This is a genomic window from Treponema socranskii subsp. socranskii VPI DR56BR1116 = ATCC 35536 (assembly GCF_000468115.1).
GTDB classification, from domain to species: Bacteria; Spirochaetota; Spirochaetia; order Treponematales; family Treponemataceae; genus Treponema_D; species Treponema_D socranskii.
The window spans coordinates 1-57,671 of sequence record NZ_AVQI01000082.1 but is presented as its reverse complement, the minus strand read 5'-3'; the positions used below and the strand labels follow the sequence as shown (position 1 = coordinate 57,671).

The following is a 57,671-nucleotide window of genomic DNA, read 5'->3' as shown; positions in this document are numbered from 1 at the left end:
CATCGTAAGCTAAAGCGGGAATCCCTTCTTTTGTCAAATAAGCAGAGGCGATACGCACCGACATGCGTTCGCCGAAGGACACGAGATAATCGCGCGTGCGTTTTGTCAATTCTTTTATCATCGAAATGCCGGTCAAAAGCTGCGTCAATTCGTTTATTAAATCTTCAATTGTGCCGCTCGGCAATCCGAGTTCGCGCAAAGTTTCAAAATGAAGAGAAGCGATCTGCTCCATGCTCACGACTCCGCCGAGCGCTTTATCGGCCGCTTCGAGGAGGTGATCGGTCGTATCGCCCATCGCGGAGAGCACGACGACCGGCCTGCTCTTTTGATACGCTTTAATAATAGATGCGACATGCCGGATGCGCTCCGCATTTGCGACTGACGAGCCGCCGAATTTCATAACTATCATAGCTGTACTATAACAATGCGCGCCGTCTTTTGCAAGTTTACACATTGCATCATATTAAATCCAGCTGAAAGGTTTTCTTAGGTTTAATGGGGATGATTCATCCCGGAAGCGGTACGGATCAGGCGGTCGATCGTTTTGACCATCGGTTTATATCGTGAGAGATTTTTGTTCGTAACATTGTCCCACGCCGTGTACATGTGGCCGAGCATATTCGGGTTCGTCTTGTACAAAAGCGAATAGTCGATGAGAGCGTTTACCGCTTTAATTCCCTTGAAACTTGTCGGCAGGACGCGGAAACCCTTGTTTAAAAAATAAGGGATGGAGCCGTAGCGTTCCAGCTCGTCATAGTGCCAGTCGCAGATGATGATGCCTTTGGGAATAAGGTCGACGGCGGGATCGGTACCGTTACATGAGCTTTCGTATTCACCCTTATAACCGCTCTCTTCATCCTCGCTGTCGATGAGGCGGTCGCCCCACATATACATTGTAAGTCCCCGTTTTTTGACACAGTGATCGTAGAGTCTGTTCACAGCTTCGGCGAACAGTTCGGCCTTGTCTTTTCCGCGGCAAAGAAGGCATGCGTCTTCGCCGATTAAAAACACTTCGTCCAAACCGACATGTATTTTTTTTACCGAAAAGACTTCTGTAATTTCGTCGATTAAACCGAATAAAATCGTGTAAACTTTTTCATTGGAAGAGCAGAGGCTTCGGCAATAAATACCCTTATTGCCGGGGTAGAGGCCTGGCGTTTCGTCCAGTTCGGGGTAAGCTTTGAGCATGGCAAAGGTTTTGTTTTTCCATGATTGATGGCCGAGGCAGTTTATTTCCGGGATGAGGTCGATGGAAAGCCTCCGGCATTCGGCGGCAATTTCGCGTGCGACGGTTTCGGAAAGCACGTATTTGTTATAGAGTTTCGGATCGCTTTTCCATTGATAGTTGTAACCTATTTGGAGAAAAAGCGTGTTGATTCCCCGTTTTCGTAAATCGGGCAGTTCTTTTATCAGATTTTTACCCGTTTTGTCGGTATTTACAATTGCGTGAAAAGCAATGACGAATTCGCGTTCCGTCACGCCGTTTTTTACGCTTCCGTGTGCCGCAGCGGGCATGGTGCCCTTTGTTTGAGCGTAAACAGCCGGCTCTAAAAGCAAAAGCGGTAAGAGTAAGGCTATGTATTTGATATTCATATTTGTTTTTTTACTATCAAGTTGTAGCACTGACTCGCTTTTTTTCAAGCCGGTATAAGGGAGACTGCCAAAAGTCACCTACTTTCGGCAGCCCTCTTTTTATTCATTAAAAAACTTTTTTGTATCAGCGGGCATCTTTTAATGCAAGCTTTGCCGCTTCAATCAGAGCCTTGCTTGTCATCGTCGCACCGGAAACGCCGTCGACTTCAAAAGAATTCGCTTTAACCATAGCGGCCGGAATCACATCAAAGGCGGGATCGCTTATACCGGGCGTTTCGCTGTGGCTTACAACCTTAACGGCGGCGATTTTTTTACCCTCTACGCTTACTTCAACCTTAACCGGACCGTTCATACCCTTCGCTTCAGCGGTATACACGCCGTCTTTATACACGGTATTCGATTTTTTTGCCTTTTGCGTGGCGGCGGTCATTTTTTTAGCCGATGAAGTCGAATATTTACTTGTTATGCCCTTGGATGCGTTATCGGCGGCAATTTTTCCGGAATATAAACAGGTGGACAACACCGTACCCGTAGTGGGATATTCATTGTTTACAAAGTTGCCGATTATCAATTCGCCGGTTGCGTACAAGTTGGGGATAGCTTCGTTTTTTTCATTTAAAACTTGGGCTTTTTCGTTGACTTTTAAACCTTTTATCGTTCCGATTATTGTCGGGCGCACTTCGACGGCATAAAAAGGTGCTTTTAAGACGGGAGTCATAACCTTGTTTTTGATACCGAAGTCACCGTCTTCTCCGGCCGCATATGCCGTATTATAGCTTTCAATCGCCGATTTAAAGTTTGCAGCATCGATATTCAGTTTTGCAGCCAAAGCTTCAAGGGAATCGGCTTTTACGCTTAAGTTTTCGGCAAGCGCCTTTTCCAGATTTGCAACAAAAGCGGGATTCGAAGAATCGAAGATTCCGTATGCGAGCTTATCCGTTATTTTGTTTAATTCTTTATGAACTTCGGCATAATAGCGTTTTTCGTTTACAAAGCGCTTTCCTTCTTTATTGACATAGACGGCCGTTTGTCTGACCAAACTGCCGATGTCGCCGACATAACCGTAATAATCGTTCATACCCCAAATACCGAGCACACCGTCGCCCGTAAGCTGTGCGCCTGCCGCCAACGCCATAGTGATGCCGTCACCCGTATTTCCCGTTCCGCAAAACGCAACATTGTCTGCAAATTCTTTATTATACTTTGCCATCAATTCTTTGCTTTTTGCAAAACCGCCGGTTGCCAAAACGGTTTTTTGGGCAAAAATATTGTATTTTTTTCCGTCTTTTTCGGCAACTACACCCTGTACCGCTCCGTCTTTTATAATCAATTCTTCGGCACGTGTATTTAAAAGTATTTCAACACCGCTTTTTTCCAGCAGCTCTTTGAATTTTGCGACCATAGCCGGACCTTCACCGTCGACGGTAAGACACAAAAGCTGCGGATAATTGGGCGTACCGGGAATCAGTCTTTCTTTGCTGAAAGGCATACCCTTTTGCAGTAAATCATCAACTACGCTGCCCGATACGTCAAGCATCGCTTGGAAAAGTTCGGCATTGAAATTTTCCGCACCGGCTTTTTCTTTGTAATAATCGAACATTTGTTGGGCCGTTAAACCCTTGCCCGTTGCTTTGTTTAAAGCCGAATCGATCGACCATAAAAATCCCTTGGCTCTGATTGAAGTTCCGCCGAGACCGGGCATTTTTTCAAGTAAAATAACCTTACCCTTTTCGCTTAATTCCAATGCGCTCATTAAGCCGGCAGCCCCGCCTCCGACAACTACGTAGTCCGCATTCAGCGTTTCAGCCTTTGAATTCGTATTGCAGCTTAAAAAAAGCCCTGCAATACACAGAATACCTGCAACCGATGAAACAATCTTTTTTTTCAAAATACACCTCTATATTTGTAGATTGGAAACCTTTTCAAAAGTCGTTTGCTTTTGAAACGATTAAAAGAATATGAAAATAGTATAAAATATTCGTTTTACGCTGTCAATCTTTCGGCACAAACACGACGGTCTGCTGCGGGATATCGATATTCGCCGCCTTGACTTCAAGCGTATCGTTGAGTTCATATTTTTTTTGCGGGGCAATAAAGGTTTGCATATCGAGCGACGGAATATAGAGCTGAATCTGTTTGTCTTTTTTATCGACGCACACAGCTTCCCCCGTCCACTCGGGATTTTGCAAAAGGTATACGAGCTTCCAGTGCGTTTCACTGCACCGCGATGCTTTCCGTGCGGCAATCGACGCGATATCACCTTCGCTGATGCGCGTAAGCATATCGTCTTTGTCGATGAGCGGCCTGCCGGCCATAAACGCGCGCAGCTGTTCGTGTGCGATCAAATCGCCGTAACGGCGGAGAGGACTGGTCACTTGGCTGTACATCGAAACGCCGATCGCAGCGTGAGGCGCGGGCGTAATGCCGACGCTGCGCTTTCGCATACAGCGAAGCAAACGAAAATCGCCGGCAAGTCCCGAAGGCAGATCGGAGGGAATAGCGGGCGCTTCCTGACTTACGTACGGAAAGGGAATGCCGTTTTTAAACGCGAAACGCGCCGCGCCTTCTCCTGCAAGGAGCATCATCTCTCGCACCGTATCGCCCGATTCGTAGCGGATTTCCGGTTCGATCGAAACTTTTTTCGTCTCTCCATCGACACTGATATGCACTTCGGGCAAATCGACGGAACAGGCGCCCGCCCTCTTCCGCCGTTCGATATTGCGTTTTGCGATATCGAACAAGGGTTTCAATTCGGGCGAATCTTTCAGCGCATCCGCTTTTTCATAGGTAAGACGCTCGACATTGACAAGTGTTTTAAAAACCGCGCAGTCGGAAATGCCGCCCTTGTCGTCGAATAAAATCCGAAATGAAAGCGCGCGGCTCCTCTCGTTCAAACCGAGCGCGTAATCGGCAAGGGAAGTTTCGGCGAGCATGCGGCTCGTCCCTTCAGGCAAATACAGCGTCGTTCCGCGTTCTCGCGCGGCTTTGTCGATCGAACTGTCGGGCATGACGCTGGATGCCGGATCGGCGACATGTACCCACAGGTATTCGCCGTCCCACGAAATCGCATCGTCGGGATCTTCCGACCACGCGTTGTCGATCGCGTATGCCCTGCTTTGCACGAAAAGCCGCTCTTCTTCGGGCGGAATGGCAAGCCCCTCGGATGCCGACGTCATCGAAAGCCCGTAGCGTGTCGGATACGGATTGCGCGTAAGAGGCCATACGCCCGTATCGATGAGCAGCTTGTGCGCCTTTTCGGGCGTCTGCGAAAAACCCGCCTCCGCCATAGCCTTCGATTTGTCGGTCTGACCGAGCGCGAGAGATTCGACTTCGCTCATATACTTGGAGTCGCCGGGAAGTTCGAGTTTTTTTTGTTTGAGCCGCTTGATAAAGGCCGCGCGCAGTTCTCCTTCGTGCGCTTTTTCGTATGCCTTTTGTTTTAATGCCGCTGTTTCCTCTTCGCTCCGCGGCACAAAGGCAAGCGTACCTGATTTAAAAGATGCGGTATCGAGGGCAAATTCATCGCTTTCGGAAATCGCTTTATAGACGGCAAAACTTTCATCCGCCGAAAAAGACGGACGCATAAGCTCGGCGATATCGGCAAAAGGGACGGACGACGATGCGGTGCCGGGATCGGATCGAAGCAGTTCGTAAGCTTCGGAAAGCTGAGCGGAGAGCGCGCCGTCGGAAAACGAAAGAAGCGCATCGAGACTCGAAGCGGGCCCCGCATGCAGAGGCACGATATCTTTTTCACGCACTTTCAGCGATACGTACGATTTTTTTCCCGTCGCAGCCGCCGAAGGACAGTATTGAATCGCATATTTTTCACCTTCGACATCGGTGACGAGGGCGCATTGATTTTTATAGAGCACGACCGCATTTTTTCGAATCATACGGAAACTATACCGAAAAAAAATGCGTTAGTAAACGAGAGCGATTGCTCGTACGAAAGAATTACACGCAAACGATCGTACGCAACGGCTGGTCGTGTCAAACGCTTGCGAGCAAACGATTGTATGTACTGCGAGATACCGTCATTCACCGAGCAGCGCGTTCGGCAGCCACGTGATGAGCGGCGGATAATAAGCGCATAAAAACAGCACGGCGATAAGCGGAATCAAAAACGGAACGATAGCGCGGTACAGCCGTTCGAGCTTTACTTTTCCGACGTCGCCTACGATAAACAGACATACCCCGAATGGAGGAGTCACCTGACCTATCATAAGATTCAATACGACTATCACACCGAAATACACCATATCGAGATTGAAGCGCTGCGCAATCGGAATGAGGACGGGCAGCATGAGCGTCAGTATTGCACCCGGTTCCATAAACATGCCGAGCACCAACAAAATAATATTGATTGTTAAAATCACGATGCCGGGATTGGTGCTTACGCCTGCGATAAAATCCGCGATTTTTCCGGAAACGCCTTCGCGTACCAGTACATACGTAAACAGCGTAGATGTGCCGATGATGAACAGCGTATTTGCCGAAGTGACGGCGCTGTCCAAAACGCATTTTATAAACGATTTCCGATCGAGCGTCCGGTATACGAAGATCGCAATGACGAGCGCATACACGACGGCGACGCACGAAGCTTCGGTCGGCGTAAACAAGCCCGCGGTAAATCCGCTCAAAATGATAAGCGGCGTGATAATCGATAAAATGGAACGCGAGAATTCGATTATTAATTTTTTTATATTGAAGCGCTCCCGCGGATAGCCTCTTTTTAATGAGATGATAAGCGTCAGAATCATCATCGTTGCGACGATCAATACGGCGGGTACGACGCCTCCGACAAACAATTTCGATACGCTCACGCTCGCGATCGAACCGTAAATGATCAACGGAATGGACGGAGGAAAGATCGGCCCGACGACGGAAGACGCGGACGTCACCGCTGCGGAAAAATCCCGATCGTAGCCTTTCGACGTCATCGCTTCCATTTCGATCGTACCGAGCCCGCCAGCATCGGCGGCCGCGCTGCCCGACATTCCGGCAAATATCAAACTCGCGACGATATTCGCATGTCCCAATCCGCCGGGAATCCAGCCTACAAGAGAATTCGCGAAATTGAAAATCCGGTCGGTAATCTTTCCGGCATTCATCAGATTTCCCGCAAAAATAAAAAGCGGAATCGCTATCAACAAAAACGAATCGATGCCGAAAACCATCTTTTGTCCGATGACCATGAGCGGATAGCCGAGGTTAAGACAACCGATAACGGCGCTCGCGCCGATGGAAATGCTGATAGGCATGCCGATCAATAAGAAAACAATAAATACCGCAAAAAAAACGATCATTTTCCGTCACCTCTCAGCTGCTTCGATTTTTCGATGATATTGTAAACGGCTTTCAATACGAAAAAGCCGCCGCTTACGGCAAGCGGTAAAAACTGCCACATTTTTGAAAAGTTCGGCATCGAAGAATAATACTCCGTAACCACAAACGGATATAAACCGCAAAACGAAACGATCATAACAATGCCCAAACCGAGCGTAACCGCGTGCCGCACGAACCAAAATACCGTGCGCACCTTTCCTTGCGTCCTGCTGTAAATCATATCGATCGATATGAGTTCCTCTTTGTCGTATAAAACGGTGATCCCCAAAAACGCCATCCACAAAAACAAAAGCCCCGCAAGCTCCGTCATACCGCGAAACGATTTATTGAGGACATTACGGATGACAAGCTCGTTGAGCATGAGCGCCACGATTCCGAGCACGGAAACGATAAGCAGCACACACACAATTTTGATAAAACCGTCAAGAATTTTTTTATACATATTCATAGCGTACGCGCCTTAAAAATAAATTCTTTGCTGTGTCAGTTGAACGACGGGTTTTGAAAAGCATAATTTTATTATATCGATACTTTCAAAACCCGCCGTTTGAAAACTATTTTGCAAGCTGATCGACGATCGACTGATCGTACCAGCTTTCGGACGCATAGCGGGCGTAGTATTTTGATCCGCCCAATTTGTTTTTAAAACTCTTAATATCGGGATTCATATCGAATTGGACACCCGCCTTTTTCAAAACTTCCATCGCGCTTATATTGTCCTGCGCGATAGTGTCGAAAGAATATTTTGCGGCAATGACAGCCTGCTCTTTCAAAATTTTCTGCTGCTCCGCGCTGAGCGATTTCCATTTCTTTTGATTGACGGCCATCGTACATCCCATCCACATATAATTGATAAAACTGTAATACTTGATGTCGTCATAGGTCGCATTCGCTACGAGATGGTAGGTCGCATTGTCCTGCGCTTCCGCCGTACCGTTGGAAAGCGCGATCGCAAGCTCGTTCAGCGCAAGCGCAACCGGCGTAGCACCGAGCGCCGACCACACATCGAGATACATTTTGCTCGTCGGAACCCGAATCTTCAATCCCTTTACGTCATCCACCGTATGGACGGGACGCTTTGTCGTCGCAATGTGACGCATACCGTTATCGCCTTCGGCGAGGTATACGAGACCGACCGACGGAAGGTTTGCGAATATCTTTTCGCCGATCGCGCCGTTTACTTTTTCATACGCGTCTTCCGCACTCGAAAACAAAAACGGCAAATCGAGAATTTTCGCCTTGTCGTAAAAGCTCGTAAATCCCGACGTACCGGCAAAGATGACATCGATCGTACCCATGCGCGTCGACTGCAGCGCTTCCGCATCGTTGCCGAGTTCGCCGCTCGAGTGCACGTCCATAACGATAGTACCGTTCGACGCCGCGCGGACGAGTTCGGCATACTTTGCAATCGTCTTTGTCGGTACGCTCGTCGCGTTGCCCGGAGAATAGACGATCAATTTAACCGGTTTGCTTCCCGATTTTTTTACATCCGCGCCGAAGACGGCGCTTCCGATACTCACTGCGGCTAAAACCGCCGTAATCGATTTTTTCATATTTTCCTCCTAGTAAAAAAATAAATAAACACATTAACAAAATTACAGCGAACGAAATTCTCGCCGAAAGCACGGCTTCATCAGTTTATGCTTTCCGAACTCGACATCAGACCTATAAGACATCGGCGATATCGCGTATCGCATTTTCGACGATCTTTTTTTGTTTGGCGGAAAGCGGCGCGAAAGGTTTACGGCACGGACCGATATCGAATCCCTGCAGCGAAAGCGCATACTTTGCAGCCGGAAAAACGTTCGTGTCTACAAAGGCCTGTACGACATCGTTCAGCCTGCACTGTGCCGCGTGCGCTTTTTCGTTTTTACCCGCCGCAAACGCATTTCGAATCGCAAGGAACAATTTCGGACAAACGTTTACCGTCGTCCCGATCGTCGCCGTCGCCCCTGCTGCAAGCGCACTCGCATAGATTTCGTCAAAGCCGTTTATCAAAATTTTTTCGGGATACGCTTTACCTATGCGTTCCAAATCGTAGAGATTCATCGACGTATGTTTAATCCCGACAACCCGCTCGTTTTTCAGCAGGGGATTTGCCGTCGTAAACGAAATACCGGTAAACTGCGGGATATTGTATACGATGATTCCGATATCGACCGCAGAGAGGATATCGAGATAATATCGATTGATCTCTTCCTGCGAATAATGATAATAGATCGGCGGAATCGCGGATACCGCACAGGCGCCGGCTTTTTCGGCATGCTTTGCCAAGTCGATCGCGCTGCGCGTATTGAGAGAGCCGACATGCACGATGACCGGCACGCGGGCTTCCTCCAGCACGACTTCGGCGATCGTCTTCCGCTCGTCGTCGGAAAGCAAGAGCCCTTCGCCCGACGAACCGCAGCAATAAAATCCTTCGACTCCCGAATCCGCTTCGTGCCGCACCAATTTCCGCAGCATAGTCACATTCAGTTCGCCATGTTTATCGTAGGGCGTCAAAAGCGCCGAATACACCGCCGAACGATCGAGTGTTTTTTTTACCATGCCGTCCATCCTCCGTCCATAACCAAATTGGAACCGGTCATATATTTTGAAGCGTTCGACGCAAGGAAAATAATGGCACCGTTATATTCGTCGGCCTGCGCCATACGTCCGACCGGCATACGGTTGCAATAATTTGCCTGAAACTCTTTGTCCTGCGTATCGCGGAAGACACCTGACGGCGTAAACGTGTTGACACGGATCCCCTGCTTTCCCCAATACGTAGCGCAGTAGCGCGTAAGATTGTATATGCCGCTTTTCGCAGCCGAGTATGCAACCGGTTTAATAAACGCGATGCCCGTCTTTTCTTTTTTGTACGCATAGATGTCCTGCACAGGACTCACCATGCCGTAAATGGAACCTATATTGATAATCGAGCCGCTTTTTTTTGCAAGCACCATCCGTCTCCCGACGGCCTGCGTCATGAGAAAGGTACCGACGAGATTTACGTTTACGACTTCGCGGAACACTTCTTCCGGAAAATCTTCAAAGGGACCGGATACTTCCGGAGGCGCGCTCGGCTGCGTATCGATACCGGCATTGTTTACAAGCACGTCGGGAGTTCCCCATTTTTTTTCGAGCGTATCGAGGAACGCGTTTATTTCGCTTTTGCTTTGAATATCGACGGCGCACGGAAAAATGCGGCCGCTTTTTGCAAGCTCGCTTCCGAGCACTTTTTCGATTCGCTCGACGCTTACGCTGCGCGCGACGACGGCAACTTTCGAATCGCGGCGATGGAATTCTTTTACCAGTTCCGCGCCGATCTGCCCCAACCCTCCGGTGACGATCACGATCTTATCGGAAACGTCGAATAACGGATCTTTCATTGTATTTCTCCTAAAAATTATTACGATATTCGCGGCAGACTCAGATACTTCCGTAAGGAGTCAGCTCTTTGTAATTCAATTCAAGTCCGAGTCCCGCCTTATCGGAAATCGTCATTATACCCTTGTGCGGAATCGGTGCGTCGATGAAAGTACGTTCGATTAATTCGTTGAACATAAACAGATTTTCGAGATACGCGCCGTTCGAATATGGGGCGACGATATGGCAGTGAATGACGTCGAAACCGTGCGGCGCATACGGAATATTGTACGCCTGTGCAAACGTAACCATCTTCCGCCCTTCGGTAAAACCGCCGCACCGTGTAATATCGGACTGCAGATAGTCGATGCAGCCGCCGGCGATCAAATCTCGTGCACCGTAGCGCGTGTATTCATGCTCGCCCGACGCACACGGGAGAATTCCCGCCACCCTAAAGCGCGCGAGTCCGGGCAAGTCGTCCGCAAATACGGGCTCTTCGAAAAACGTGATATTCGCATCGCGCAGCTTATACGCAAGCCGAAGCGCAACAGCCGATGAAAACGCGTTGTTTGCGTCGAGCATGATGCCGATATCCGGCCCGATCGCATCGGCGACGGCGAGCACGCGCCTCGCATCTTCATTCGGATTTTTTCCGCCGTCAACGCCGATCTTTATCTTTATCGTTTTAAATCCCGCTTCGACCATCGTCTTCGCTTCAGCGATAAGTTGGTCGATCGTATAGGAAGTCCAACCGCCCGTCGCATAGCACGGCACGGTATTGCGAGTTCCGCCGAGCATCCGGTAGATCGGCATATCGACGATCTTGCCTTTGATATCCCACAATGCGATATCGAGCACGCTCAGCGCACAGAATGCAAGACCCTTTCGCCCGACTCCGCGCATATAGGCGACGAGTTCGTCGTACAATCCTTCCGTTTCGAAAGGCGAACGCCCGATGAGCTTCGGGCCGAGCGACTTTAGTATAAACGTCGCGATCGCCTCTCCTCCGACTTCGTGATAGGTAACGCCGATTCCGTGAATGCCCGCATCGGTCTTCACATCGACGACGACATAACCGATCGTTTCGACTTTGCGCGTCGAATCGGCAAAGGTGCCTTTTTGTTTCGTTTCGATCAAATAGGTATCGATACCCGTAATTTTAACGTCTTTCATAGAACGCTCCTCAATGATTATTAATTTTCATCCTTTTACGGCACCGGCGGTCAGTCCCGCGACGAGCCGTTTTTGCGCAAAGAAAAACAATATACAGACGGGGATAATCGTGATCACGCCGCCGGCAGTGAGCAAGTCCCACTGTACGCCGAGCTGTCCGATTAAATTCTTCAGCGCAACCGGAATTGTCCGCGTCGCAATACTCGTAAACAGCATGGCGAACGTGTATTCGTTCCACGCATTCATAAAAATATAGACACCGGTAGCGACGAGGCAGGGCACAAGGATCGGCAGAACGATCTTCGTAAACGCTTGTCCGCGCGTACAACCGTCGATCATTGCCGCTTCTTCAAGCGACGTCGGCAAATCGTTTAAAAATCCGTTCAGCAGCCATACCGAAAACGGGATGGTAAACGTCGTATACGATAATACCAGAGATGCATGTGTATGGAGCAAACCGATTTTACGCATGATCGAATACAGCGGAATAAGCAAAAGTACGGTCGGAAACATATTGTTGCACAAAAACATGCTCATCAGCAATTTTCTGCCTGTAAACAGATAACGTGAAAACGCGTATGCGGCCAATGTCGATACCGCGAGCGACACGACTGTCGTACACAGCGCAACGATCAAACTGTTTTTCATCGCAACGAAAAAATTTACCGTCGTCGTAAATAATTTTTGATATGCGACAAAAGTAATCGAATGCGGCCAATAGGTCACCGCGCCGTACAGTTCGCTTTCCGGTTTTACCGATGTGATAAAGGTCCAATAAAACGGAAAGAGTATAAATACGAGTAAAATAAAAAGCGGCAAAAACAAAGACAGCAATCTTTTACCTGGATAACGAGATTCGATGACCATCAGTTTTCTCCCTTAAACGTAGAACGAACATAGGGGACGGCGACCAATGAAAGCAGCACCGCAAGCAAAATCGCCATCGTCGATGCATAGCCGAGATTGAGCGCGTTTCCTTTATTGTAGATATAAACGCTGAGCGTCTGCGTCGAATACGCAGGACCTCCCTCGGTCATATTGAAGATCACGTCGACGGAATTCGCCACCCATATAATACGCAAGAGCAGCGTTACGCTGAGCGTATTTTTGAGTGACGGAATCGTAACATGGAGCAGCTGCTGTACCTTTTTCGCTCCGTCCATTTCGGCAGCTTCGTACAATTCACCCGGTACTTGCTGTAACCCCGCAAGAATCATCAGCGCAAAAAAGGGAATACCCTGCCAAATAATCGTAACGATTACACACGGAAAGGCGGTCGACGTCTGCGATAAAAACGGAATCTTCTCCTGGATTATATGCGTCCGCAAAAGCAAATCGTTCAATACGCCGAGGTTGCCGTCAAAAATCCAACGCCACATTAAACCGATAAGAACACCGGGTGTAACCCACGGAATCATACTGATCGAACGGACAAAACCGCGGCCTATAAAATAACGGTTGAGCAAAAGCGCCAAACAAAAGCCGAATAAAAATTGAAAGCCGACCCCGAAACCGACCCACGCAATCGTCCTAAACAGCGCGCCCCAAAACAACGGATCGGCACACATATCGATATAGTTTTTCATACCGATAAAACCGATTTCTTTCGGCCGGCGTAAATCGTAATTTTGAAAACTCATCAAAACGGCATTGAGCACCGGAATAAAAACGACGAACAGCACGATGAGCACCGCCGGCGCAACGAGCGCATAGGGAACATATTTATTTTTCGTTTCTAAATATTTCATCAGCGGCATCCTGCCTTAGGGCGGAAAGCGATTTCCTTTCCGTCCTAAAAAATTTGTTAACGGGAAATTACTAGCGATACAAACCCTTTTGGAGTATTTCCATGCATTCCTTTGCCGAGATTTTTCCGGTCAAGGCCTGTGAAACCGTGTTGGGCCACAGCGTCGTGACGAATTCCGTCGTCGTATCGCGGATCGGAAGGATGCCTGCGAAACTCTGCCCGTCAAGCGAAGCTTTCATAAAGCGATTGCTTTGGAAATACTCGCGCGCGCCGACGGTTTTGCTGACGGGAATATTTCCCGTACCTTCGCACCACATCCGCTCGCCTTCTCCCGCCGCGAGGTATGCGACCCATTCGAACGCCGCTTCGGGATTTTTGCACGATTTGAAAATAGCGGTATCGGTATCGCCCATGCTTGTCCAGCGCCCCTTGCCTGAAGGGAACGGAAACGCGGATACATCGTCACCGAATATCTTTACCATATCGGCGGATGAACCGGTGTGATGGATCGTCATCGCCGTCAATCCCGACTTGAAATTTGCCATGATTTCGCTGAAACCGTCGCTCGTCGCCGTCGGCGGGACATAGCCGTTTTTATACAGATTGATAAAATCCTGCATACCTTTGATCGCTTGGGGCGAATCGAGCTTAGCAAAATTACCGCCGGCCGCATGGATAAAGCTGCCCCACGGTTCATGTCCGTTTCTGCCGCCGCGCATACCGAAACCGTAGACATCCGTTTTACCGTCGCCGTTCGTATCCATCGTACATTTTTTTACCGCGTCCAAAAATTCCTCATACGTTTTCGGAACGGAAATGCCGGCTCTCTTAAAATACGAAGGCCTATAGTACACGTAGAGCACTTGGATATTCCACGGCATGACATAGATTTTATTCGAGCCGCCTGCCTGCTTCATCACATTCCAAATATTGGCGTCGATATCGTTTTTCTTTTCCCACTTGTCGACATAGGGCGTCAAATCGAGCAGCAGATTATTGTTCGCAAAAAGCGGCGTCGCGGTCAATTTCCACGTTGCACAGTCGATATCGCCGCCGCCCATAGCCGCATTGAACAGGTTCTCCGAAAACGCACCTCCGTCCCACGCAGCTTCTTCGCCGATGACGGTGATACCCTTGCCGTTTTCCGCATTGAATTTTTTGATGATATCCTGCATCAGCTGCGAATATGCGGTCGTATCCGCCCAATAGCGGAAACGCACGGTTTTTCCTCCCGACGAAGCGGAATCGTTTGCGCCCATCGCAAAAACAAGTGTACCCGCCGTGATAAAGATCCACAGCCGCAACAGCATCTTTTTCATATTACCTCCTAAAACTCGAAATAAAAAGCGGCGGCGATATTTCAGACGACGCTTTTTATCCTCATCCTATAAAAACTTTTGCATGACTGACCGCTTGTCTGACAATCTTACAATAATATTCTACACCGTATTTTCAAATTGTCAAGGAAAAAATACGTGAAATTTTCGAAAAAACGCACAAAAAACGGGAATCGTCTCATTGACAAATATAAAAATGTATTATAGTCTGATGTCAGACAATATGAAACCGATTATGCGAATTTCCGTTACGTCGCAAATTGTCGATTCGATAAAAGAATCGGTTGAAAACGGACAATTTCCGGTCGGAAAAAAACTTCCGGCCGAATTGGAACTCTGTAAGCTGATGTACGTCAGCCGCTCATCCGTTCGAGAAGCTCTGTACCAGCTTCAAGCGCAGGGATATGTCGAACTGATAGCGGGAAAAGGCGCCTTCGTCCGCAGCAAAAAACCGAACGACAACTACGAAGCCATACGGCAATGGTTTATTTCAAGCGCACCGAATCTGGAAGATTTTATAGAAGTCCGCCTTGCCATAGATCCGCTCGCCGCATCGCTTGCGAGCATCAAGGGAACGGAAAAAGAGATACGACAGCTCGCCGACATCCATGAACAGTTTGTCAAAGCGAATACCACGAACGACGTTCCGCGCCTCGTATCGCTCGACGAACAGTTTCATTCGCAGATATTAAAGATGAGCCACAACGTGTTGCTGAAACAGATAAGCGAACTGCTGCTCAAAGAATTAAAACAATATCGCACGATGTCGATCACGGCAAAAAAGAATTCCGACAACACCGTCGCCGAACACGGTGCCGTCATGGAAGCGATCGCTTCGAGGAATAAAGGAGGGGCGCAAAAAGCGATGATCCGGCACCTGCATAAAGTGCGGGAGGACATTGACGCCGTCATCAATAAAAAACGGGAGAAAGAACCGTGGAAATAAAGCGCCTCGATCACATCACGATCATCGTAAAAAACCTTGAAAGGACGATGTCGTTTTACGCGGATGTTATGGGATTCACAAGAGAGCAAACGGTAGACTGCGGCGATCACATCCTCAGGTATTTTCGAGTGCCCGGCGGTCAGCGCATAGAGCTCAATCAATACCTCTACGAAGTCGCAGACCATAAGGGCAAACTCAACGACAAGGGTGCGTATCGGCACTGCGCTTTCGAAGTCACCGACATATCGGGATGGGAAAAGCGCATCACACAGGCAGGCTATCCGTTTCATATTCCCGTACACGACGACGAAAAAAACGGCGTCTACAGCGGACTCTTTTTGGATCCGAACGGCGTCGAAATCGAACTCATCGAATACAAAACGGATATCGCGTAGGCTGCACCGCCGCATTTTTTCAAATCATGCACCGTACGTATACGTCCAATAAAATCCGAACGACCACGCCGAACGGTTTTTGCCGTCGAAAGCGGTACGGTTTTCGTAGTCGAAGTCTGCTGTAAACGAATGACGAGGGGTGAGCAAAAACGTAAACTGGGGACGGATATCGAAAATAAAGCCGCCGTTGTAATCCTTCGTGTGCGCGTATTCGGCATAGCCCGAATCGTGCCATCGCTTATCGTATGACCCCCAAGCAAGCGACGACCAACCGCTCAAAATCATCTTGGAGGAAATTGCAAAGCGCGCGAGGATGCCGGCATAAACGGCAGGCGTATAGTTCCGATCTTCAAACCAATTTATGCCGCCTTCGGGACGCAGCGTCAAATCGACCTTCGGAAAACCGATCGTAACCGCCGCTCCCGTCGTCCACGCCATATCGGTTTCGCGCTTGTCCGTATCGATAGAATCCCAGCCGAACCACGCATCGACGGAAAATTTTTTCGTAAACACAAGCGATGCACCGGTATACAGATTCCCGTCCTGTTGGAACAGTCCCTCGTATGCAAACGCCGCACGCAAAAAATCAACGGGGTGTACTTCGAAACCGAAATTAATAATCGGAGCATCGGTATTTGCACCGCTCGGGATCGCAGCTCCTATTTGAAACAGATCTCGATAGCGGTAGCGCGCACCGATCGCCGTCTTTGCGTATTTGTTTGCGACGGGAACGAAACCGACGACATCGTAGGAACCGGGCGCATCGGGGGTATACCGATAACGGTGAGCCGAGCCGCTCCACACGTTCCAATCGTCGCCTCCGCGCGCCACTCCATGCCGGTCGTCGTACGCCGTACTGAAACCTCCGGCGCGTATGTGCGCATCGGCTTTCCACACCCAATTACCGTAGCCGGGAGCAGGTCCGACCGACCAGTTGAGTTTTGTGCCGACACCGGCATCGAAGCCTTTAAACGGATGCATCAGAAAATTGATATAATACGAATCCGACCGCGTGTTCAAATGTCCGTTCGCGGCGTTGTTATACGTTACACCTGCGGGCGCTCCTATGCGGTGCACGTTGTTCGTATCCTCTCCACCGTTGTAGTAGTGGTACGAAAGCGCCGAACGTTCGGTATTTTCGAGCGAAAAATTATCGAGTGTATTGTTACCGTCGTTCCAGCGCGCAAGCGCACCCCAGTTGATCATACCGTCGATCGTAAAAATACCGACGTCTACGCGGGCTTGGAGCGTATCGATAATGCCGTAATATTTAGCTCTGTGAGAGCCGAGCGGTCCGCCGAATCCCGTCCACACCGTATTTTCAACTCCCGTTTTTTGAAGAACTTGAGCTTGAACCGAAGCGGCGATAAAACCCGCTGCGGCAAAAATCATGCATAATTTTTTCATAGTATATCTCCCGATACAAAGGACACATTCGAAGGCTTCCGCTTTCGGATATGGCCGTGAATCATCTGCGAATTCTATATAAAACGGAATGAGCCGTCAATGGGGTGCTTATAAATAAACAATCCGAACGGCGTAGAGATAAAAAAACCGCCGCATCGCTGCGGCGGTTTTGCAACCGATAAATCGGTTTACCACTTCTTTTCGACTTTATCGCAGATATTAGGCTCACCTTCTTCCATAGAGAAGAATTTCGCCTTTTCCATATTCGGAACGAAGTTGAGCGTATCGCCGAGACGGAAGTCCGCACTTGCCGACGTTTTAACGATAAGGTTTTGTCCCTTATTCGTAACGACATAGAGGTGCGTTTCAGAGCCGAGCGGTTCTTTGTTCGTAAGCTTCATTTGCATATTGTTCGACGCGGCAGGCTTTTCAGAAAACGCGACGTCTTCGGGGCGGATGCCGAACGATACTTCTTTGCCGACGAAAGCTTTCAGCTCTTTCGCCTGCGCGTCCGTCGGAACGATTTCAAACGAACCCTCGTCACACACGATCTTTCCGCCCTTTTCGGCGACTTTAACCGTCATAAAATTCATCGGCGGCGTACCGATAAATCCCGCAACGAATTTGTTGATCGGAGAATTATACAGATAGAGCGGCGCGCCGATCTGCTGAATAAATCCGTCTTTCATAACGACGATCTTCGTACCGAGCGTCATAGCTTCGATCTGATCGTGCGTAACGTAGATCATCGTCGCCTGCAGCCTCTGGTGTAAAGAAGCGAGTTCGGAGCGCATCGTAACGCGGAGCTTCGCGTCGAGGTTCGACAGCGGTTCGTCGAAGAGGAATACTTTCGGATTGCGGACGATTGCACGGCCGACTGCGACGCGCTGGCGCTGACCGCCGGAAAGCGCTTTCGGTTTTCGGTTCAAATACTGCGTCAAATCGAGCTGCTTTGCAGCATCTTTTACGCGGCGGTCGATTTCCGCTTTGTCCATTTTGCGGATCTTCAAACCGAAAGCCATATTGTCGTACACCGTCATGTGCGGGTACAGCGCATAATTTTGGAACACCATAGCGATGTCGCGGTCTTTCGGCGGAACATCGTTCATCTCCACGCCGTCGATGTACAGCTTGCCTTCGGTGATGTCTTCAAGACCCGCAACCATGCGGAGCGTCGTCGATTTTCCGCAGCCGGACGGGCCGACGAAAACGCAAAATTCTTTGTCTTCGACCGTGATATTGGCGTCGGTGACGGCACGCGTCATGCCTTCGTATACTTTTCCGACACCCTTCAGTTCAACTTTTGCCATAAAAGGCCTCCCTTGGGGTTATATTATAAGAATAAGTATACGGTAAAAAATATGAGCTGTCAAACGATTTTTTTTAAATCGGCAAAACAATCATAAGGGGCCGTTTTATCAAATATAAATCCTTTTTCATTCCATTTCGGAATAACGTCGACATGCGCAAAGACAACCTTCGCTTTATCCGTAAATCCGTTATGGGAAGTAAATACATACTTAATTCTATTTAAATCCAGTTTTTCCTTTAATGCTTTCAAGGATTCAATATTCATTTCACTGTTGCAGTTGAACAGATCAAAAAAACACCATCCGCCGTCTTGATTCAGCGCAATGGAGTCTCCCGTAAAAAGCAGTTCGTTGTCGATTAAATACATTAAATGCCCGAGAGTATGACCGGGAACTAAAAACGGCTGAATTGTCAAATCACCGACGGAAACGGTTTGGCCGTCTTTAAGAAGGTGATAATTGTCTTTTATTTTTACGGAATTTTTTAATCCGAACGGGCCGATTTTTTTACGATATACGGTATTTGTCAGATAATTTTCTTCAATTTCGCCGAGATAAATTTCAGCGTTAATAAAACAATTCTCACAACGAATATCCAAACCGCCTGCATGATCCGGATCTGCATGTGTAAGAAACAGCGCCTGAACCGCTTTAGGATCGATTCCGATTTTTTTACACCCCGGCAAGAGAGCATGATGATTTTTGTACCCGGAATCTATTGCGATCAGTGTGTTACCCTTGCGGATAAAAAAGATATTGACATCATATTCTCTTACGCAGCTTACCGTTTCCGTCAATTGCCCGGTTTCAGAAGGATGGAAAGCTCCTTTTCCTCTGTACAGTTTCGGAACAACATGAATTGCAAAATAATCCATCAAACTCATAAAACACCTCTCGCACAAATTTTATCGTAGGCCATACGCCACCGCGTCACCTGCGCTCAGCTTTACGGCGTTCCGTCGGTCGGCACGATTTTTTTCGTTACGTCTTTTATAAACGACACTGCGATCAAAATCATTACAATCGAAATGGGCAGAGCGGCGATAATCGAAACCGACTGTAAGCCGTGCAAGGAATTTTCCGAAAAAATCAAACCGATGGGAAAGATGATAAATACGATCGCCCAAAATGCACGCATCGCTTTATGCGGCACTTCCCCCTGCGAAATCGTCCGGTATGAATACATCGAAATGACCATCGTCAGCGAATCAAATGTCGTCGAATAAAACATCAAAATCGTCACTATCAGCAGCAAAAGCGCACAAGTCGGAAACGGCAGCGTTTTGATAATCGACACGATGACATAGGGCATCGGAATACCACGGGCGAGATTTTGCACCGCGTCGAAAACTCCGTGCATTTTGAGCGCGAGACCGTAATTGCCGAATACGATGAACGAAGTAAAGGTACCCGCGAGCCCCGCAATATATACGCCGAATACGACATTCCGCACCGTACGTCCTTTACTGACGGTCGCGATAAAAAACGGAGTTGCGACACACCATACCATCCAGTATGCCCAATAGAACACCGTCCAATTTTGCACAAACCCTGTTTTTCTGAGCGGATCGGTGTACACGGCAAGCGGAATAAAATGGTGAATCATATTTCCGAGCGCGGTAAATCCCGTTTCGAGAATATAACGCGTTTCGCCGCCGAATATGCCTACCCAAAAAAGGAAGGCAAAAAACACATAGATGCACAGCTTCGCCATCAACATGATTCCTTTAAACGAAAAGAGCACCGCTATCGTATACAACACGGCGATGCAGATAAGCATACCGACGGACAGCAGTGCGGAATCGGGAATGCCGGTGATGCTGCTTACCGCGGCGCTCAAAAGCGGCGTCGCAAGCGAAAACGTCGTCGCCGTTCCGGCAAGCAGCGAAAAAATCGCAATAAAATCGATAAGGCTCCCGCACGCTCCGCCGATCTTATCGCCGAAAAGCGGGCGGCACGCTTCGCTGAATTTTTGACGCGTCCTCCCCTTTACGTAAATCATATATGCAAACGCAATCGCAAGCACGATATAAAAACTCCACGGAATCGGCCCCCAATGAAACAGCGGATAAACCGACGCCCATTCCTGCATACTCCCCAAATCGCCGATACGCTTTTCCTGCGCATACAGCGCCCACTCGATAAACGAATAATACAAAATATCCGCCGCCATCGTACTCGTAAAGATCATCGAGCCCCACGCAAAAAGCGAATATTCGGGCTTTGCCGTACCGCCGAGTTTTATCGTACCGATTTTTGAAAACGCAAAAAACAAAGTCAGTACGACGCTCGCAATACCGAACGCGAGATAATAGATGCCGAGCGTGTTTCCTATCCACGCACGCGCTCCGTCTATAACACGTTTGGAAACATCGGGAAAAAAGATAAACACGCAGCACAAAAACGTAACCGTCAAAAACGGAAAAACGATAAGCGGTATGTCGATATTCTTTTTACGCAGCATCGATGCCGTCGGTATGTTCACAGTGACGACTCCTTATTAATAATCAGCCTTCGGATAATCCGAGCGAAAAAAAACGTGAGAGCGCTATAGATGAAAAATCGCAGGCATACGCATACTGCACGCGTTCGTATTCGTCAAATGAAACGCCTTTTTTCTTTTTATATTCGCACCAGTACGTCCATAAAAGCGCACAAGCGGCTACATAGCACGTAATCTTCGCGCGGTTTTCGGCAGGACACTTGCATTCGTAATAAAGATCGATCGTCCTGTCGATCTGCGCAAGATCGTATCCGGCATAGATGCAAAACATTGCGATATCGATATCACCGTCGCTCATCGCCGCATATTCCCAATCGATCAAGCAAAGCGTACCGCCTCTGCAAAATAGAAAATTATCCTGTACGGGATCTATATGGCAGAGCGTACGACGATGCGGCAATTTTTTTAACAGCGGCCTGAGTGAAAGCACGCGGCTCCGCGTTTCTTTCCATCCGTCGAACGGCAGAACGGTCGAACGGCAGAGCTTTTCATACGCGGCAAGTTTTTCGAATACGTCGAATTGCGCGCTTACCGAAAGATCGAGCGAGTGGAGCCGCCGGAGCAGTTCCATACACCGCTTCGTGTCTTTTACATTTTGCGGATTACAGGGGCGGGCATCCCGTACAAAACGTTTAATTTTATATCCCGTATCGGGTTCGCAAAACACGACGTCATCCGTAATACCGCAGCCCGCGACCGCCCGATACGCTTCATATTCCTGCATGCGGTTGATAAGACTGCGCGTACCCGCTCCCGGCACGCGCAAAAGATACCGTTCTTTGTCGAGAAAAAACAATATCTGATAATTCGTCATGCCGCCCGAAAACGATTCGTGCCTGCCGGTAAATGCACCTCTCGCATCGAGCACGCCCCGCTCTTTCAGAGCGCAAAGCGTATCGCGTGCATCGTCATAGGAGCATCGCAGCTTTTTTGCCAAAACGGACGACGTAACGCCGCCTTTTTGCAGCGCAAGAGAAATCGCCGTCCACTCAAACGGACCGAAACGGTACGGATTCCGCGAACCGCTATGTTTTCGCATCCAGCACCATCTGATAAAATTTTTCCGCCGTTTTGCGGCATTCGACGAGCTGATCGAATTCGTCCTCTTCGTCTTTGCCGTAGATGCCCACTTCAAAGTCTGCAGGCAAATCGAGCGGCGCTTTCGCCACATACCGTGCGATTTCATTCCAATCCATCGTACCGTGTCCCCGCGCGTCCATAGGCACCCAATGTGCGTCGTGTTTCAATATTTCCGCATCATCGTCCGTCAACGCTTCCGGAATGGAAGCGTTTTCCTGTAAGTGAGTCGCAAAAGTTCGACTGTAATATTTTTTCAAAAAATAATTAAAATCATGACGACACTGCAGCGTTGCATGTCCGGAATCGAAGGCGAAACCGAGAAAATCGGAATCGTAGCGATCGAACATACGGTCGAACGCTTCTTCCTGTACTTGCCACGGCGTTACGATCAAATTTTCGAGCGCACAGCGAACGCCTGCAGCTTTCGCATACGGGGCAAGTTCATCGAAAGACTTGCACACTTGCGCATAATAATCCTCTTTATCTTTTTCGCTTTCGGCAAACAGTTTCCACGGAAGCTGCATGTGCAGCACCATAACCGACGCACCGATGTAGGTACACAGATCGACTCGATTTTTTAACAAATCGACTCCGGCAAGCCGGCAGTATTCGTTCATCGACGTATAATCTTTGCGGATGTCGGTCAGGCGATAACGATTTCGGAAAATCTTTTTTCCGTCTTTATCGATAATCGTACGCCTGCCGCCCTCGGACGCATGAATCGTATGTGCCTTTAAGCCGAGGCCGTTCAGCAGATCGCGCGCTTGAAACATTTCGCTTTTGCTGTAGATATACTCGCCTTCCCAATCGTGAATCCACTGCGTATGCGTAAAGCCCGCTTTTGCAATATTCGTAACCTGCCGCTCTATCTCATTCCAATTGTGCAGATCGTTGTTATAATCGCTGTTTACCGAACTGAGCAATTTCACCGCAACACCTCCGCATAATAATCAATAATAGACTGCCGTGCCGGAGAGGACACGACGCACTTAAGCCGTCTTTTCGGCAGCGGCTTTTTTATTCATCGCGATAAGAATAAAGCCGAATACGAAGCCCGCAGCGGAAAGGCAAACCATCGCAATCCAACAGTGGCGATAGCCGGCAAAGGGAGTCGCGGTACCGGCATATCTATCGACCATTGCGCCCGACACGGCGTAGAGAAATATTTCGACGGAATACGTTACAAGCGAAATAACTCCCGAAGCGGTTCCCGCAAGCCGCTTCGGCACACCGACTTCGTCGATCGTCGAAAAATAGAGCGCTTTGATGCTGTACAAAAAAAGACCGTAGCATATAAAGTTCGCTACGATAAGCGGCACCGATTTCACTCCGACGGGAATGATAATGTACATCGACGCAAAGACGACCATACCGATAAACGCATAGGCGATAAATCTGACGCGGCTTCCGACTTTATCCGAGATAAGCCCTGCCACAAAGGCGCCGATCATCATCATACCGTAGGTACGGACAGTATTGAGAAGCGCAACCGTACCGGCCGGAAGGCCGAACGCGTTCGACATATATCCGGTGATGTATCCGTGAAAAATAAGCGCGGAATAATTACACACGCCGAGAAGTCCCGCGAGCCACACGCGCGGCATCTTCGCGACTTCAAGAAAATCTTTCCAATTAAGAGCATTTTTTTCCTGCACTTCTCTCTGTGCGGGATTATCCTTTCCGAGAAAAAGAATCGCGAGGACGCCGGCGATAACAAGTCCGACGCTGTAATACATAATCGTATTTTTCATGCCGCCGATATCGTTACCGGCTCCCGCCGCATTGAACGCTATGACGGAGCCGAGCGCGGCAAGCGTACCGATAAGTCCGCGTCCCCCTTCGAGCGAGCCGAACAAGCGTCCCTGCTCTTCGGGACCGCCGAGATTGTTAATCGATTTGACCATAGCCGCCCAAAACGTAAACACCGTCGTTATCGCAAAGATCGCATGGATGACGACGAGCCATACGAAGCCGGGCATCATATAGTACCAAAAACCTGCAAGCGCAGTGCCGATGCATGAAAATGCGATCAATCCCCGCGAACTGAATTTATCCGCAAGCACACCGCCCGGAAAATAGCAGATAAAGTTTACGATGCCGTACGCGCTCATAAGGATGCCGAGCTGCGCCATCGTAGCTCCCGTCGCTTGTGAAAGCGGCTCCATGTACGTTTCGCGCAAATACGGCAGTTTGGTAATAAGTCCTCCCGCAAACGCCACGACTGCGATCGTCAGCCACTTACGCAATGTCGATTTGGTCGAATCAGCCACAGTAAAACCTCCTTGTATCGATTACGAGGTTAATTGTAAGGCCGATTCCCGAAAAACGCAAGGATTTTATTATTTAATAATTATTGAAAGTTTCGAAAAAAAATCAATTTTTAGAGGAGTTCCATTATACATTCGCATCAAACGTGCAATTTAAAACGCGCTCAATCCGCCGGGCTTTACTTGAAAATGGCTGAACTCCATCGAAAACGACGCCCTGCCCTGCGTCGCCGACCGGAGACTCGTCGAAAAACCGAACATCTTCGCCATCGGCGCCTGCGCGTGAACGATTTCGCCCGTCTGCTTCGAATCCTGTCCGAGTATAATGCCGCCGCGGCCGGTCATCTGGTTCATCGCGTCTCCGACGAATTCTTTCGGACAGGAAATATCGACGTCCATAACGGGTTCGAGCAATTCCGGTTTTGCGGCCGAACAGGCTTTGTCGAAAACCGCGGCGGCGCACGCTTCGAATGCAAACGTCGTCGACGTCAATTCGCTGTAATCGACATCGGTTACGGTGACGGCGGTATCGGTACAGGGATAACCGAATTTGATTCCCGATTGGAAAGAACTTTCGAACGCGCTTTCCATCGCTTCGAAAATTTCGTCGGGGATATCGCCCTTCTTTACGGTACACGCATAGGAGTTTCCGGCTCCTTGAGGACGAGGTTCGACGTGAACCGTTATGCCCGCCGTATTTTCTTTTCCGCCGAGCACTTTGCTGTAGCTTTCGCTTGCGTCCGCGCTTGCGGTCACCGCTTCGCGGTAAGTCACTTGCGGAGAGCCGACGCGGCACTTCACTTTAAAATCGTCCTGCATGCGCGTGACGAGTACATCGAGATGCAGCTCTCCCATGCCGCTGATTATCAGCTGACCCGTTTCCGCGTCTTCGTGATACGTAAACGTCGGATCTTCCCGCGAAAGGATCGCAAGCGTATCGTTCATCCTGTCGCGCTCGGCGAGCGATTCGGGTTCGAGAGAAACCGATATGACCGGTTCGGGAAACTGCGGTTTTTCGAGGAGCACCGGCATCCCCTCGCTGCCGAGCGTGTCGCCCGTCTGCGCGAGTTTCAATCCGATAAACGCTGCGATATCGCCTGCAGCGATACTGTCGATCGGCTCTTCTTTGTCCGCGTTGATTCTGAAAATTCTGTTGACTCTCTCGCGCTTTTTTTTGTTCACGTTGTATACTTGCGTGCCGCTCGCAATTTTCCCCGAATACATGCGCACAAAACACAGGAGTCCCATATTCGGATCGTGCTGAATTTTAAACACCAAGCCGACGGCGGCTCCGCTTTCTTTACACGGCACTTCGATTTTTTCTTCTTTGTCGCGCTTTATGTGCAAACCGACGGCGGGCGGCACTTCATCGGGTGCCGGAAGATAATCGATGAGTGCATCGATGAGCGGCTGTACGCCCTGATTGCGGCGGGCGCTTCCCATCACAAACGGAACGATTGCACGCGCTATCGTCTCTTTGCGGATCGCATCTTTCAACTGTTCCGTCGTTATCTCTTTTCCTTCGAGGTATAATTCCGCAAGAAAATCGTCGGCCGATGCGACCTGATCGACGAGCTTCGCCCGCCATTCGTCCGCTTTTTCTTTGCGTTCGGGAGCGATATCGGAAAATGAAAAAGTTTCTCCGTCATCGTCTTCGTTCCAGCGGATTTCCTGCATCGTCAAAAGATCGATGACGCCTTCGAAATCGCTTCCTTCCCCGATCGGGATCTGGAGAGCGACGCATTCGACACCGAACTTTTCGTGCACGTCTTCCATCGAACCGAAAAAGTCGGCGCCGACGCGATCCATTTTATTCATAAAACACAGGCGCGGCACTTTAAACGTGTCCGCCTGACGCCACACCGTTTCCGTCTGCGGCTGCACGCCGTCGACTGCGCAGATGACGGCGACCGCACCGTCGAGCACGCGCAGCGAGCGCTCGACTTCGGCGGTAAAATCGACATGCCCCGGCGTATCGATGATATTGATTTGAAAGCCTTTCCATTCGGTCGTCGTCGCCGCACTTGCAATCGTAATGCCGCGCGCCTGTTCCTGCGGCAAAAAATCCATCGTCGCCTGACCGTCATCGATTTCGCCGATTTTGTGAATTTTTTTCGTATAATAGAGGATGCGCTCCGTCGTCGTCGTTTTGCCCGCGTCGATGTGCGCCATGATTCCGATATTTCGTATTTTATTCAGCTGCATAACGCGAGTATATAGAAAAGAGAAAGAAGGAGCAAGCGAACGAAGAGCGGGCAGGGGTTTGTTATCGTGCGAATTAATATCCTGCGCGCTATTTTTCGATTTTACCCTTCCAGCTCATAATGCCGCCGATATTGACGACGTTCGTATATCCCATCGACGAAAGTTTTCCGGCGGCAACACGGCTTCTTTGTCCGCTCCTGCAGTAAACGAGAATTTTTTGATTTTTATTTTTCAAAATGTGCGCGGCACTCTCTTCGGTAATCGTTTCGTTCGTTAAGAGGACGGCCCCCGGAATGTGACCCGATTTGTACTCATCGGGACGGCGCACGTCGACGAGAATAAAATCCTTTTCCGTTTCCATAAGCTTTGCAGCTTCGTCCATCGAAATCGATGTGAATTGCTCTGCCGCCTTTTTTTCATTTTCTTTTGCAAAGCATGAAAAAAACATTATCGCCCCCATAAAAATAATAATTCCTATCGTTCGTGTATTCATATTTTCAATCCTTATCAAAATAGTATATGATCCGTGTCAACAACACCGGAAACCGTATTCTCTAAAAACGGCATATAATATAAAAATCGGCTGCACTTCCGGCAGCAACCCTCGCGTTCGACGCGGCGATTACAAAACCGTGCCGATTGCGTCGAGAGACGGTAATATGCACATCGCGATTTTTTTCATTTCATCGTCGGGTGCAATTTTATCGGGCACCATGATGCACGAAAGTCCCGCTCTGTACGCGCTCCGCATACCGTTCGGCGAATCTTCGATCGCACAGCAGACATCGGGCGAAAGACCGAGCGATGCGCAGGCGCGCTCGTAGATTTCGGGATCCGGTTTTCCGCGAGCGACCGTATCGCCTGTCGTAAGCGTTTCGAAAAAATCGATAAAGCCGGCGTTTTTCATCTGACGGCGTACGGCATCTCCGTCGGTGGAAGAGGCAAGCGCAATGCGGTAGCCTTTTTTTGTCAAATATTCAAGCGCCTCACGCGCGCCTTTCATCGAAGGAAGCCCCTCTTCCGTTTCGATTTTATTGAACAACACGGCGATGCGATTCATAAATCTATCGGCCGCGGATACGCTTTGCAAATCGTGTTCGAGCGAGGCACGGGTGTCGGCATAATTGCATCCGCGGTTCTTTTCGATAAGATACTCGATATCGGCAATTCCGCACTCTTTTGCCGCTTTACGCCACACAAGGTCGCAGACGGTTTCGCTGTCGAGCAAAACTCCGTCCATATCGAAAATCACTGCGGCAAAAGTTTTCATCGTCATCGGTGTTCCGGCGCTTAGGCTTTTGCCGTCCAAAGTCCGTGTTTATTGCAATACTCGTATGCCGCAATCAATTTGTCGCCTGAGGCGAGCGCAAACGACGCTTCGGGCTTTTCTCCGGGTTTAAGCGTTTTACGCTGGACGCCCTGTTCGGTTTCTATCGCGATCCACTGAATATAGTGATCGGCTTCCATCGGATGAACGACGGAACCGACTGCAACGTGAACTTCGCTGCCTTTTACCGTGATGACCGGCACGTGCTTTTCCTGCGCAGCATCGGTCGTGTTCGCTTTGAGCTCCTGCATCTCTTTTCCGCAACAAGACGGAAGGCAGCCTCCCTTGTGAATCATGCTGACGATTGTGCCGCAATGTCTGCATATATAAAATTGCATAGTGTCCTCCAAGACATAGTATCACATATAATATACCGAAAAAACAAAAAAAAGCAAATAATTTTATTTTTGTTTTTATTTCACTTTTTTGCTCATTGACGGAAACGCGCGGTTCGGGTAAGTTTGCGCTATGTGTAAAAAATCGAATCGCGTGTGTCGCTTTTATGCCGACGTGTGCCGTTTCTATGTCTCGACATCTCGCTTCTTTGCAAACGGTAAAAAAATTATTAAAACAAATATGAGCCGAGCTCGTACGGTATGTGCGGTTCTTTTTATTGTCTTTTCCGCTCTTCCCCTTTCAGCTTCCCGCCGCGCCGTTTTTTTGTGGCAGGGCGTACGAGGCATGAGAAGCTGCGATTCGGCTATGTTTATGAGCAGGCCAGAAAACGCAAACGGGGCAGCTCTCATCATTTGTCCCGGCGGAAGCTATCACCACTTGGGTATGTATAACGAAGGGCACTGTACTGCAAAGCGTTTCAACGCACTCGGCGTTACGACTTTCGTACTGCGCTACCGCGTTGCACAGGGAGGCGCTCATCACCCCGCCCAGCTCGAAGATATACAGCGGGCGATTCAGCTCGTGCGCGAAAATGCACGCGACTACGGCATCTATCCCGACAGAGTCGGCGCAATCGGTTTTTCCGCAGGCGGACACTTAGTGACAATGGCAGGCGTCTTTGCCGAAAGCGGCAACGAAATTGCAAAGCTCGGTATCGATGTAAAAGTAAGCCTGCGCCCCGACTGCGTTATGGCGATCTACCCCGTCGTTTCGATGCGCGACGATATCGCAAACAAGTGGTCGCGGAAAAGCCTGCTCGGAAAAAACATGAGCGAAGAACGAAAAGAACGCTTTTCCATGGAAAAGCAAATCCCTCCGACAATGCCGCCGACATACATCCTCGCCTGCCGCGACGATCCCGTCGTCAAATTCGAAAACAGCCGTCTCCTGTACGCCGCTCTCAAAGCGAAACATATACCGTGCCGCTTTGCACAATACGAAACGGGCGGGCACGGCTTCGGTATGCTCGAGGGCGCTTTTATGAAGAAGACGCACTGGAACGAAGACATAGAGGCGTGGTTAAAAGAAAACGGCATGCTGCAGAACTAGCATATATGCTATGCAGTATTATTCGTTTATATACTTGGAAATCTCATTAACTTTTTCTTCTATAATCCTTTTATTTCCAAGTTTTATAGTATACCTGCTTGGATTTATTGCAGTTAGTATTAATTTTATAAATTCTTCATTGCTTAAATAATTATAATCCTTATCAAAATAAAATTTTGATGTATCAGCGAGTCCGATTATTCCGTTTCCAAAATAGCTATTTGAAATTACATAATTATAATAATCTTTATATTTAATATTGTTCTTATTAATATATATATATTCAAAAAAATATATAAACATAAAAAACATAACAACATAAATAAAAGTAAAGAAAGAAATATTTTTATAATTAAAGATTTTATATTTTTTTACTTACTGGTAATTCCATTCTTTTCTTCAGCTTCACTTTGCACTGTACACATAACATCCGCTTAACCTGCATTGCACAGCAATGTCAGGTTGAAGCAGGTGCTAGGCGTTTTTTTTCTAGAATTGTATACGTTCATAATTGTTATCACTGATAACAATAGTACCGTCTGGCAGCATAAATACAACTTCATCCCAATACTTTTTTTTTACCTCTATGTTCTTTGAGGACATAGATAAAATAAATAATCCATTTCTCTTTTTTTTGATCCAGCGGGTGTAATTCATAATATGAATAAATTAATGAATTATCAGGTTTGTAAATTTCATTTATATATAAATCTGCAATTTCTTTTAATTTTTCTCTCTCTATGTAATTTTTTAAATATTTTTTCTTGAAAAAACTATATTGAGCATCAATAAGTTCCCGTCCGATTTTCCATGTAAGGTCATAAACACCTGTAGGATTAGCATTTGAAGTAACTCCATTTATATGGACTAAATCTTTTCTTGAATAATTTACCTGATAAACATGGATTCTTCGGTTTTGTGTTTCTATAATTTTTTCTTTATAATTATTTGAAACATCATCTTTTGTAAATAAAGAATCTAAAAAAAGTGTAATGTTATTATCAATTATATAAGTTGTACCGTCTTGTTTTTTTATTACTCTGCCATTTATAAAAAAAATATTTGTTTTGTTATTGTCATAAAAAATAGAAACTTCATATTCTAGTAAGACTTTTATATATTTTTGTTGTTTTAATATTTTAATTCTATCAAGAAATTCCTTTTGTTGTTTTTCATTTAATCTGATTGCGATATCCTGCTGATTTCCATTTAATTTTCGTTTTGTAACAATCACATCATTTATATTTTCTATTTCGGTAAATTCACAATAATTAATTGTTTTTTCTGCATAAATTTGAAAAACAAAAAATAATAAAAAATAAATTGTACAGAATGTTTTTCTCTTCATTTTTCTCCAAGTGTCGACAATTCAACTAACACAATTTTAAGCCGAAAACCGGCTTGTCCCGTTTGCCGGCTTTGAAAACGGTGTTATGTGATATCACTTCTGCATTAAAGCTGAATAATTCAAATGATTTTCTCTTGCAAAAGAAATAAAATCTTTTTCTTCCTGTGTTACACGAATTTGAAATTTCAAAGGAGATTCGAATTTCTGTTTTCTTCCAGAATTTTTTCTTGCTCCGCCATGTCCGAATTCTTTCGCATAATTTGCAAGACCTGACTTTTTCAAATATTCCTTTTCAGAAATAATTTTTTCATCATGAGAAAGTTCTGATTCCAATTTCTTAAAAACATAACCTTCCGAATCTTTTACATATACATATTCCATAATCAGACCTCCTTCAAACGTTTCTCCGCAAGTTTTATAGTTTCGTTTGGAGTTTTCTGTGTTTTCTTTACAAACACAACTCCTATTACAATAATTCTTCCGTAAACTTCATAAATTAAATATACTATTTATTTTGATTTTGTCAACATTTTCAAGAAGAAAACAAAGTTAAAATACAAAAAGTAAAGTTTGATTTTTTTTAAATAGATTAACTATATATAATTGTCAAGACCGTCCGAAAGGACTTATAGTTTGTTCATTTTGCATTTACCGTTTTGAACCATGAAACGCCGAAAAAACCTTTGTATAATTTTATTTTAACCGTATCGCCGGAATCCACAGTTTCTTTGTTTTCCATATCTGGAACAGTTCCGCAATCGATGGAAGATACTAGCCTTACTCGTAGCGCGTTCCGTAGACATGACTTTTGCTTTGTTTTGCATAGTTTTTTGAGACTGTGAAGACCTTTCTGGCGCCTTTTTTTTACTTTGTAAGCTTCTAAGCTCATCATCAAGCCCCATGCTTGTCGGTTTTCTTCGTCGATTCGTTTCCGATTTTCACTGCAAAGTCCGCCGCCTTGTACCCGGCAATTCTTTCAAAAAACTTCGTATAACCGGATGCTGTTGTCGGGTACTGCTTGATTTCAGACAAATTTTCAATCTTGTCCTCAACTCTTACATGCACGGTAAACTGTCGTGATGACCTCCGTTTTGCTTCAGCGGAAAGTCTAATCGGTAGTGTGTTCCATTCCGCTGGAAACTTCGTTGCGAAGTTCCCATTCAGTCTCTTACGATTTTATCATGCCCCCATTATTTTTTTATTTTGCGGTGCCCGTATAGTTTTTTTATAAAAAATTATTCTTTAGTTCTTTTTCCAAATCGGACGGTAACTTTTCATGCATGATATCTTTCCATGCTTTTATAAGCTGTTTGGGTTTTACAACATACGGATCAACGCCGATGTATTTAATTTTTTTATTTGAAACCAAGGATTTTGCAACAGCCATTGCAGCTGCGACTCCTTGTTCATACGGGCGCTGAGTGCTTAAACCTTTTACCATTTTTTGGCGCAACATATTCATTGAAATATCATGATCAAGATCACATGTGAACACGGCAATATCCAATCTTTTTAAATCGGTAAGAGCACGAATCGCTTCAAGCGCAGGCTGATCCCATGAAATATATAAACCCTCGATTTCAGGGCATGAGTTAACCAAGTCATAGCAGGTTTTGTATGCGTTTGAAATCGAGATAAATTTTTCACATGCAAAAATATTTACATTAGTATAATACTCTCTGACAAGTTTCTCCGCTGTAGAATCTCTTATCTGTGTTCCGTAAAAAGGTATTCCATGGACAAGAAAGCCCACCGTCACATGTTCCCTTTTTTTGTAATATTCGCCAAGCAGTGTTCCGACATTCCTTCCGTTTTCGTTTTCATTTACCGAAACACATGAAACATAGGCGTCGGCATTAAAACCGGCGGGAACGTTGCTTAAAAAAATAAGTTTCATCTGTTTTGACAATTCCGTAAATTTAAGAGACGTAAGATTATCATCGGTAGGTATTGCGATCAGAGCGTCGGGTTTTTGCAATCTAATCGCATCCAGCTGTGCAAGTTGCAGTTTAGGATCGAAATCCGCATCCATAACGGATATTACCGAAATTCCAAGATTTCCCAGGGTTTCTCTGATCCCTTGTTCGTGCAATCTTGCCCATGCGGTTCCTCCGTAATGAAGAGAAATCGCGACCTTGGGTTTTTTATTTCTGATAATTTCTTTTTCCCTTTGCGTTAATTCCAATTCTTCGGGTGCGGTTGCTTTTTCTCCAAATGGCCCCATGCTGATCATCTGTATAGATTTACCTTGTATAATTTCAATCGGTATGACAATCTTCTTTGTTTCGGGTCTTTCACCTTGTAAAAGTTTCATCATAAGGACATTCGAACTTTCTATAATTTTTGAAACATTCTGTTTTAATACAGTCAACGGGGGAGAGTACAATTCACTCCAAGGAGAATCTCCGTATCCGATAACGGATATGTCTTCAGGGCAATCCAAACCAAGTATTTGAAGGACTTTAATTAACGACAAGGTAAGATTGTTTCCGCATGTTATGCAGGCTGTAGATTTTATGTCTTCTAAAAACGTTCTGATCTTATGCTCTTGATTTTCCATAGACTGCTTAGAGTCAACGGTAAGGACCAAAGAATCTCTAAAGAAAACATTGTGCTCTGCCACGGCTTCTCTGTACCCTTCAAGCTGTTCTGAAGCCCTCGATGGGTCATTTTCTAAAACAATAAGAGCAATGTCATGATGTTTGCAGATTAAAAGCTGCTGTGTACTAAGGTAGACGGCCTTTTTATAATCGGAAATTATTTGATATATGTTTTTAGAGTTAAGTTTTCCGTCCAAAAAAACTATGGGTTTGTTTATTTTTATTAAACGTTTATAATTTGCAATGTTATTTGTAGTAGGTATAATAAATATGCCTGCAATAGTTTTATCGGCAGCTAAAGAAGTAAGTATGTCTTTTTCTTGCGATATGTTATTACTCGTAATCTCCACGATAAAGCGGTAATTATGTGACATGAAATAGATTCCCAGCATAGTGGCAATTTGAAGATTTACGGTACCGGAAAGATTGGGTAATAATAGGCAGATCACGGAACATTTGTTTCGCTTTTTCAAACCGGTATCTTTTATGTTGTCAGTGACATACCCCAGCTCTGCAATAGCCTTAAATACTTTTTCATTCAAGTTCTCGGCGACAAACCTTGTATGATTTATTGCATGAGAGACGGTTGCAATCGATACCCCCGCTCTTTCAGCTACATCCTGTAAGGTAACTTTTTTATTATTTGCCATCGGTATTCCTCAAATTTTACGTAAAATAATAATATATGATTGCATAAAACACAGAGAATAACAAGGATAAAAGCTTCTGTGTCCGTGTAAAAAGAAACAGCCTGATATTTTTTACAGGTTTTTCTATTATAATGTACAAAGTTATACAGATTATTTGCACTTTACAATATTTTACGTAAAATTAAAGAAAAAGTCTATGTAAAATAAATATTAAAATAAATTTGTTGACATATACTTTGTATCGTGTTAATATTTACGTAAAACAAGGGCGGGCGTATTCCGTCAAACAAGGATGATGTAATATGAAAAAAACAGTCAGCATAATTTTATCGCTGTGTATTGTTTCTATGGCAATGTTTGCCGGAGGAGAAAATGAGAAAAAATCGAAATCTCTTAGATTTGCTTTTTTGCCGAACACGCAGAACAACACATTTCAGAGTACAATGAACGACACTTTTAAAAAACTTTGTGCCGAAAAAAATATTGAATATACTTGTCTGGATCCGGACTACGATCTGAATAAACAGCTGAATCAACTATCGGATGTTGCGACTCAAGGCTATGACATGGTATTCGTAATTCCGGTGGATTCAAACGGTATTACTGCAGGACTTATCGAGCTTAAAAATGCGGGTGTTCCCGTAATCAATGTCGATACATCCGTAGGAAAGGCGGATTTGGGCTTGGTTTTATCGGTTGTAGCAACGGATTGTTATATGGCCGGGCAGCTTGTCGGGCAACAGATGGTCAAGGACTTTCCTTCCGGCGGACAAATTGCAATTCTGGATTTTCCGTCAAACGAAAGCTGTGTAGATCGCGTAAACGGATTTTTAAACGGACTTGGATCCAATAAGAGTAAATTCAACATAACGGCGCAGCAGGACGGAAAAGCGGCTTTGGACGCATCTTTAAAACTCGCCGAAGATATCATTACGGCTAACCCCGACCTAAAGGCCTTTTTCTGCATAAACGATCCGTCGGCTTTAGGAGCTGCTGCAGCGGTAAAAGCTGCAAATAAAAGCGGTAAAATAAAAGTATACAGCATAGATGCTTCTCCCAGCGGAAAAAAAGCTCTGCTGGACGGAGAATTTGCAGCCGTAGCCGCACAGGTACCTATAGAAATCGTAAAATACGCATTCCAGCAAGGACTTGATGTGCTAAGCGGCAAGCAGATCAAAAATTCCGTTTATCTTGCTTCCCACTTGGTTTCCATAGACGAAGCTAAAAAAACACTCAACGACTGGCAGTAATTTTCAATAATAACCAAAACGAAGGAAAGCATTCCTTTCCTTCGTTTTACATGTTTTCAAGGGTAATATTATGAATGGTCCGATTCTGGAAATGAAAAACATATCAAAATCATTTTCAGGCGTTTATGCGCTCAACGGAATAGATTTTTCACTGGAAAGAGGAGAAGTACACGCTCTGCTTGGCGAAAACGGTGCAGGAAAATCTACTCTAATAAAAGTGCTCGGAGGCATATATAGACCGGATTCGGGATCGATAAGTTTAAACGGAGCTCCTGTTGAAATTAAAAATGTACATACCGCCCGAGAATACGGCATAGGAATAATCCATCAGGAAATAATGCTGGTTCCTTCCATACCGGTTTACAGAAATATTTTTCTTGGACGGGAGATAACAAAAAAAACGGGAATTCTTGACGAAAAGGCAATGATCCTTGAAGCGAAGGACAAGTTAAACTCTCTCGGGGTGGATCTTGACGTCACACGGAGAGTTGAAGAATTGACAATAGCACAACAGCAGATGGTTGAAATAGTTAAGGCCATCTCATTTAATGCCAAAATACTTGTCATGGACGAACCTACCTCCTCAATAGGAAAAGAAGATGTAAATACTCTTTTCCGGACGATCGAGCGTTTAAAAAAACAAGAAGTAAGCATCATCTATATTTCTCACAGAATGGAAGAATTATTCCAAATTTCCGACAGGATCACCGTTATAAGAGACGGACACTTTGTCGGTACAAAGTTTACTCAAAAAACCGATACGGATGAACTTGTATCCATGATGGTAGGACGCGCTTTAGAGAAATATGATTTTCGTACCGGAATTTCATTTAAAAACACTCAAACTGTTTTAGACGTACAAGGGCTTTCGAGTGAATCCTTTAAGGATATAACTTTCAAAGTTCATAAAGGAGAAATCCTCGGCTTTGCAGGCCTTATAGGGGCCGGACGGAGCGAACTTATGATGAGCATCTTTGCAAACACGCCTCATCGCACGCAGGGACAGGTATATTTAAACGGTGAAAGCGTTTATTTTAAAAAATCTTCTCAAGCTATTAAAAAAGGAATCGGATTTGTTCCTGAAGACAGAAAAAAACAAGGATTGGTTTTGAGCAATTCGGTAGGCTTTAATATGGTACTTGCGTCTCTTGATCGGATCATGCGCGGATTTGCCATAGACACTGCAAAGAAGAATAAACTGATTCACTACTACGCGGATAACTTTAAGATAAAGGCATCATCTTACGATACCGACGTTATAAATCTTTCCGGAGGCAACCAGCAAAAAGTTGTCATAGCCAAATGGTTATCTACCGATCCCAGCTTATTAATCTTGGATGAACCTACGCGGGGTGTAGACGTGGGCGCCAAATTTGAAATTTATTCAATAATTAATGAACTTTCAAAAGCCGGACTGGCAATAATACTGATCTCCAGCGATCTGCCGGAGGTGATTAATATGTGCGATTCCGTCTGTGTAATGAAAAGAGGCCGATTGGTAAAGCAACTCACAAAAAACGAATTATCGCAGGAATTAATCATGAAATATGCGGCAGGAGGATGATAATGAACAATAAAACAATCATAAAAGTAAAAAACCGCGGTATGTTTGCAACATTAAAAAATAACGCAGGCATATTGGTTGTTCTGCTTTTTTTATGTATCTTATTAACGTTTCTTACGGATAAATTTTTTACCGCAAATAATATTTTGTCCGTTCTAAGACAAATTTCCATCAATATGTATATCGCAATCGGAATGTCGTTGGTAATTATCCTTGGCGGCATTGATCTTTCAGTTGGGAAGATCGTTGCGATGACGGGAACCTTGACCGTAGGCTTTATAGTCACCCAGGGTATGCCTATATGGGCGGCTATTATTTTGGGGCTGCTCATAGGCACGGCTACGGGATTCTTATCGGGTTTGTTTATTGCCAAATTCAATGTTCCCGCTTTTATTGTAACCATGGCTATGATGAATATTACAAACGGCGTTGCTTATGTATACAGCGGCGGAAGATCAACCCGAATTCAGGAATCTTTTTTCGTTAACATAGGGACCGGCTATTTGTTCAATGTCATTCCGTTGCCGATTGTCTACATGCTAATCCTTATAATTATATTTTCGTTTTTGCTGAATAAAACCAAATTCGGCGCCTACATATATGCGATCGGCGGCAATAGAGAATCTGCCAGATTAAGCGGCGTACCTATCTTCAAAGTTGAAGTGCTGATATATACCATCAGCGGATTTTTATCCGCTTTTGCGGGAATAGTCCTTTCAAGCAGAATGTATTCGGGACAGCCTTCGGTAGGAAGCGGCTATGAACTTGACGCCATCGCCGCCTGCGTACTCGGTGGAATTTCCATGTCGGGCGGCAAAGGTCTTCTAAGCGGAACCGTAATAGGAGCGATGGTCATCGGTATCATTTCAAACGGTTTAAACTTACTGGGAGTAAGCTCTTTTTGGCAATTGATAGTAAAGGGTATAATCATCTTGATCGCAATCCTGATAGACACTCAAAAGGGCGGCAACGGCATATTGCGTTCTTTTATTAAAAAGAATAAATGAACGTTTAAATTGAACGTCCGAAATAACGCCGTTCAGTTTAAACTTAAACCGTGCACAAAAAGCGCACTGATTCAACATCTTATAAAATCGATATTTTGTTAGTCTGTCGAATTTTTAAGGAGGATAAAAATGACATCAAAATTATTCAGACATACAAAACACTGCCCGTCAACAGGCGATGCAATCCCTTTTTTTTATGACGGCACATATCATATCTTCTCACTTACCCCGCCCCAAGGCACTACAGTATATCCCGATCGACTTAGAACCTCATGGTGCCACACAATTTCAAAAGATCTGCTTCACTGGGAAGAATTACCCGTAGCCATACATCCGGGCACAAACGATGATGCGGATTCTTCAGGTGTTTGGACGGGTTCCGTCGTTTTCGGTAACGGAATGTTCCATGCGTTTTATACCGGATACAATATTAAAGCAAAATATCAGCAAACTATATGCCATGCATACAGCAAAGACAGCATCACATGGGAAAAAGATAAAAAGAACCCCATACTGTTACCTAATGAAGATCTTTTTGAAGCTTTGGACTGGAGAGATCCTTACGTATTTTACAATGATGAAGAGAATGCCTATTGGATGATCTTGTCTGCAAGGCTTAAAGGCAATGCGATTACCAGAAGAGGATGTGTTGTATTGTATACTTCCCCGGACTTGGATAAATGGACATATTCACGTGTTCTTTATTATCCGGGGAACACCAACTGTCCCGAATGCCCCGAAATGTATAAAATCGGTTCAAATTGGTATTTATCTTATTCAAGGTTTTCGGAATACGTAAATACCATTTACAGAGTTTCAAGTTCGCCTTTCGGCCCGTGGAGAACCCCGAAATCCGACGGAATAGGCGGCAGACGCTTCTATGCCGCGAAGTCCATGGCAAACGATGAAGGACGCCGTATTTATTTTGCTTGGGCGCACGACAGAGGCGACGATTGCGATCAGGGAGAATGGTATTGGGGCGGTAAATTTTGCGTCCCGCACGAAGTAGTACAAAACTCAAAAGGAGAATTGGATGTAAAAATGCCGCCTGAAATTCGCTCTCTATATCCTAAAAAGATCGATTGGCAGTATATGCAGATCCAAGGAAACGGGACTAACTTCGGCAACAGATCTATCGACATATCCTCTTTAGGAACGTGCTCCTACGGTTTTTTCACCGGCATCCCCGAATCCTATTTATTTTCCTGCCGATGCAGAGCTCATGAAATATATAACAATTTCGGCATTCTTTTAAAAAGCGATCGCGACGCATCGACTTGTCTGCAGTTGGAATTCGATTATTCCATGCAAAGGGTATCCCTTTTAAATCTTCCCATGCCCGTGGATCCGTTTTGGCAGCAATCCTGCCAGGCTATCCCAAAACCGAAAATGCCGGGTCCTGACGGCTTTAGGGTTTGCGAAAAATCTTTTGCCTTTGATGTAAATTCATGGATAAAGATCTGCCTGCTCGTTGAAAAGGATAATATAGACATATTCATTGACGAAAAAATCGCTTTTTCATATCGTCTGTATGAAAAACCCGAATATGAGCTGGGCTTTATAGCGGAAGACTGCAACGTCGAATTCTGTGATATAAACTTTGCGGTTTAGACGGAGTATGTTGCCGTTCGTCTTTTAAAAATCCGCAGTACCGGTTTGCCGCCGCCGCTTGGACATCAATAATCCGGCGGAAACAGGCGGTAACAATACGGCAACGATACGGTCGCTTTATAGCGACTATTATGTTATAATGATTGAATAATATGAAATTTATCTGTTTCGGAGAAATACTTTTTGACATATTCAAAGATTCGGCGCGAATCGGAGGCGCCCCGTTAAATGTGGCCGCGCATTTTCAAAAACTCGGCGCAACGGGAACTATCGTCAGCGCGGTAGGAGACGACGAACTGGGGCGGTCGGCGTTGGACACCGTTAAAAAATTCGGAATAGGCTCCGAGCATATTCATATAAGCGAATTTCCTACCGGAAAGGCCGAAGTTTTTCTTGTCGACGGAATAGCCGACTACGCTTTTAACGAGCCGTGCGCTTGGGACGACATAAAAATTTCCGATGAGCTAAAAGGACCGTTTGACGTTCTATGTTACGGAACTCTTGCACAACGCAGCGAACAAAACCGAAAAGCCCTCTGCCGAATATGGGACTCTATCGACGTCCCTGTAAGATTTTTTGACGTAAATATCCGTAAAAATTTTTACAGCAAGGAAATAATCGATCAAGGGCTTCTTCACGCCACCGTTCTTAAAATGAATGACGATGAAATTCCCGTTATAGCGAACGCCGCAGATATCGGAAAAAAGAATTTCGATGAAACGATAGCGGAACTTTTTCACCGATACCCGCTCGATATAATCTTAGTAACCCTCGGAAAAAAAGGTTCGGTTTGCTGTACGAAGGACGGAAAAATTTTCCGGCAGAACTGTAAAGACATAACCGTCGTAGATACGGTCGGCGCCGGAGACAGTTTATCCGCAGGTTTTTTGTACATGATGCTTAAAGGTGCCCCTTTACAACAGGCGCTGGCTTTCGGATCAACCCTTGCGGATTATGTCTGTGCGCATCAGGGCGCAATTCCAGAATACGACAAAGAGCTTTTAAATAAATTTCACTACGTCCAAGATAAAGAAGGTACTTTTTAAAGTCTGTAATTCGCGGTATAAGTTTGGGTTAGAACATAAAACCATATCACAAGCGGCGGCCTCTATCATCTCGGCATTCACAAGGACGTAAAACGCTCCACGATTTCCTATGCGAACAATAACCGAAGGTTTAAATTGAACGTCTGAAATAGCGCCGTTCAATTTAATTTCGAGTTTTCTTTCGAAGACTCGCAGATGCACGTGTGCGCTTCCGCGCACTAATTATACAGCGCCTAAATCTACTGTTACGTTTAATTTAGGCTACTGTAATTATAAAACCTTCGGCAATTTCTGCGAAAATGGCGTTCTGTTCGTCACTCGGCTCAAGGAAAATGCGGTCAAAACACAAATATGGATAGCGTTGATTGTCTATCTGCTTTTTCTGAAACTTTGCGAGCAGTGTAAATATGACGACAAGAATTTCACGTACTTTTGTTTATATTTTGAATCAGGATCACAACCATTATTAAACATTCCAAGCCCTTTTCTGTTTAACCGATAACCATCCCAAAAACCATGTGTATCGGTTGTGAAATTATAATTGACATTTATTTCTTTTATATTTTCCATTTTGCGGCCGCTCCGTCGGCCGTCCGTATAACCAGCGTTTTAAACCGTAAAAACGTTTTTGCGCGACGCGCAAAAATGGTGCAAAAGTTGCAGCGGCGAAAAGCTGCGGAAAGTAACTGTTGTGACAAAGTTTTTATCGGCTTTGAAAACCTTGTTATGCTTTTTTTATTTTTACCTTGCCAGTTGATTTTAATAACTGAATCATATTTATTAAAATACAAATACCGCACAAAAACAACGATAAATATATATTTGTAAGTAATTCTTTTTTGACTTCAGGTTCTTTTACTGATTCAAAAGAAAGCTTTACAATTTCAAATATGGGATAATCTTTTATTTCTGGAAGCTTTAATACTTCTTTTATAATAACAGCAATATAACTTAAATATACTCCGACAGCCGTATATACCAAACTTATTAAAGAAATTATAAGTACACCTATCTTGTTCATTTTGCCTTTTGCCCAAACATAGCCTTTTTGTGAAAGATAAAAATATATTAAACCTGACGCACCTGCGATTCTACCTAACAAAAATAAAATGAATGTTACTAATATTCCAGGAATAGAAAAAACTATCGCTGCTATTGAACCTTGAAGATAATTATTTGGTTGGAGCCTAAAATCTTCATACGCATTTTCAATTTTAGTTTCTAATCTTTTTGCACAAGAAGAACACATTGGCAACGGAATACCATCAATATCAAATATATTAAGTCCATCCGTTTCTATACAGTTATCTCCACTGCATTTTGATTTTTCTTGCGGGTATTTTTGTTTAATATAACCAGTTATGTCTTCAATTACTTCTTTTATTTTTGAAATTTTGAAAGGTAAAAAATATTCCGTAAATACAATATAAACATCAAAAGACTGATCGTCAAAAAAATCTATACTTTTTGCATATCCTTTCCTTTTCCAAGATAAAATTTTCTTTTTATCATCTTCATTTAATTCAATTGGAAATCTGAAACTCACATTTTTCCGATTCGCCCCATCTGCAAACATAACATATGTATTATTTATAAATCCATAAAAATATGTTCCGTTATTTTTGAAACCAAATTCTCGGCTCAATTTTTTTAAACCTGGAAAAACCATTCTATTACCCCTTTTTTCTAAAAACCACGCCTATAGCGTTGTGTACATAACATTGTTTTAAACCGCAGGCAGCTCGATTACCTGTCGGCTTTGAAAACTGTGTTAGGCGCTATTTTTCATTTATAAGTAAATCTATAGAATCTACTTTTCCTTTTTGTTTATAAAATATTATTTTTTTATAATTCCAAATTCCATTTTCTTTTTCTGCATCAACATAAACCCGTGAGCTTCCGTTTTTACCTTTAATTGTATATGAAATAGATACTTTTCCAGTCCCATTTCCATTTGTGCTCATAGAACCACTTATAATTTTGGGAAGTTTATAATCTTCACCAAGATATTCCAAAATTTCTGTATTATTTTCAATAAGCTTAATTGAATGTAAATATGGTTCAGATTTTAAAAATGATGAAAAAATTGTAATACATACTATTATTATAGCACCAACAAAACCAACTCCAAAAATAACAGAATATTTTATAATTTTTTTCTTTTTTGATTCATCTGATTTTTCAATTTTTCTTCCGGAAACTTCTGATCCACTATTTTTACCAAAAGTTTTTCTGTATAAATAGATGCTCCCATAAATAAAACCTAATGCGCCTGTAGAGTATGTAAATTGAAATATATCCTTTTTATCTTTAAGCGCGCAAAGGATTATATCATTTATAATTCCTAAAACAACGCCAATTGTACTTATTATTATGACAAAGTAACAAAAAAACTTAAAAATAGATTTTGGACAAAACGGATTTATTTTTTGGAAACCTAACACAATAAAAACCATTGCCCATGCTATAAAGAAAAAGCCAATACTTATTCCAAAACCTAATACAGCTTCTGAAATTTTTATATCTTTACAGATGCGAATAATACAATTTAATATGCAAACTCCAAGAATTATACCTAGAATAATTTTTATTCTTTTTTCATAAAAATCAATTATTTTTTCCATTTTTTTTCCTTTCTTGCACGCCAATGCGTGTTCTCATAACATCCTTTCAACATTTTCGTATAATATCACAAAAACCTATGCTTTTCCATCTAAATTGCTGCGGATCAAAAAATCACATCTTTCTTCCTTATCATCAGCTGGAATAAATCAACCGCTTCATGCAGGGTACGCTGAATAACCGAAGGATCGATATGGTGGCGTCCCTGCTCGCCGGTTTCTTTGTTACGCCATCGGCAAGCTTGAGGAAACACCCACTGCCGGAACTGAGTTTTGCCGGCATTGGGATATTTTTTTGCAAAAGCAACCGGATAAAAAGACCGTAATCGTTCTCAGGCAAGAGAGAGAATATCTTTGCAGTTCGCTGTCATTGTCTTTCCAAAAACATCCGGCCGGAATCCAAGCTCTGTTCGGTACTTTTTTTTATTGCTTGCAGAATTTTAGCAAAATCTTCGCCCCTGCTTTAAAACGTACCGACAGTACGACTTTGCCAATACTTTGCGTTCACTCATATACCGATATTTATTTTCGAATTCTTTATTGTCATAGAGTCTTTTGCTTATGTGCGGTGGGTAACTGTATGCATTAACGGTTATAATATCATTTATATCCGTAGTAATTAAATGCCGATACCCACATAGTAATTTTATCCAACTGAGCGGAATCGGTAACTTCTTCTCGTAAAACCGTATCATCCGTAGAAATAAACTCAATTTCCAATTTTCTCAAATTACATAATTGTTCGATTGCTATCTTACTCCACAAATCGGTTAAGAAAATATCTCCCTCGATGAAATAAGGAATACCGCCTTCTACATTTACTTCTTTACCGTCTTCTTTGGTAGCGGTTATTTTATACTTTCCGGTACTTTCCGAATCGGAAGAATAAGTTTTTACAATAAAATTATAAGAGCCGGTATTCGGATCATCGATAAAGAAAATACCTGAACCGGTCAAATCCAGCGGAGCAAGTGCTCTTTCAGAATATAATTCATCGGCTTGGACCGTTTGCTCAGATAAATCATCGTAATAGAAAACAATTTTGTCGATTGTGTACTGATTATCTTGAAGAAAAGAATCATGTAATTTAACCGTGCAGTTACTTCCTGACACAAAATCGAAAGTATCAAATGATATCAATAGATCTTTATCTTCGGAGTTTCCTGTTCCTCTAAAAAAAATTTTTGCTCTCATAATCCGTTTTGAGGTTATATTTACAAAATTCGGTGAAACACCGGCATTTTTTCTTATGTACCCGTAATTCGGATACATTATAACCGGGGCTGTAATACCGGAATATTCCTGATAAGCAAAATTCATGGCTTTTCCCATAAATTTAGGATTCTCTTTTAAATAATAACTTTTTGTTGACAATGAGTATTCACGCCGGTTTGTTGTTTTTGTTTCCGAATATGGAGTTTTATTTACTTCCTCAGCTGAAATATTACCTTTTTTTTCGCCTCCGAATAACAAAATTATTAAAATCAATAGTAAAATTATTTTTTTCATTTTTCCTCCCGGCGCGCCCCGGTGCGGGCGTTCGTATAACATTCGCTTAACCTGCTTTTGCGGCTTGTCCGCAATGTCAGCATTGAAGCGGGTGTTAGAACACATCTTCTTTAAATGGATTTATTACCATTACTCCACGATATGTCTGTCCCGGATTTAAATCTTCGGAAATAATAAATTCACATTTTGCTTTCTCTGCAGCAGCTATTATCAATGAATCTCAAAATGATAATTGTGAAATTACACTGATATCTATTGCTTGTTCTATCAGTTCCAAATCATATAGACAAGAATATCGGTATCAATAAATACTTTAGACACGATATAATTCTTCCCTTGTCCATTTCTCATTGCCTGATGTTGCATTTAATGTGTCCATAAGTGAAAAAGTATCATGAAGCCAGTAATCTTTATTGGTCACAACCGTTTGCTCGACAAGTTTTCTTACAAGAGAATTGAATGAGATATTATGATTCCTGGCGTATTCTCGGCCTGCCTGTAAAACAGTTTCATCAATTGATAGAGTTATATTTTTCATAAACACTCCTTGCTAACACAGTTTAAGTGCGCACATTGATAAAGTCAAGAGAAAATAGATAAAAAACAGATTTTTAAATTAAGATTAATGGTTATTCGTTTATTTTCTAATCTGAAAGAAAATACTTTTTAATTTTCCAAAAAGTTACAATTTTCATAGATTTCCCTCCAAAACATCGCACTCCGCAAGTACCGCGTGCGCCGCAAGCCGACGGCGGGTGCCGTTCAAGCACCCGCGCGAACGGCAAGCTTTACTTTCCTTTACGCGATTTACCCGCTCCTTTTTTTACGGCGGGCTTTTTCGCTTTCGCTGCGCCCTTTTTCGAAGCGGACGATTTCACCCCGATCTTTTTCGAAACGGATTTTTCGCGTCGGCTCGTATCCTTTTTTGCCGCTGACGATTTTCCGCCGTCAGCGTTTCTCGAGGATTTTTTCTGCATCGATTTTTTTTCAGCCGCTTTAAGCGTACCGCTTTTTACCGCGCGTTCCGCCTGAGCGTTTTTTTTCACCGCGCTCTTTTTGACGCTCTTCGTTTCGGAAAGCGATGCCGTTTTCCCGTTTCCCGCAAAGGCGTGCAGCATCACTTCTTCGGCGCGAGTCACGGGTATAAACGTAATACCCGCCTTTACGTGATCGGGAATATCGGAGAGATCGCGGACGTTCGCTTTCGGAATCAAAATCGTTTTTATGCCGTTCCGCCTGGCCGCAACCGTCTTTTCTCGGAGTCCGCCGATCGGCAAAACCTGCCCCGTAAGCGAAAGCTCGCCCGTCATCGCAAGATGCCCTTTAATAATTTTTCCGGTGAGCAGCGACATAAACGCCGTCGCCATCGTAATGCCGGCGGACGGGCCGTCTTTTTTGACCGCGCCTTCGGGAATGTGCAAGTGAATTATATTCTTTTCAAACCACTCTTCGCTCTTTATCTTTTTTGAAAGCACTTGTTCTTTTACCCAGTTGATCGCGATCTGCGCGCTCTCTTTCATCACGTCTCCCATCTGACCGGTAAGCTGCAGTCCGCCCTTCGCGCTCGGATACGCGATGCTTTCGATGAGCAGCGTATCGCCGCCCATACTCGTCCACGCCAAACCGATCGCCGTTCCCGCGATGTCCGCCTTTTTGATTTCGCTTTCATCGAAGACGGGTTTGCCGAGATACTTGTCGAGAGCTTTCGCATCGATCGTATATTTTTTCGTTCTGTCGACGAAATCGGCGGCTGAAACTTTTTCGCTTTCGCGCTTTACCGAAACGAGTTTGTCGATTTCCGCCTGTGTGAGGTTTTTATTTTTCTTTACGAGCAGATCGATATCGCCCTGCGAAAGCTTCCAGCGGGAATCCACGAGCGAGTCGATTTCCGACTGCGTCAAATCACGGTTCGCTTTGACGAGTTTGTCGATTTCCGACTGCGTGAGTACGTGTTCGCCCTGTGCTTTCTTTGCAGCAAGTTCGGCTTCCTTTGCTTTTTTCGCTTTCGCCGCCGCTTCTTCCGCTTTTTTCTCCGCTTCGTTCATAAGTTCTGTAACGATTTTGCGGTGGATTTTATCGACGCTCTTTTCGTAATTGCGCACTCCGGCTTCGCGCGCGTACTCTTCGGCGATCATCAAAAGCGCTTCTTTCGTATACTGCACTTGATTTTTTTCAAGTCCGTTTTTATTAAGATTTTTCGGAATGAGATAGCGCTTTGCGATTTCGATTTTTTCCTGATCGATATAGCCCGGCAGCTGAATGACTTCGGCACGGTCGAGCAGCGGTTCCGGGATCGAATCGAGCGTGTTCGCGGTGAGGATAAAAAATATGTCGGAGATGTCGAACGGCAAATCGAGGTAGTTGTCGCGGAAACCGACATTCTGTTCGGGATCGAGCACTTCGAGCAGCGCGCTCGCGGGATCTCCCTGATAACTCTGTCCCATCTTATCGATTTCGTCGATCATAAAGACGGGAGCGCGCGTTTTCGTCGTGCGCAAACCTTGTATGATTTTTCCGGGCAGCGCACCGATATAAGTTCTGCGGTGTCCTTTGATCTCAGCTTCGTCGCGAAGACCGCCGACGGAAAATCGATAAAAAGGTTTATGCATCGCATCCGCGACCGAATGCCCGATGCTCGTTTTGCCGACGCCGGGAGGACCTACGAGCAGCAGTATGCTGCCCTTTGCATCCTGCTTGAGCTTTCGAACCGATAAAAATTCCATGATGCGTTTTTTTACGTCGTCAAGACCGAAGTGATCGCGCTCGAGAATCTTTTTCGCTTCGTCGAGGCTGTAATTTTCCGCAGGCTTGTCGTTCCACGGAAGCTGCGTGACGAGTTCGAGAAAATTCCGCGTACCGATGTATTCGGCGGAGTTCGGATCCATGAGATTGAATTTTTCGAGTTCGTTGTCGACCGTCTCTTTTATCTCGCCTTCAAAATGAAATTCCTCCGCTTTCTTTTTAAACTTTTGATAATCGGTCGCGTTGCCTTCGGCGTCCGTGCCGAGCTCTTCCTGAATCGACTTCAGCTCTTCGCGGAGAAAATATTCGCGCTGATTTTTTTCGACGCGTTCGTTGAGTTCGTTTTGAATTTTTTTCTGGACGCGTAAAAGCTCCTGCTCTTTTTTAATATAGATGAGCACTTGCTCCATACGCTGGCGCACGTTTACCGTTTCGAGCACTTTTTGCTGATCGGCTTTATCGATGTTGAGGATCGACGCGATAAAGTCGGCAATCTTTCCGGGGTGATCGATGTTCACCATATTCAGGCGCATCTCTTCTGAAAAGAGCGGATTGTTTTCGGATACTTCTTTCATTTCGCTCAACAGCGCGCGCGTGAGCGCTTTTACTTCAAACGTGTCGTCCTCTTCGTCGTCGAGGTAATCGACCGCGGCCGCCATCGGCGTCGTCGCGTGCAGCGCTTTTCGGATACGGAAACGCTTGAGCGTCGAAATAAACACGTTGAGTCCGCCGTCGGGCAAATTGATCTTTTTAATAATGCGCGCGATCGTACCGACCGCATGCAGATCGGATACCGACGGATTTTCCGTTTCGTTTTTCAGCATAACGATACCGATATAGCCGTCGCCCGCACACACTTCTTCGATCACTTTCGTATCGTCGGAAGAACTGATCATAAGAGGCGTAAAGATGCCCGGAAAAATCGGACGTCCCTGCAACGGAATGAGCAAAAGCTTTACCGGAAGTGCCTGATCCGCAGGAAGGATCTCCTTAGTCGCCGACGGCTTTTTTACGATTTTTTTGTCCGCCGCTTTATCCGCTTTCTCGCCGTCAAAAGTACCGTCCAGTTCCGCCTGTGAAATCGATACCGTGGAATCATTATTGTCAATATCTTTCTTTGCCATAGAATAAATATACTCCCTAAATATGAAATAGTCTACGCCGGAAATTTTATTCTTATCCGTTCCGGAAATTTATCGATTTTTTTTCTTCGAAGCATCGGACGGCAAAAATCGTGCCGGCGCCAAATGTCTGTGTCCGATTTGAAAAAGCAGCTGCACCGTTTTGATGATATTGTCGCGCGACGGGCCGTCGAGCTTTGCAAACGCACCGACGATTTTTGCCGAATTCTGCCACCAATTTTTTTCGAGCTCCGAATTCGTCTTTGCGTCGGTCGCCTCAAGCACTTTAAAAAGCGTAGTGACAAAGCGGGAGCGCTCGGCGTCGGAAAGCTCACGGAACCACGCGTTGAACGTATCGTGAAACCATTCGCTTGCCGCGTCGAAGCCCGGAAGCGAGACGAAACCGTCTTTCGTCAAATGCCATGAAAACGGATCGTGCTGTCTGATGCCGGCCTGCTCGCTTTCGACGACGGCGTACGAGGCCGCATGTGAAAAGAGCATACCGACGATGGAAAGCTGCGGATAAAACGAACGGATTTTCGGCGCAAGTTCCCGGAATTCGAGAGAAGCGACGATCTCTTCGCGAAAGCCCGGTCCGTCGTTGTTGTACACGCAGGAGATGCGTTTTTTGAATTTACGGTCGATGTTTGCGGCGGCATAAATTGAAAGGTTTCCGCCTTTCGAATGGCCGCCCACGCGAAATCGTCCGCGTATCGATTTCATCGCTTCGGTCAAATAGCTAAGCGCGTCGGTTTGAGCCGGTACGGTTTTGAGGACGCCCATGTTGAAATCCTCTTTCCAGCCGATTATCGTATCGTCGGTACCGCGGAACGCGACAAAGGCGTACTTGTCGCCGGTCAAAAAAGTCGTCGCGGAAAATTGCTCTTCCTTTTGCAAATCGAAACGCTCCGCATAACCGCACGCTTTTATAGTTCCGAAACGATTTGAAGAAGCGGCTGCGAACAAAAGATCTACCGTCTGCGAATTGATCATCGCGCCGACTTTGCGTCGTCTTGAAAAATCCTTTGCACTTCGAAAAAGTGCAGCGGCATCGTTCAGTATTACGCAATCTTTAAAGCGTTCGCTTACGATGCCTGAAAAATCGAGATACGAAATTTGACACAGGATGAGAGCGTCGATATCGTTGAACGGAACGGCGGAAAACGACAAGTCGCCGCGCCACTCGATATAGTCGATAATATTCGCCATAGAACCTCGTTCATCATATTATAGCAGAAAATTATATCCTGTGATATAATGTATATGTATATTTGTAATAGGTTCCCGGCGGGGAAAATCAACGTTGTATAGAGGAGCATACGGATATGGAACAATACAATTCGATCGGCACGCGTGCGGTAGAAAACGAAAAACGGAAATTCCTTACGCGTACGTACGGCTGGATGGCGCTCGCGCTCGTAATCAGCGCAGTGAGCGCCTACATTACGGCAGGGAATGCGGCGCTGTTGAGGCTGCTGTTCGGCGGAAGCGGTATCGGTTTTTGGGTCGTCGCGATCGGTGAAATCGCGCTCGTGTGGTGGCTTTCCGCGTCCATCCGCAAAATCTCGCCCGCTGCGGCGTCCGTCGCGTTTATCGTCTATTCGGCGCTGAACGGACTGACGCTTTCATCGATCTTTCTCGTCTACACCGGTACGGCGATAACCTACACGTTCCTTGCGGCAGCGGGAATGTTCGGCGGTATGTGCCTCTACGGCGCGGTCACGAAACAGAATCTCAATTCGTTCGGCCGCTATCTCATCATGGCGCTGTGGGGTCTCATCATCGCTTCACTCATCAATTTCTTTTTGCGCTCGTCGGGATTTTCGTGGCTCATTTCGCTCATCACTGTCGTCGTCTTCGTCGGACTCACCGCATACGATTCGCAAAAGATTTTAAGGGCGGCGCAGTATTCGGACGGATCGGATACGTTCAAAAAAGCGTCGATCATCGGCGCGCTCGAACTCTATCTCGATTTTATCAATATCTTCCTCGCCCTTCTGCGCCTCTTCGGACGCAGACGATAAAGCGCAAAAACAAAACGGCTCCTCTCGGAGCCGCGGATAAGCGCATATCCGCACGGATTGCGCCGGAAACAACGTAAAAAAAAACGCCCGCCGGCAAAAATGCGATGCGCGGGCGCTTTATTTTACCGGCGGTGCTTATTCCACCGTTTTCGGAATTATTAAATTCAATACGATGCCGACGACGGTCGAAAGCGCAACTCCTCCCAAACTGAACACGAAGTCGCTCCCGACGGTAAACTGCAAAATGCCGCCGCCGATGCCGATGACCATGACAACCGACGAAATCGTCAAGTTACGTTTATCTTTGTAGTCAACGCCTTCTTCAACGAGCGTGCGTAAGCCGCTGGACGCGATGAGCCCGTACAAGAGCATGGAAACACCGCCGAGCACGGGGCCCGGAATCGTTTGAATGACCGCGCCGAATTTTTGGCAAAAAGACAGCACGAAGGCGATGACCGCAGCTCCTCCGATAACCCACACGCTGTACACTTTCGTAATCGCCATAACGCCGATATTTTCACCATACGTCGTGTTCGGCGGCCCGCCCCATACGGCAGCCCATGCGGTCGCAAGACCGTCGCCGACGAGCGTGCGATGCAAACCGGGATCTTTTAAAAAATCCTTGCCGACGACGCGCGAAGTCGTCAGCGTATCGCCCAAGTGTTCGCAGATCGTCGCAAGCGAAACGATCACAAAGGTGAGAGAGGCGACGAAGTTGAATTTCGGCGCAAGCCAAAAATACTTGCCCGCCGCGTCGGTTTGCAAAAACGGAAGCGCAAACCACTTCGCTTCACGCACGACGGAAAAATCGATGACGCTGTATGCGGGAAAAACGGCGCCCATGACGAGTGCAAAAAGATAACCGCCGACAAGACCTATCAATATCGAAATCGTATTGAAAAAGCCCTTCAAAAAAATCGTCGCGACGATCGCGATGCCGAGCGTTACGACGGCGATGCTCAGATACACAAGCGAGTAATCCTGCATCGCACCGCTCGATCCGATGTACATCGCTTCTTTGATCGCCGTCGGCGCAAGGTTCATACCGATGACGACGATGACCGAACCGATGACGACCGGAGGAAGCGCTTTGTCGATCCAGCCTTTGCCCGTAAATTTAATAATCAATGCGACGACGCAGTAAAAAACTCCCGCGCAGATCGCGCCCCCCATCGCATAGGCAACGCCGTACTGTTCGCCGATTCCGATAAGCGCCGGAATAAAGGCGAACGACGAACCCAAAAACGCAGGTACTTTTGCGCCCGTTATGAAGATGTAGATGAGCGTTCCGGTACCGGCGGTAAAAAGCGCGGTCGACGGATTCAAGCCCGTCAAAAGCGGTACGAGGATGGTTGCGCCGAACATGGCGAACACGTGCTGGAAGCTCAACGGAATCCACTGCGCGAGCGGCGGCTTGTCGTGAGGCCCTAAAATTTTCGATGAATTCATAAAGAAACTCCTGTGTGATACAAATCGGCACAGTATAGCACAAGCGTTTTTTTTTGAAAAGAACGCGGCCGTTTTTTGTCGGATGTTTTTATTAATTTAATTCAAAAGGGAAAGCCTCCCCTGCAACGTCCCTGCGCCTGGCGTATCAGCGTATCGCAACGTTTTCAAAGCCGAGCGCGGTCATGGATGCGCGAAGGACGGCCTGTGCCTGCGCATCCGCGTCGTCCAAAAGACCTTCGGCGACCAGGCGTTCCGCGGCGGATGCTCTGCTCTCTTCGATTCCGTCGAAGATTTCTTTCATCGTGATCGGCACGAAGATGCTGCGTTTTTCATCGAAGATTTCCTGCGACGCTATTTCGTTTCCGAGGAGCTCCGACTTCGGAAGCGAAATCGAAACGGATTTTCCGTCTTTCGAAACGGTCGGAGCAATCTTTGAAACGTCGGCAATACCTGCACGCGCTACACCTGAATATTTGACGATACTGTAGCTTTTTGCGACACCGAGCGCACCGCTTTTTTTTATGCTCACGATTTCGCTGTAGCGCAGTTTTACCGTAACGAGTTCGCGGCACAGCACGAGCTGCCGTTCGATCCTCATATATTTTTTTGCAAGTTTTATTTCAGTGATTTTTTTTCTGCCGAAATAGGCACCGGCTCCGAGTGCGCACAAAAGAAGCGCGGCAAAGATGATTTTCAATAAAAGGCGTCGTACGGGAACCTGTGCCGCTTTGATAATTTTTTTCGCCGCGCTTTGCGCAGTCCGCTTTTTCTCTTCGACCGATGTGCGCTCTTCTTTCATATCAATCTCCCATAAAAACATTTACAAAAACCCGCAATACCGCCGTTTCGATTATATCATCGCTTGTTGTTTTATGGTATAGTTGGTTCGAGGAATACTATGGGAAAAATAACAAAAGAATCGGCGCGGCGTTTTTTTTCAAAGCCGTCGTCCTATGCGCTGCTGCTCGCCCTCTTTATCGGAGCGTCGGCGGTAAAAAGCAATTTTTACATCGTCGATGAAACGGAGCAGGCCGTCATCACGAGATTCGGCAAATACGTCGAAACCGTCGGCCCGGGTCTGCATTTTAAGCTGCCCTTCGGCATCGACAAAAATTACAATATTCCGGTGCAAGTCGTTCAGACGGAACAGTTCGGTTTTCAGACGATCGAAATGAAGCGGAACAGCCGCTATCAAAACGGCATCGTCGCCGAATCCACGATGCTCACGGGAGATTTGAATATCGTCGACGTCGAATGGATCATTCAATACCGCATCGTCGATCCGAAAGCGTGGCAGTTCAACGTCGAAGACCGCACGCGTACGATCCGCGACATCTCCCGCTCGGTAATCAATACGCTCGTCGGCGACCGCGCCATCCTCGACATTATGAGCGCGGAACGCACGAACATCGAAATGCAGTCGCGCGATATGATGAACGACAATTTTGCAAAGCTCGGTTTGGGCATACACGTTACGACGGTCAAACTGCAAAACATCGTTCCGCCCGAAGGCGTGCAGGATGCGTTTGAAGACGTCAACAAAGCGATACAGGATATGAACCGATTTATCAACGAAGGAAAAGAAGCGTACAACGCCGAAATTCCGAAAGCGCAGGGTGAAGCCGACAAACAGATTTCGGTTGCGCAGGGATATGCGGCGGAACGCGTAAACCGCGCGAGAGGAGACGTCGCCCGATTCAACTCCGTGTACCGAGAATACCGTCGATCGCCGCGCGTTACCCGCGAGCGTATGTATTTGGAAACGATGGACGCCCTTTTCAATTCCGACACGAAGAGTACGCTCATCGACGGGAGGCTCCAAAACCTGCTGCCTATAAAACAGCTTTCGGCTTCCGAAGGAGGCGCACAATGAAATCGATCAAACGTATCGTACTGCCTCTCGTCGTTTTTTTATTTTTGTTAATTTTTTTCTTCGCGTCCGGCCCGCTCTATATCGTCAGAGAGGGAAATCAGGCGGTTGTCACGAGATTCGGAAGCATCGCCGAAGTCCGCACCGATGCGGGATTGTATTTTAAAATCCCCGCAGCCGACATGGTGACGACGTATCCGAAACGCATCCTTTCAATCGACGGCGATCCGCAGCGCATCCCGACAAAGGAAAATCAATTTATCGTCGTCGACACGACGAGCCGTTGGAAGATAGCCGATCCGAAATTGTTCTACACGAGTTTTAAAACGATCGAAAACGCAAGCAATCGCCTGAGCGACATCATCGATTCGGCGACGCGTACGGTCGTCACCGCAAACCGATTGAGCGAAATCGTGCGTTCTTCGAACATCATCAACGAGCGCGCGGCAAAGGCCGTCGCAGCGGAAGACGAAGAGACGAAAGAAATCGAATCGCTTGTAAACGTCAATACGACGATCGAAGCGGTCGTGCGCGGACGGGGCGCGCTCTGCGAAGAGATGACCGCCGCCGCAAACGTCCTCGTTTCGGACTACGGCATCACGGTTATCGACATCGTTCCGCGGCAAATAAAATATTCGGACGAACTCACCGAAAGCGTATACAACCGCATGATAAAAGACCGCAGCCAAGTCGCACAGGCATACCGTTCGCTCGGAGAAGCGAAAAAAACGGGATGGATCGGACGACTCGAAAACGAAAAGCGCACGATTTCTTCCGATGCGTATCGCCGCGCCGAAGAGATCAAAGGGCAGGCGGACGCGGAAGCGGCACGTATTTATGCCGAAGCGTACAACCGCGATCCGGAATTTTACGCGTTTTGGAAAAGCATGGAATCGTATGCGAATACGCTTAAAGGGCGCGATGCGACGTACAGCACGAATATGGATTACTTCCGATATTTGTATTCGCCCGAAGGCAGACGGTAAAAATTAATAATTAATAATATGAGTAAAATTATATTCGATACGGGATTAAGCGAATCGACATTTGCCAAAACCCGTCTTTCAAATTTACTTTCCGAATCGGGCATCGCCGCCTGCGCGGATAAAAATTTCGGATCCGATATGACCTTTTCGTTTTCCGAATGGAAGTTCGACGGCGTCAAAACGATCGGAGACGGAGACGGCGCGCACGTACACCTTTTCGGGCGGTTCGGCGAAGAAGAGGAAATGCTCTCTCTTGCGGAAATCTTTTTGAAAGCGGAAAGCGGCGGAAACGCGGAGCGATATGAAGCGGCGGCCGCTTCCTATGCGGCGGTATGCGCAATCGAAGAGGCGAAAAAAGAAAACGTAAAAATCGAAAACATCGGTGCGGGCGGCATCTATGTAAAGACTGCACACGGGTTTGCAGATAAACCTGCGCTCCTTTTTTTGCCCCAAGCGCTGTTCGATAAAGCGTGCGCGACCGGCGGCGCATCCTATGCAAAACTGCAGGGCTTTTGGATAAGCAAAGCGCTTTCCGAAAGACGCGGCTCCCTTTCTTTTACGCAGGCGGTTATCGCCTACCGCGCCCTTGCAAAACGCATGCCTTACGACAAAAGCGATGAGAGCGCGCGGAGCACCGACGAATACGATAAAAATTATATGAAGCTCGAGCACGTCATAAACGGAGTCGATAAATCGCTTGCCGAAAGCGTCGATGCCGCGCTTGAACTTCCGTCGCGCACTGTAGAAGCGGAAAGGAAAAATGCACGCGGATCACACGGTGTGCACGGCGCGGCGGACACGCCGCATACGGCGGAGGCGTTGCATACGGCGGACAGGCAAAAAGAAAACCCGTTCCCGCTTCAAGCTTTTTATGCCGAACTCGGAATCGATGACGGCACCCTGAAAGAAGTGTCGCACCCTGCAGCCCTCCCTCAAGCGGAGTTCGACGCAAAGGTCGCAGCGTATTATAAATCGAAAAAACGAAGCTTACGCGCCCGCCGTACGTTCAGACGCAACGCGGGAACGCTCGCGGCCTGTTTTGCGCTTGCCGCCGTTATCGCATTTTTCGCTTTCGGCGCGGTGCGCGATGCCCGGCACCGCCCTTCCGCCGTCGGTCTTACATCTTTTGAAGTCGCCGAAGCGTTTTACGAAGCGATACATACGCAAAACGTCGAACTCGTCGGCGCGATGTCTTCGGGCAAAGTGTCCAAGCGCTACGGCGATATCGTCGGCAGTATCTACGTCGTAAATAAAACGAGGAGCGCCTACGATCCGAAAAACGGTATCGTCGCCCCGGAAACGTGGTTCGCCTCCCTTTCGGAGGAAAATGCGGAGGCAAGGCGGGACGTATACGGCATTACTTCTTTTACGCTCGACGGCAGAGAAAGCTCACTCGAAGTCCGCGTGCCCGAACGGAGCGAAAAGAGAACGCCGGTAAGAAGCGAAGGATGCGCACCGCTCGACGACGGCACTCAAGCGGCGCATACGGCGGAGTATTACACCGTGCGCACGGACGGCGAAACGGGCGAGTTTATCATAGAGCGCAATTGCGATACGGTAAGGCTGACGTATAAAAAGAACAGATGGGCTGTCACCGGTATCGAAGAAAAAGAGGAGAATGTGTCCGTCGACACCGCAGCGTTCAAATCCGACGCGATCCGCGCCCTGCAAAAATACGGAGGAGATGCCGCCCTTGCCTCAAGCGCGCTCAAAGAAAAGTACCCGTGGGTACCGGATCGCATCGTCGTTCAAAGAGCGGCGGAACGGAAGCCGAGAATAAACCGAACTACCAATTAGCTAATCGATTCCACTTCTTCTTGAGTAAGGCCGGTAGCTTGCATTATCTTTTTTACGGAATCGCCGAGCTGTTTTAAAATCCGCGCCGTTTCGAGCTTTGCTTGACGGGAACCTTCGGAAAAGCCTTGTTGTATGCCAATCCTTAGGCTTTCTTCTCTCTGTACCGCAATATCCGTATCATAATCATATTCGGCTACTAACATGTTTATTACCTCCCGTGATTTTCTCATTAAATATTCTTTTAAGATTCCTTTTTCTATGCATATCTTTACTGCATTGGTAAAACCGTTTTCGCTGTCGAGTTGGGTTTGTTTTCTTACCTCTTCTACAAAGAGGCTGTATTCTTCAAGCGGCTTGCATGCCGTTAGGACTTTGTTCGATTTGTCCGTGTTGATGTTGAGCACTTGCACCGTCAACTCAAGCGGTACTTGTTCGGGCTTTGTGATAAACGCATCCGACAGTTTTAGAACCGTAGTTTCAGGGTAGTCTTCTGTGCCATTATAAAAAACGTAAAACTCAGGCGCAGGGATTTTTGACAGCTTTCTTAAATACCGATCAGTCGGTGCTTGCAGTTTTTCATAGAGCCTTGCTATATACTGTAAAAATCGTAGGGGCATATTTTCGTTTATTGTAGACTGGTGTTCTGCCAACACGATGATTTTACCGTCTACAAGGCAGGAGACGTCATTGATTATGTTCATGTACATAACGTTATCGAGCTTTATGTTTTCTACCGGAGACGAAAGCGGAAGGTGTGTACCGTGTAAGGCGTTGTAAAGCGATAAAAAATTTTCTTTCGCTTTTTCGTCTTCACTGAAAAGGTCGACAAACACCGAGTCTTTGTATTTTCTGTTTGAAGTAGGCATAGCATACCCCCCTCATTGATTGTATTATACCACAGGCTAAAGGATTTTAAAAGAGATAGCTATTTAAGTAATGACGCCCACATAAAAAAAACGCCCACAAGCCGAAGTTTCCCTTGGCTTGAGAGCGACCGGTTGGTTATTTTAGTTTGTAATTATCGAAACCAATTATCAATTAATCGA

General features: G+C 46.0%; 50 protein-coding genes and 1 pseudogene (1 of these 51 running past the window's edge). 12 read left to right on the top strand and 39 right to left on the bottom strand.

What is annotated here, in order from left to right; translation table 11 throughout:
- The 13 genes from HMPREF0860_RS11910 to HMPREF0860_RS11850 form a co-directional block, all read right to left on the bottom strand.
- A protein-coding gene (locus tag HMPREF0860_RS11910; protein ID WP_038080481.1) for an aspartate kinase crosses the window boundary here: on the bottom strand, window positions 1-409 show its start. The gene continues 917 nt to the left of window position 1, outside the view; the window shows 409 of its 1,326 coding nt (coding positions 1-409); it begins with the start codon at window positions 407-409; the stop codon falls past the left edge of the window.
- Between the two features lie 83 nt (window positions 410-492).
- Window positions 493-1,593, bottom strand: coding sequence for a family 20 glycosylhydrolase (locus tag HMPREF0860_RS11905; RefSeq protein WP_021329597.1), 1,101 nt, complete (start codon window positions 1,591-1,593; stop codon window positions 493-495).
- Between the two features lie 124 nt (window positions 1,594-1,717).
- Window positions 1,718-3,481, bottom strand: a complete 1,764-nt coding sequence (locus HMPREF0860_RS11900; protein WP_021329600.1) for an FAD-dependent oxidoreductase — start codon at window positions 3,479-3,481, stop codon at window positions 1,718-1,720.
- Between the two features lie 103 nt (window positions 3,482-3,584).
- Window positions 3,585-5,486 (bottom strand): ribonuclease catalytic domain-containing protein, encoded by a 1,902-nt coding sequence (locus tag HMPREF0860_RS11895; protein WP_021329592.1) that lies wholly within the window; start codon window positions 5,484-5,486, stop codon window positions 3,585-3,587.
- Window positions 5,487-5,627: 141 nt separating this feature from the next.
- Window positions 5,628-6,899: a TRAP transporter large permease gene (locus HMPREF0860_RS11890; RefSeq protein WP_021329581.1), complete on the bottom strand. Its 1,272-nt coding sequence runs from the start codon at window positions 6,897-6,899 to the stop codon at window positions 5,628-5,630.
- Window positions 6,896-7,381 (bottom strand): TRAP transporter small permease, encoded by a 486-nt coding sequence (locus HMPREF0860_RS11885; protein ID WP_231364277.1) that lies wholly within the window; start codon window positions 7,379-7,381, stop codon window positions 6,896-6,898. Before HMPREF0860_RS11885 ends, HMPREF0860_RS11890 begins: the two co-directional genes overlap by 4 nt.
- A gap of 112 nt (window positions 7,382-7,493) precedes the next feature.
- On the bottom strand, window positions 7,494-8,492 hold the full coding sequence (locus HMPREF0860_RS11880; protein ID WP_021329579.1) for a TRAP transporter substrate-binding protein: 999 nt from the start codon (window positions 8,490-8,492) through the stop codon (window positions 7,494-7,496).
- 112 nt (window positions 8,493-8,604) lie between these two features.
- Window positions 8,605-9,486, bottom strand: a complete 882-nt coding sequence (locus tag HMPREF0860_RS11875) for a dihydrodipicolinate synthase family protein (RefSeq protein WP_021329576.1) — start codon at window positions 9,484-9,486, stop codon at window positions 8,605-8,607.
- A complete protein-coding gene (locus tag HMPREF0860_RS11870) occupies window positions 9,480-10,310 on the bottom strand; it encodes an SDR family oxidoreductase (RefSeq protein WP_021329585.1) in 831 nt (276 codons plus the stop codon). Before HMPREF0860_RS11870 ends, HMPREF0860_RS11875 begins: the two co-directional genes overlap by 7 nt.
- Before the next feature lie 40 nt (window positions 10,311-10,350).
- Window positions 10,351-11,460 carry a mandelate racemase/muconate lactonizing enzyme family protein gene (locus HMPREF0860_RS11865; protein ID WP_021329574.1) on the bottom strand — a complete coding sequence of 370 codons (1,110 nt, stop codon included), beginning with the start codon at window positions 11,458-11,460 and terminating at the stop codon, window positions 10,351-10,353.
- 27 nt (window positions 11,461-11,487) lie between these two features.
- Window positions 11,488-12,327 (bottom strand): carbohydrate ABC transporter permease, encoded by an 840-nt coding sequence (locus tag HMPREF0860_RS11860; protein WP_021495801.1) that lies wholly within the window; start codon window positions 12,325-12,327, stop codon window positions 11,488-11,490.
- Window positions 12,327-13,208, bottom strand: a complete 882-nt coding sequence (locus HMPREF0860_RS11855; protein WP_021495804.1) for a carbohydrate ABC transporter permease — start codon at window positions 13,206-13,208, stop codon at window positions 12,327-12,329. Before HMPREF0860_RS11855 ends, HMPREF0860_RS11860 begins: the two co-directional genes overlap by 1 nt.
- 70 nt (window positions 13,209-13,278) lie before the next feature.
- Window positions 13,279-14,526, bottom strand: a complete 1,248-nt coding sequence (locus HMPREF0860_RS11850) for an ABC transporter substrate-binding protein (RefSeq protein ID WP_021329599.1) — start codon at window positions 14,524-14,526, stop codon at window positions 13,279-13,281.
- Window positions 14,527-14,755: 229 nt separating this feature from the next.
- Between HMPREF0860_RS11850 and HMPREF0860_RS11845 the strand changes: the two genes are divergently transcribed.
- On the top strand, window positions 14,756-15,490 hold the full coding sequence (locus HMPREF0860_RS11845; protein WP_162147021.1) for a FadR/GntR family transcriptional regulator: 735 nt from the start codon (window positions 14,756-14,758) through the stop codon (window positions 15,488-15,490).
- On the top strand, window positions 15,481-15,885 hold the full coding sequence (locus tag HMPREF0860_RS11840; RefSeq protein WP_021329587.1) for a VOC family protein: 405 nt from the start codon (window positions 15,481-15,483) through the stop codon (window positions 15,883-15,885). Before HMPREF0860_RS11845 ends, HMPREF0860_RS11840 begins: the two co-directional genes overlap by 10 nt.
- Window positions 15,886-15,909: 24 nt before the next feature.
- Here the strand turns inward: HMPREF0860_RS11840 and HMPREF0860_RS11835 are convergent, their stop codons facing one another.
- The 11 genes from HMPREF0860_RS11835 to HMPREF0860_RS11785 all read right to left on the bottom strand — a co-directional run bounded on the left by HMPREF0860_RS11835 (window position 15,910) and on the right by HMPREF0860_RS11785 (window position 28,322).
- The gene (locus tag HMPREF0860_RS11835) at window positions 15,910-17,292 is read right to left on the bottom strand and encodes a hypothetical protein (protein ID WP_021329569.1); all 1,383 of its coding nucleotides are present in this window, start codon (window positions 17,290-17,292) and stop codon (window positions 15,910-15,912) included.
- 188 nt (window positions 17,293-17,480) lie between these two features.
- Complete coding sequence (locus tag HMPREF0860_RS11830; RefSeq protein WP_021329570.1) at window positions 17,481-18,602, bottom strand: ABC transporter ATP-binding protein; 1,122 nt, start codon at window positions 18,600-18,602, stop codon at window positions 17,481-17,483.
- A gap of 59 nt (window positions 18,603-18,661) precedes the next feature.
- On the bottom strand, window positions 18,662-19,486 hold the full coding sequence (locus HMPREF0860_RS11825; RefSeq protein WP_021495807.1) for an MBL fold metallo-hydrolase: 825 nt from the start codon (window positions 19,484-19,486) through the stop codon (window positions 18,662-18,664).
- Window positions 19,487-19,548: 62 nt separating this feature from the next.
- Window positions 19,549-21,087 carry a BCCT family transporter gene (locus tag HMPREF0860_RS11820; RefSeq protein ID WP_021329575.1) on the bottom strand — a complete coding sequence of 513 codons (1,539 nt, stop codon included), beginning with the start codon at window positions 21,085-21,087 and terminating at the stop codon, window positions 19,549-19,551.
- A gap of 22 nt (window positions 21,088-21,109) precedes the next feature.
- A complete protein-coding gene (locus tag HMPREF0860_RS11815; protein WP_217995447.1) occupies window positions 21,110-22,240 on the bottom strand; it encodes a choline/ethanolamine kinase family protein in 1,131 nt (376 codons plus the stop codon).
- Window positions 22,131-23,114 (bottom strand): sugar phosphate isomerase/epimerase family protein, encoded by a 984-nt coding sequence (locus HMPREF0860_RS14040; RefSeq protein WP_021329582.1) that lies wholly within the window; start codon window positions 23,112-23,114, stop codon window positions 22,131-22,133. The genes HMPREF0860_RS11815 and HMPREF0860_RS14040 overlap by 110 nt, the downstream gene beginning before the upstream one ends.
- 60 nt (window positions 23,115-23,174) lie before the next feature.
- Window positions 23,175-24,455, bottom strand: coding sequence for an MFS transporter (locus HMPREF0860_RS11805; RefSeq protein ID WP_021329589.1), 1,281 nt, complete (start codon window positions 24,453-24,455; stop codon window positions 23,175-23,177).
- 150 nt (window positions 24,456-24,605) lie between these two features.
- Window positions 24,606-26,657: an elongation factor G gene (gene fusA / locus HMPREF0860_RS11800; RefSeq protein WP_021329568.1), complete on the bottom strand. Its 2,052-nt coding sequence runs from the start codon at window positions 26,655-26,657 to the stop codon at window positions 24,606-24,608.
- 88 nt (window positions 26,658-26,745) lie between these two features.
- On the bottom strand, window positions 26,746-27,150 hold the full coding sequence (locus tag HMPREF0860_RS11795) for a rhodanese-like domain-containing protein (RefSeq protein WP_021329601.1): 405 nt from the start codon (window positions 27,148-27,150) through the stop codon (window positions 26,746-26,748).
- Between the two features lie 129 nt (window positions 27,151-27,279).
- Complete coding sequence (locus HMPREF0860_RS11790; protein WP_021329564.1) at window positions 27,280-27,933, bottom strand: HAD family hydrolase; 654 nt, start codon at window positions 27,931-27,933, stop codon at window positions 27,280-27,282.
- Between the two features lie 14 nt (window positions 27,934-27,947).
- Complete coding sequence (locus tag HMPREF0860_RS11785) at window positions 27,948-28,322, bottom strand: desulfoferrodoxin family protein (RefSeq protein WP_021495816.1); 375 nt, start codon at window positions 28,320-28,322, stop codon at window positions 27,948-27,950.
- A 238-nt stretch (window positions 28,323-28,560) separates the two neighbouring features.
- Between HMPREF0860_RS11785 and HMPREF0860_RS11780 the strand changes: the two genes are divergently transcribed.
- On the top strand, window positions 28,561-29,430 hold the full coding sequence (locus HMPREF0860_RS11780; protein WP_162147020.1) for an alpha/beta hydrolase: 870 nt from the start codon (window positions 28,561-28,563) through the stop codon (window positions 29,428-29,430).
- A gap of 18 nt (window positions 29,431-29,448) precedes the next feature.
- Here the strand turns inward: HMPREF0860_RS11780 and HMPREF0860_RS11775 are convergent, their stop codons facing one another.
- The 5 genes from HMPREF0860_RS11775 to HMPREF0860_RS11760 form a co-directional block, all read right to left on the bottom strand.
- The gene (locus HMPREF0860_RS11775; protein WP_244870197.1) at window positions 29,449-29,733 is read right to left on the bottom strand and encodes a transglycosylase domain-containing protein; all 285 of its coding nucleotides are present in this window, start codon (window positions 29,731-29,733) and stop codon (window positions 29,449-29,451) included.
- Between the two features lie 256 nt (window positions 29,734-29,989).
- Window positions 29,990-30,778: a hypothetical protein gene (locus HMPREF0860_RS11770; RefSeq protein WP_021495803.1), complete on the bottom strand. Its 789-nt coding sequence runs from the start codon at window positions 30,776-30,778 to the stop codon at window positions 29,990-29,992.
- Between the two features lie 93 nt (window positions 30,779-30,871).
- The gene (locus tag HMPREF0860_RS11765; RefSeq protein WP_021329378.1) at window positions 30,872-31,159 is read right to left on the bottom strand and encodes a hypothetical protein; all 288 of its coding nucleotides are present in this window, start codon (window positions 31,157-31,159) and stop codon (window positions 30,872-30,874) included.
- 2 nt (window positions 31,160-31,161) lie between these two features.
- A complete protein-coding gene (locus HMPREF0860_RS14295) occupies window positions 31,162-31,251 on the bottom strand; it encodes a type II toxin-antitoxin system RelE/ParE family toxin (RefSeq protein WP_369085210.1) in 90 nt (29 codons plus the stop codon).
- 752 nt (window positions 31,252-32,003) lie between these two features.
- Window positions 32,004-34,028 carry a LacI family DNA-binding transcriptional regulator gene (locus HMPREF0860_RS11760; RefSeq protein ID WP_021495819.1) on the bottom strand — a complete coding sequence of 675 codons (2,025 nt, stop codon included), beginning with the start codon at window positions 34,026-34,028 and terminating at the stop codon, window positions 32,004-32,006.
- Window positions 34,029-34,330: 302 nt separating this feature from the next.
- On the opposite strand from HMPREF0860_RS11760, the gene HMPREF0860_RS11755 reads away from it, so the two are divergent.
- The 5 genes from HMPREF0860_RS11755 (at window position 34,331) to HMPREF0860_RS11735 (ending at window position 40,506) form a co-directional block, all read left to right on the top strand.
- Window positions 34,331-35,278 carry a sugar ABC transporter substrate-binding protein gene (locus tag HMPREF0860_RS11755; RefSeq protein WP_021495814.1) on the top strand — a complete coding sequence of 316 codons (948 nt, stop codon included), beginning with the start codon at window positions 34,331-34,333 and terminating at the stop codon, window positions 35,276-35,278.
- 70 nt (window positions 35,279-35,348) lie between these two features.
- Window positions 35,349-36,842: a sugar ABC transporter ATP-binding protein gene (locus HMPREF0860_RS11750; protein ID WP_021495815.1), complete on the top strand. Its 1,494-nt coding sequence runs from the start codon at window positions 35,349-35,351 to the stop codon at window positions 36,840-36,842.
- A 2-nt stretch (window positions 36,843-36,844) separates the two neighbouring features.
- A complete protein-coding gene (locus tag HMPREF0860_RS11745) occupies window positions 36,845-37,849 on the top strand; it encodes an ABC transporter permease (RefSeq protein ID WP_021495821.1) in 1,005 nt (334 codons plus the stop codon).
- Window positions 37,850-37,978: 129 nt separating this feature from the next.
- Window positions 37,979-39,460 (top strand): glycoside hydrolase family protein, encoded by a 1,482-nt coding sequence (locus HMPREF0860_RS11740; protein WP_021331684.1) that lies wholly within the window; start codon window positions 37,979-37,981, stop codon window positions 39,458-39,460.
- A gap of 152 nt (window positions 39,461-39,612) precedes the next feature.
- The gene (locus tag HMPREF0860_RS11735) at window positions 39,613-40,506 is read left to right on the top strand and encodes a PfkB family carbohydrate kinase (protein WP_021331685.1); all 894 of its coding nucleotides are present in this window, start codon (window positions 39,613-39,615) and stop codon (window positions 40,504-40,506) included.
- Window positions 40,507-41,230: 724 nt separating this feature from the next.
- On the opposite strand, the gene HMPREF0860_RS11730 is transcribed toward HMPREF0860_RS11735, so the two are convergent.
- From HMPREF0860_RS11730 to HMPREF0860_RS11705, 7 genes and pseudogenes are all read right to left on the bottom strand, one after another.
- Window positions 41,231-42,175 carry an SNARE-associated domain-containing protein gene (locus tag HMPREF0860_RS11730; protein WP_021495809.1) on the bottom strand — a complete coding sequence of 315 codons (945 nt, stop codon included), beginning with the start codon at window positions 42,173-42,175 and terminating at the stop codon, window positions 41,231-41,233.
- Window positions 42,176-42,284: 109 nt separating this feature from the next.
- Entirely contained in the window at window positions 42,285-43,130 is an 846-nt protein-coding gene (locus HMPREF0860_RS13425; RefSeq protein ID WP_021495812.1) for a cytochrome c oxidase assembly factor Coa1 family protein, read from the bottom strand.
- A 149-nt stretch (window positions 43,131-43,279) separates the two neighbouring features.
- Window positions 43,280-43,438, bottom strand: a pseudogene (locus tag HMPREF0860_RS14170) (integron integrase); the annotation flags it as partial.
- A gap of 289 nt (window positions 43,439-43,727) precedes the next feature.
- On the bottom strand, window positions 43,728-44,636 hold the full coding sequence (locus HMPREF0860_RS11720) for a hypothetical protein (RefSeq protein WP_021495818.1): 909 nt from the start codon (window positions 44,634-44,636) through the stop codon (window positions 43,728-43,730).
- 313 nt (window positions 44,637-44,949) lie between these two features.
- Window positions 44,950-45,174 (bottom strand): DUF6364 family protein, encoded by a 225-nt coding sequence (locus tag HMPREF0860_RS11715; protein ID WP_038081449.1) that lies wholly within the window; start codon window positions 45,172-45,174, stop codon window positions 44,950-44,952.
- Between the two features lie 250 nt (window positions 45,175-45,424).
- Window positions 45,425-48,502, bottom strand: a complete 3,078-nt coding sequence (gene lon, locus HMPREF0860_RS11710) for an endopeptidase La (RefSeq protein ID WP_021330893.1) — start codon at window positions 48,500-48,502, stop codon at window positions 45,425-45,427.
- A 69-nt stretch (window positions 48,503-48,571) separates the two neighbouring features.
- On the bottom strand, window positions 48,572-49,708 hold the full coding sequence (locus HMPREF0860_RS11705) for an Mbeg1-like protein (RefSeq protein WP_021330895.1): 1,137 nt from the start codon (window positions 49,706-49,708) through the stop codon (window positions 48,572-48,574).
- 116 nt (window positions 49,709-49,824) lie between these two features.
- Here HMPREF0860_RS11705 and HMPREF0860_RS11700 point away from each other — a divergent pair, with 116 nt between their 5' ends.
- On the top strand, window positions 49,825-50,523 hold the full coding sequence (locus tag HMPREF0860_RS11700; RefSeq protein WP_021330892.1) for a Bax inhibitor-1/YccA family protein: 699 nt from the start codon (window positions 49,825-49,827) through the stop codon (window positions 50,521-50,523).
- 135 nt (window positions 50,524-50,658) lie between these two features.
- Here HMPREF0860_RS11700 and HMPREF0860_RS11695 read toward each other — a convergent pair whose 3' ends face one another.
- Together HMPREF0860_RS11695 and HMPREF0860_RS11690 are read right to left on the bottom strand one after the other, a co-directional pair.
- Complete coding sequence (locus HMPREF0860_RS11695; protein WP_021495811.1) at window positions 50,659-51,972, bottom strand: solute carrier family 23 protein; 1,314 nt, start codon at window positions 51,970-51,972, stop codon at window positions 50,659-50,661.
- 145 nt (window positions 51,973-52,117) lie between these two features.
- Window positions 52,118-52,771: a DUF4230 domain-containing protein gene (locus tag HMPREF0860_RS11690; protein WP_021495808.1), complete on the bottom strand. Its 654-nt coding sequence runs from the start codon at window positions 52,769-52,771 to the stop codon at window positions 52,118-52,120.
- Window positions 52,772-52,870: 99 nt separating this feature from the next.
- Here HMPREF0860_RS11690 and hflK point away from each other — a divergent pair, with 99 nt between their 5' ends.
- From hflK to HMPREF0860_RS11675, 3 genes are read left to right on the top strand one after another with little or no spacing between them, the layout of a single operon-like run.
- Window positions 52,871-53,845: an FtsH protease activity modulator HflK gene (gene hflK, locus HMPREF0860_RS11685; protein WP_021330899.1), complete on the top strand. Its 975-nt coding sequence runs from the start codon at window positions 52,871-52,873 to the stop codon at window positions 53,843-53,845.
- Window positions 53,842-54,828, top strand: a complete 987-nt coding sequence (gene hflC, locus HMPREF0860_RS11680; protein WP_021330894.1) for a protease modulator HflC — start codon at window positions 53,842-53,844, stop codon at window positions 54,826-54,828. Before hflK ends, hflC begins: the two co-directional genes overlap by 4 nt.
- 18 nt (window positions 54,829-54,846) lie before the next feature.
- Entirely contained in the window at window positions 54,847-56,625 is a 1,779-nt protein-coding gene (locus HMPREF0860_RS11675) for a hypothetical protein (protein ID WP_021495820.1), read from the top strand.
- Here HMPREF0860_RS11675 and HMPREF0860_RS11670 read toward each other — a convergent pair.
- On the bottom strand, window positions 56,622-57,491 hold the full coding sequence (locus HMPREF0860_RS11670) for an Rpn family recombination-promoting nuclease/putative transposase (protein WP_021330898.1): 870 nt from the start codon (window positions 57,489-57,491) through the stop codon (window positions 56,622-56,624). The two genes, HMPREF0860_RS11675 and HMPREF0860_RS11670, sit on opposite strands and share 4 nt — an antisense overlap.
- Window positions 57,492-57,671: the final 180 nt, after the last annotated feature.

Bases quoted from the DNA above. Each gene is read 5' to 3' on its own strand.
- HMPREF0860_RS11855 (WP_021495804.1), bottom strand. From the start codon at position 13,208: ATGAAATATTTAGAAACGAAAAATAAATATGTTCCCTATGCGCTCGTT.
- HMPREF0860_RS11875 (WP_021329576.1), bottom strand. From the start codon at position 9,486: ATGGTAAAAAAAACACTCGATCGTTCGGCGGTGTATTCGGCGCTTTTG.
- HMPREF0860_RS11690 (WP_021495808.1), bottom strand. From the start codon at position 52,771: ATGAAAGAAGAGCGCACATCGGTCGAAGAGAAAAAGCGGACTGCGCAA.
- HMPREF0860_RS11905 (WP_021329597.1), bottom strand. From the start codon at position 1,593: ATGAATATCAAATACATAGCCTTACTCTTACCGCTTTTGCTTTTAGAG.
- HMPREF0860_RS11745 (WP_021495821.1), top strand. From the start codon at position 36,845: ATGAACAATAAAACAATCATAAAAGTAAAAAACCGCGGTATGTTTGCA.
- HMPREF0860_RS11700 (WP_021330892.1), top strand. From the start codon at position 49,825: ATGGAACAATACAATTCGATCGGCACGCGTGCGGTAGAAAACGAAAAA.
- HMPREF0860_RS11765 (WP_021329378.1), bottom strand. From the start codon at position 31,159: ATGGAATATGTATATGTAAAAGATTCGGAAGGTTATGTTTTTAAGAAA.
- HMPREF0860_RS11735 (WP_021331685.1), top strand. From the start codon at position 39,613: ATGAAATTTATCTGTTTCGGAGAAATACTTTTTGACATATTCAAAGAT.
- hflK (WP_021330899.1), top strand. From the start codon at position 52,871: ATGGGAAAAATAACAAAAGAATCGGCGCGGCGTTTTTTTTCAAAGCCG.
- HMPREF0860_RS11780 (WP_162147020.1), top strand. From the start codon at position 28,561: ATGAGCCGAGCTCGTACGGTATGTGCGGTTCTTTTTATTGTCTTTTCC.
- HMPREF0860_RS11860 (WP_021495801.1), bottom strand. From the start codon at position 12,327: ATGGTCATCGAATCTCGTTATCCAGGTAAAAGATTGCTGTCTTTGTTT.
- HMPREF0860_RS11760 (WP_021495819.1), bottom strand. From the start codon at position 34,028: ATGGCAAATAATAAAAAAGTTACCTTACAGGATGTAGCTGAAAGAGCG.
- HMPREF0860_RS11720 (WP_021495818.1), bottom strand. From the start codon at position 44,636: ATGAAAAAAATAATTTTACTATTGATTTTAATAATTTTGTTATTCGGA.
- HMPREF0860_RS11850 (WP_021329599.1), bottom strand. From the start codon at position 14,526: ATGAAAAAGATGCTGTTGCGGCTGTGGATCTTTATCACGGCGGGTACA.
- HMPREF0860_RS11775 (WP_244870197.1), bottom strand. From the start codon at position 29,733: ATGTTTATATATTTTTTTGAATATATATATATTAATAAGAACAATATT.
- HMPREF0860_RS11695 (WP_021495811.1), bottom strand. From the start codon at position 51,972: ATGAATTCATCGAAAATTTTAGGGCCTCACGACAAGCCGCCGCTCGCG.
- fusA (WP_021329568.1), bottom strand. From the start codon at position 26,657: ATGCAGCTGAATAAAATACGAAATATCGGAATCATGGCGCACATCGAC.
- HMPREF0860_RS11705 (WP_021330895.1), bottom strand. From the start codon at position 49,708: ATGGCGAATATTATCGACTATATCGAGTGGCGCGGCGACTTGTCGTTT.
- HMPREF0860_RS11795 (WP_021329601.1), bottom strand. From the start codon at position 27,150: ATGAATACACGAACGATAGGAATTATTATTTTTATGGGGGCGATAATG.
- HMPREF0860_RS11750 (WP_021495815.1), top strand. From the start codon at position 35,349: ATGAATGGTCCGATTCTGGAAATGAAAAACATATCAAAATCATTTTCA.
- HMPREF0860_RS11730 (WP_021495809.1), bottom strand. From the start codon at position 42,175: ATGGTTTTTCCAGGTTTAAAAAAATTGAGCCGAGAATTTGGTTTCAAA.
- lon (WP_021330893.1), bottom strand. From the start codon at position 48,502: ATGGCAAAGAAAGATATTGACAATAATGATTCCACGGTATCGATTTCA.
- HMPREF0860_RS11670 (WP_021330898.1), bottom strand. From the start codon at position 57,491: ATGCCTACTTCAAACAGAAAATACAAAGACTCGGTGTTTGTCGACCTT.
- HMPREF0860_RS11865 (WP_021329574.1), bottom strand. From the start codon at position 11,460: ATGAAAGACGTTAAAATTACGGGTATCGATACCTATTTGATCGAAACG.
- HMPREF0860_RS11830 (WP_021329570.1), bottom strand. From the start codon at position 18,602: ATGGCAAAAGTTGAACTGAAGGGTGTCGGAAAAGTATACGAAGGCATG.
- HMPREF0860_RS11890 (WP_021329581.1), bottom strand. From the start codon at position 6,899: ATGATCGTTTTTTTTGCGGTATTTATTGTTTTCTTATTGATCGGCATG.
- HMPREF0860_RS11845 (WP_162147021.1), top strand. From the start codon at position 14,756: ATGTCAGACAATATGAAACCGATTATGCGAATTTCCGTTACGTCGCAA.
- HMPREF0860_RS11825 (WP_021495807.1), bottom strand. From the start codon at position 19,486: ATGAGTTTGATGGATTATTTTGCAATTCATGTTGTTCCGAAACTGTAC.
- HMPREF0860_RS11675 (WP_021495820.1), top strand. From the start codon at position 54,847: ATGAGTAAAATTATATTCGATACGGGATTAAGCGAATCGACATTTGCC.
- HMPREF0860_RS11885 (WP_231364277.1), bottom strand. From the start codon at position 7,381: ATGTATAAAAAAATTCTTGACGGTTTTATCAAAATTGTGTGTGTGCTG.
- HMPREF0860_RS13425 (WP_021495812.1), bottom strand. From the start codon at position 43,130: ATGGAAAAAATAATTGATTTTTATGAAAAAAGAATAAAAATTATTCTA.
- HMPREF0860_RS11790 (WP_021329564.1), bottom strand. From the start codon at position 27,933: ATGACGATGAAAACTTTTGCCGCAGTGATTTTCGATATGGACGGAGTT.
- HMPREF0860_RS11895 (WP_021329592.1), bottom strand. From the start codon at position 5,486: ATGATTCGAAAAAATGCGGTCGTGCTCTATAAAAATCAATGCGCCCTC.
- HMPREF0860_RS11785 (WP_021495816.1), bottom strand. From the start codon at position 28,322: ATGCAATTTTATATATGCAGACATTGCGGCACAATCGTCAGCATGATT.
- hflC (WP_021330894.1), top strand. From the start codon at position 53,842: ATGAAATCGATCAAACGTATCGTACTGCCTCTCGTCGTTTTTTTATTT.
- HMPREF0860_RS11870 (WP_021329585.1), bottom strand. From the start codon at position 10,310: ATGAAAGATCCGTTATTCGACGTTTCCGATAAGATCGTGATCGTCACC.
- HMPREF0860_RS11715 (WP_038081449.1), bottom strand. From the start codon at position 45,174: ATGAAAAATATAACTCTATCAATTGATGAAACTGTTTTACAGGCAGGC.
- HMPREF0860_RS11835 (WP_021329569.1), bottom strand. From the start codon at position 17,292: ATGAAAAAATTATGCATGATTTTTGCCGCAGCGGGTTTTATCGCCGCT.
- HMPREF0860_RS11755 (WP_021495814.1), top strand. From the start codon at position 34,331: ATGAAAAAAACAGTCAGCATAATTTTATCGCTGTGTATTGTTTCTATG.
- HMPREF0860_RS11770 (WP_021495803.1), bottom strand. From the start codon at position 30,778: ATGAAGAGAAAAACATTCTGTACAATTTATTTTTTATTATTTTTTGTT.
- HMPREF0860_RS11880 (WP_021329579.1), bottom strand. From the start codon at position 8,492: ATGAAAAAATCGATTACGGCGGTTTTAGCCGCAGTGAGTATCGGAAGC.
- HMPREF0860_RS11740 (WP_021331684.1), top strand. From the start codon at position 37,979: ATGACATCAAAATTATTCAGACATACAAAACACTGCCCGTCAACAGGC.